Annotated in this window: 30 protein-coding genes; 26 read left to right on the top strand and 4 right to left on the bottom strand. The window is 40.7% G+C overall.

The annotated features are described in order from the left end of the window. Both QE390_RS00600 and QE390_RS00605 read left to right on the top strand, forming a co-directional pair. A partial coding sequence (locus QE390_RS00600) for a type II toxin-antitoxin system HigB family toxin (protein WP_307140655.1) occupies positions 1 to 266 on the top strand: 266 nt, incomplete at its 5' end. 1 nt (position 267) lies between these two features. Beyond that, positions 268 to 708 (top strand): type II toxin-antitoxin system HigA family antitoxin, encoded by a 441-nt coding sequence (locus QE390_RS00605; protein WP_307140656.1) that lies wholly within the window; start codon positions 268 to 270, stop codon positions 706 to 708. 119 nt (positions 709 to 827) lie between these two features. Here the strand turns inward: QE390_RS00605 and QE390_RS00610 are convergent, their stop codons facing one another. Beyond that, positions 828 to 4,817 carry a hybrid sensor histidine kinase/response regulator transcription factor gene (locus tag QE390_RS00610; RefSeq protein WP_307140657.1) on the bottom strand — a complete coding sequence of 1,330 codons (3,990 nt, stop codon included), beginning with the start codon at positions 4,815 to 4,817 and terminating at the stop codon, positions 828 to 830. Positions 4,818 to 6,525: 1,708 nt separating this feature from the next. Here QE390_RS00610 and QE390_RS00615 point away from each other — a divergent pair. The 5 genes from QE390_RS00615 to QE390_RS00635 all read left to right on the top strand — a co-directional run bounded on the left by QE390_RS00615 (position 6,526) and on the right by QE390_RS00635 (position 13,995). Further along, positions 6,526 to 7,803, top strand: coding sequence for a hypothetical protein (locus tag QE390_RS00615; protein WP_307140658.1), 1,278 nt, complete (start codon positions 6,526 to 6,528; stop codon positions 7,801 to 7,803). 83 nt (positions 7,804 to 7,886) lie between these two features. Next, positions 7,887 to 9,770 (top strand): T9SS type A sorting domain-containing protein, encoded by a 1,884-nt coding sequence (locus tag QE390_RS00620; RefSeq protein WP_307140659.1) that lies wholly within the window; start codon positions 7,887 to 7,889, stop codon positions 9,768 to 9,770. A gap of 429 nt (positions 9,771 to 10,199) precedes the next feature. Beyond that, positions 10,200 to 10,841, top strand: coding sequence for a LuxR C-terminal-related transcriptional regulator (locus QE390_RS00625; RefSeq protein ID WP_307140660.1), 642 nt, complete (start codon positions 10,200 to 10,202; stop codon positions 10,839 to 10,841). Between the two features lie 2,175 nt (positions 10,842 to 13,016). Next, complete coding sequence (locus tag QE390_RS00630; RefSeq protein WP_307140661.1) at positions 13,017 to 13,685, top strand: AAA family ATPase; 669 nt, start codon at positions 13,017 to 13,019, stop codon at positions 13,683 to 13,685. 19 nt (positions 13,686 to 13,704) lie between these two features. Beyond that, positions 13,705 to 13,995: a hypothetical protein gene (locus tag QE390_RS00635; protein WP_307140662.1), complete on the top strand. Its 291-nt coding sequence runs from the start codon at positions 13,705 to 13,707 to the stop codon at positions 13,993 to 13,995. Positions 13,996 to 14,029: 34 nt separating this feature from the next. Here the strand turns inward: QE390_RS00635 and QE390_RS00640 are convergent, their stop codons facing one another. After that, complete coding sequence (locus QE390_RS00640; RefSeq protein ID WP_307140663.1) at positions 14,030 to 15,457, bottom strand: replication initiation protein; 1,428 nt, start codon at positions 15,455 to 15,457, stop codon at positions 14,030 to 14,032. Between the two features lie 2,024 nt (positions 15,458 to 17,481). On the opposite strand from QE390_RS00640, the gene QE390_RS00645 reads away from it, so the two are divergent. The 3 genes from QE390_RS00645 to QE390_RS00655 all read left to right on the top strand — a co-directional run bounded on the left by QE390_RS00645 (position 17,482) and on the right by QE390_RS00655 (position 22,761). After that, on the top strand, positions 17,482 to 18,330 hold the full coding sequence (locus tag QE390_RS00645; RefSeq protein ID WP_307140664.1) for a glycosyltransferase family 2 protein: 849 nt from the start codon (positions 17,482 to 17,484) through the stop codon (positions 18,328 to 18,330). 44 nt (positions 18,331 to 18,374) lie between these two features. After that, positions 18,375 to 18,926, top strand: a complete 552-nt coding sequence (locus QE390_RS00650) for a DapH/DapD/GlmU-related protein (RefSeq protein ID WP_307140665.1) — start codon at positions 18,375 to 18,377, stop codon at positions 18,924 to 18,926. An 835-nt stretch (positions 18,927 to 19,761) separates the two neighbouring features. Next, positions 19,762 to 22,761 carry a two-component regulator propeller domain-containing protein gene (locus tag QE390_RS00655; protein WP_307140666.1) on the top strand — a complete coding sequence of 1,000 codons (3,000 nt, stop codon included), beginning with the start codon at positions 19,762 to 19,764 and terminating at the stop codon, positions 22,759 to 22,761. A 631-nt stretch (positions 22,762 to 23,392) separates the two neighbouring features. On the opposite strand, the gene QE390_RS00660 is transcribed toward QE390_RS00655, so the two are convergent. Continuing rightward, on the bottom strand, positions 23,393 to 24,022 hold the full coding sequence (locus tag QE390_RS00660; protein ID WP_307140667.1) for a response regulator transcription factor: 630 nt from the start codon (positions 24,020 to 24,022) through the stop codon (positions 23,393 to 23,395). A 338-nt stretch (positions 24,023 to 24,360) separates the two neighbouring features. Here QE390_RS00660 and QE390_RS00665 point away from each other — a divergent pair, with 338 nt between their 5' ends. The 14 genes from QE390_RS00665 to QE390_RS00730 all read left to right on the top strand — a co-directional run bounded on the left by QE390_RS00665 (position 24,361) and on the right by QE390_RS00730 (position 43,393). Then, positions 24,361 to 25,650 (top strand): WcaI family glycosyltransferase, encoded by a 1,290-nt coding sequence (locus QE390_RS00665; protein ID WP_307140668.1) that lies wholly within the window; start codon positions 24,361 to 24,363, stop codon positions 25,648 to 25,650. 5 nt (positions 25,651 to 25,655) lie between these two features. Beyond that, positions 25,656 to 27,116: a capsule assembly Wzi family protein gene (locus QE390_RS00670; RefSeq protein WP_307140669.1), complete on the top strand. Its 1,461-nt coding sequence runs from the start codon at positions 25,656 to 25,658 to the stop codon at positions 27,114 to 27,116. A 30-nt stretch (positions 27,117 to 27,146) separates the two neighbouring features. Beyond that, positions 27,147 to 29,828, top strand: coding sequence for a polysaccharide biosynthesis tyrosine autokinase (locus QE390_RS00675; RefSeq protein ID WP_307140670.1), 2,682 nt, complete (start codon positions 27,147 to 27,149; stop codon positions 29,826 to 29,828). Positions 29,829 to 29,854: 26 nt separating this feature from the next. After that, complete coding sequence (locus tag QE390_RS00680) at positions 29,855 to 31,150, top strand: polysaccharide biosynthesis protein (RefSeq protein WP_307140671.1); 1,296 nt, start codon at positions 29,855 to 29,857, stop codon at positions 31,148 to 31,150. 34 nt (positions 31,151 to 31,184) lie between these two features. Continuing rightward, complete coding sequence (locus tag QE390_RS00685; protein WP_307140672.1) at positions 31,185 to 32,120, top strand: hypothetical protein; 936 nt, start codon at positions 31,185 to 31,187, stop codon at positions 32,118 to 32,120. Between the two features lie 29 nt (positions 32,121 to 32,149). After that, positions 32,150 to 33,388, top strand: a complete 1,239-nt coding sequence (locus QE390_RS00690; protein WP_307140673.1) for an acyltransferase — start codon at positions 32,150 to 32,152, stop codon at positions 33,386 to 33,388. A 38-nt stretch (positions 33,389 to 33,426) separates the two neighbouring features. After that, a complete protein-coding gene (locus QE390_RS00695; RefSeq protein WP_307140674.1) occupies positions 33,427 to 34,530 on the top strand; it encodes a hypothetical protein in 1,104 nt (367 codons plus the stop codon). A gap of 25 nt (positions 34,531 to 34,555) precedes the next feature. Next, positions 34,556 to 35,116, top strand: a complete 561-nt coding sequence (locus tag QE390_RS00700; protein ID WP_373424519.1) for a hypothetical protein — start codon at positions 34,556 to 34,558, stop codon at positions 35,114 to 35,116. Between the two features lie 13 nt (positions 35,117 to 35,129). Next, positions 35,130 to 36,377, top strand: a complete 1,248-nt coding sequence (locus tag QE390_RS00705; protein ID WP_307140676.1) for a glycosyltransferase family 4 protein — start codon at positions 35,130 to 35,132, stop codon at positions 36,375 to 36,377. A gap of 48 nt (positions 36,378 to 36,425) precedes the next feature. After that, positions 36,426 to 37,589, top strand: coding sequence for a glycosyltransferase family 4 protein (locus tag QE390_RS00710; RefSeq protein WP_307140677.1), 1,164 nt, complete (start codon positions 36,426 to 36,428; stop codon positions 37,587 to 37,589). Positions 37,590 to 37,601: 12 nt separating this feature from the next. Further along, positions 37,602 to 38,939, top strand: a complete 1,338-nt coding sequence (locus QE390_RS00715; RefSeq protein WP_307140678.1) for a hypothetical protein — start codon at positions 37,602 to 37,604, stop codon at positions 38,937 to 38,939. Between the two features lie 3 nt (positions 38,940 to 38,942). Next, a complete protein-coding gene (locus tag QE390_RS00720; protein WP_307140679.1) occupies positions 38,943 to 40,091 on the top strand; it encodes a glycosyltransferase family 1 protein in 1,149 nt (382 codons plus the stop codon). After that, a complete protein-coding gene (locus tag QE390_RS00725) occupies positions 40,088 to 41,293 on the top strand; it encodes a glycosyltransferase (protein WP_307140680.1) in 1,206 nt (401 codons plus the stop codon). Before QE390_RS00720 ends, QE390_RS00725 begins: the two co-directional genes overlap by 4 nt. 117 nt (positions 41,294 to 41,410) lie before the next feature. Then, a complete protein-coding gene (locus tag QE390_RS00730) occupies positions 41,411 to 43,393 on the top strand; it encodes a hypothetical protein (RefSeq protein WP_307140681.1) in 1,983 nt (660 codons plus the stop codon). 140 nt (positions 43,394 to 43,533) lie between these two features. Here the strand turns inward: QE390_RS00730 and QE390_RS00735 are convergent, their stop codons facing one another. Beyond that, the gene (locus QE390_RS00735; protein WP_307140682.1) at positions 43,534 to 43,785 is read right to left on the bottom strand and encodes a hypothetical protein; all 252 of its coding nucleotides are present in this window, start codon (positions 43,783 to 43,785) and stop codon (positions 43,534 to 43,536) included. A gap of 1,321 nt (positions 43,786 to 45,106) precedes the next feature. Between QE390_RS00735 and QE390_RS00740 the strand changes: the two genes are divergently transcribed. Next, a complete protein-coding gene (locus QE390_RS00740) occupies positions 45,107 to 45,313 on the top strand; it encodes a hypothetical protein (protein WP_307140683.1) in 207 nt (68 codons plus the stop codon). Between the two features lie 139 nt (positions 45,314 to 45,452). After that, complete coding sequence (locus QE390_RS00745) at positions 45,453 to 45,860, top strand: hypothetical protein (protein WP_307140684.1); 408 nt, start codon at positions 45,453 to 45,455, stop codon at positions 45,858 to 45,860. The last annotated feature ends 224 nt before the right edge of the window (positions 45,861 to 46,084 follow it).

A 46,084-nucleotide genomic window follows, 5' to 3' on the forward strand; every position in this document is an offset into this window, starting at 1 on the left:
GTTCGTTCAGGATATGGCTAACTGCTATTAAATATGCAGACTGGGAAAGTCCAGAAAACATAAAGGATACTTTTGGGGCAGCGGATTTACTAGGCAACGGATCTCATCGCGTGGTCTTTGATGTGGGCGGCAATAACTACCGAATCATTTGCAAGTATGCCTTTGGTGAAAGACAGGTTCATCTGTTTGTCTGCTGGATCGGCACGCATGCGGACTATGATAAACTTTGTAAGAATAATGAACAGTATACCGTTAATCGTTACTAGGATGGAAGAGCTAAAATATAAGGTTATCAAATCAGAGCGGCAGTACCAGGATTACTGCCATGCATTGGAAGCGTTAGTAGACGGTTCTGACCAGAGTGTGCCTGTACAGGATGAAATTGAACTACTAACTTATCTCATTGAAAAGTGGGACGAAGAACAGGACGTATTAGCAGAAGCCGATCCCATTGAGTTACTCACTTCACTCATGAGCGAAAGATCGTTAAAGGCTAAAGACCTGGTTGAGATTTTAGGTGTCAGTAAAGGGCTGGTTTCTGATATTCTTCATTATAAAAAGGGTTTATCGAAAGAAGTTATCCGAGTACTTTCCAGCTACTTTAAAGTTTCTCAGGAAGCCTTCAACCGGCCCTATAAATTGAAGGTCTCTGAAAATAGTCACTTGAAAAATGCAAGTGTCATGAATACAACCAAAGAGGTAGCCTAATGGATGAGTTCATCCACCGGAAGTAAGGTATAAAAGACCCTGAATCAGGACCATTCGGAATTGAGCATGGTCCTGATTCATTTGCTTTCTATTCAAAAATAACGATATTCAATATACGTTTATTTTTTAACTTCTCTCGGTGTTATTCCGTACTTCTCTTTGAACTTGATACTAAAGTAACGGCTGTTTCCAAAACCTACCATGAATGCCACCTCGTTCACATGGTAAACCCCAGTTTCCAATAACTTATACGCCTGCTTCATCCGAACTTCAAGGATAATGTCGTTTACGGTCAAACCCGTCAGAGATCGCAGTTTTCGGTACAGGGCCGATACACTAATTCCCATTTGATACGCTATTTCGTTCACTCCAAAATCCATATCTGATACATTCTCCAGCACCAGGTTTTTCAGTTTATCAATGAATTCCTGGTTTAGTTGATCAGCTAAACTTAGCATCTCTTTTTCTTCAACCTGACTACCGTTCTCTTCCCGTAGGGTTTCCAGAAGTTGCTGTTTAAGTACTTCTTTTGCCTTCAACAAATTTTGCAGCTTCAATTCCAGCACTCGAAAATCAAATGGCTTAATCAGGTAGTCGTCGGCTCCCGCTTGTAAGCCTTCAATGACTTGCGGAACCGTCCCTCTCGCAGTCAATAGAATGATGGGAATGTGACTCGTCAGCATGTTCGTTTTCAACTGCTTACACATTTCCAGTCCACTTAAGCCTGGCATCATTACATCACATATAATCAGATCTGGTAGTTGCTCGCTAGCGATTCTCAATCCATCCACGCCATTGTCTGCCTCTATAATCTGGAAACTCGCCCGGAACGTCTCTGCCGTAAAGGCCCGGAGTTCTTCGTTATCTTCAATTAATAATAAGGTTTTCTCCAACTCCAAAACGGTCTTCTCTTTTACTACGGACGATTCCGCATCTACAGGGGTTTGCTCCGCGTAGGGACTTTCATTCTCCACCCGAAGTTCCGATTTCAGGAAATGGCCCTCTCCTTTCAGTAATCGCACCGTAAAGTTTGTTTCTCCCGGTTGATCTCCATCAGCCTGCTTACTTCTAACAGTAAGCTCCCCCTGATGATGATCCACAATTTCTTTCGATAACGCCAGTCCAATGCCATAACCCGTATTGCTTCTACTGTTCACCTGAAAGAAATTCTGAAACAAGCGGCCCAGGTATTCTGGTGCAATCCCCATTCCATTATCCCTTACTTCAATCCACACACTTTCGCCGTCCTCGGTGACCATTATTTTTATGTCTCCTCCCTCCGGGGTAAACTTATAGGCATTGCTCAACAGGTTATAGAATACCTTCTGAATCTGAGCCAGATCGATCCAGACTCTCACGGGTGTGGGTGGAATCACCAGCTCTGTACGAATTCCCTTTTCTGAAGCCAGGTGTTCAAAGGAGGATAATGTCGTCTTCAATACCTTGACCACATTCTGCTCACTTACTTGCAAACGGCCTGCCCCTTTCTGCATCCTGCGGAAATCCAGCAATTCATTCACCAGCTTCATCAACCGCTCCGAGTTGTTTTTTGCGTACGCCAGATCCTTCCTGTTCTTCGGATCGGCCTCCAGAGCCTGGTACACTTTTTCCAGTGGACCGTTAATCAGGGAAAGGTGCGTCCGTATCTCGTGCGAAACATTCGTGAAGAAATCCAGCTTGGCCTGGTAGAGTTCATTCTCTTTTTTCACACTGTTTCGTAACCATAAAAATCGAAGGATTAAATATCCCAAACCTATCAGGAGCAGAAAATAGAGCACGTAGGCCGTCCAGGTTCGCCACCAGGGGGGTAATACTACAATGGTGATCCGAAGAGGTTCCGAATTCCAGTACCCATCGCCGTTAGCCGCCTTTACCAGAAAGGTATACTCTCCCGAGGGGAGATTCGTGTAGGTTGCGGAGGGCGTTTCTACGTAATTCCATTTTTTCTCAAAACCTTCCAATTGATAGGCGTACCGATTTCCCTCTGATCTCAGGTAACTTAAAAGAGCGAAGTTAAGTGTGAAAATATCCTGAGTATGTGTAAAAACCAGTTTAGGAATAGTGCTAATGGCTTCCTTCAAAATACCCGTTGAATCTCCCTCGGAAACATCTTCGTTGAACAATTTCAAAGACGTAAGTAGTAACGGAGCCGGCTGCTTATGAACGGATACCTGAGTAGGGTTCAGTCGCAAGACCCCATTATTCGTATTTATATAAAAATTACCCTGGCGATCCTTAACCGTACTATTCAATACAAAAATGGCATTAAATGGCAAACCATCCCGGTAACCATACGTTTGCATGCTGCCATCTTCTGGGTTATATCTGATCATTTTTGATTCGCCATTAATCCATAAGTAACCCAGATCATCTTCCTGAATATCAGTTATAATGCCTAAAATCTCGATCACCTTCTTTGAAATGGGCAGTACCACAAACTTGTTTTGGGAGGTATTAAAAGACTGGAGCTCCTCGCCGGTTGCCATCCATATTCTTCCCAAGCGATCTTCTATGATTCGATATACGGAGCTTAAGCTCTCTCCAACAAAAAACTCATCTATTGGTAACGATTCTTTTTTCAATAAAAACACGTAGTTTTTGCCCCCTACCCATAAGTTACCCTTTTTATCTTCCATGATAGTACTTGGACTAGTACGAATGGGAATCTTCGTATAATGAGCGGTGGCTTTGTGGAACTGGAGTAAACCAAATACACCTGCTACCCACAAGTTTCCCTTTTTATCTTCATGAATACCGTATATTCTCCCTTTACCTAAACTTTCATTGGTTTCAGATACATAAGGAAAGTCCTTCTGCTCTCCGGTCTTTAAGTTGATCCGGGTCAGCATCGAAACACCCCCGCACCAAAACTCCATTTCGTCACTCAGGTAAAAAGAACGGTACACATTCGTAGAGTTCTTTAAGTGTACTTTCGTGGTTAAAATCGGCTTGGTCAGCGTTTCATCAAAAACTACCATTTCACCCGTATCGCCCCCAAAAAACCATACTTTCCCTCCCTTCGTAGCCCCATTCCAGGAATCTTTTGACGACTGCCGCAAAATGCCAGAAGCGGGCCACCGGGAGAACTCCGGCAGGCTAGAGTTAAAATAGCTGATGCCCAGATAATACGCTCCCAGCCAGATTCCTCCCTGCGAATCTTTATAAATGGAATACAAAACATCGTCAGGAAGAGAATACGGGTTCTCTGGCTCATGGACGTACCAGTGGATTTTCTCCGTCGCTGGATCATAGTTAGCTAAGCCTGCCTGGGTTGCTAACCAGAGCTTCTGATGGTCATCTTTCAAGATTCCGTAAACGGTCGTTCTGGTTCCACTGGTAGTTTTGTAATTTCTGACCTCCTCAAATTGCTCGGTTTTCGTATTAAACCGAACTAACCCGGTAATATCCTCTCCACCTACCCATAAGACATCCCCTTCTGAGTGTACCGTGTAAAAAACATTAGCGGAAAGATTATCATGGCTTTTCTGACGGAACAACGTTACCGTTTTTGCTTTCTTCTCAAGCCGAACGAGTCCATCCATCGTAGCCAACCAGAGCTCCCCTTTTTTACCTTCTGAAATACCTCGTATCTTCTTGCTATTGCCTTGTATTTTGTTTGGGAAAACGTTTGTCAACCGAAGCTGCTCTTGCCTCTCGTCTATCAGAAACAATCCTTTTGATGTTCCCACCCAAATGTGATGTTCACGATCTTCATAGATACAGTAAAAAATTGCATCCGATGGAAACCCCTGGGGTAGAAAGGTTAAGAAGGAATCCTGTTCAGGAACGTGTAAGCTCAGTCCTCCTTTACTACCCACCCATATTCTTCCTTTTGAATCGCAGAAAACGCCCAAAACGTAATCGGTAAAACCTTTTTTGGACGTTTGAAGGTGATACTTTTTAAAGACTCGTGAATCGTAGCGATATAAGCCCAGGGTGGTAGCAAACCACATGAACCCCTGCTTATCCTGAGTAATGCCTAAAACGGTTGTTAAGGGGGCTTTGTCTTTTTCTGAAAAATGACGGAACACCTGAGCGTTTACGCTCAATACATGAGCTACTAAAAAGAAACCAAATAAGCAGAGAATAAAGTACTTGTGTACTTGCATAGTTTACAGTTTGGGGATTGGAAATTTTTACTCATCGTGCACGAATATTTATAATCAAGTTTAAATAACGCTAACCGCCTTATCTTTTTTCAATTCTTAATTACAAATACTTTTCGTTGATTTTAAACAGGGCGGCTAGAAGAACTTCTACGATAGAAATAAAAAGATTTTCTATAGACAAACTTCTAAAATTTCTTTACACAAAAAGAACCCGAACCTTTGCTATTTCTATTTGACAAGATTTATACTCCTATCTGGCAAAATATTCGCCTATCACTTCCTGGACTTTTCCTGAATATTGCAACTATTATCTATTGATAATTTAAAATAGATTCATTCCTGCCATCTGTATAGAAGGGTCGTAGATACGCTTCTTTACCCTGATAAGCTATCATTTTATGCCCTGAACCAGGGCTAGAATCTATGAGTGATCTGTACTAATGCTTGTAAAGCCTGCTTGAATTTTTATTGATGGAGTAGTAATAATCTGATAAGTAAAAATAGTTAGTTATTACCACTTTCGGTAAGCCCGACAAGAAGAGTATTCAGCGGCTTGGCAGCGTATTCCTTTCCGTCTCATAATCCACAAAACTATCGACCAAACTTGTACATCCCCTTTACATTGGCTTGGGCTCTTCTGCACCGATTAGCAGGTTCTGTGGTCTTTTCATCTGGTGTAGGCCCATCCCTCCCCGGCAATTTTCTCGCACTTTAACCAATTCATATCATAACCAATCCAATTTAAACAATGATCAAACTGAAAATCATGAAAAAAAATCTACTTATGATAGCCCGTTCGGACGCTGCCGCACGACCTGGACTGAAAGGCATCCTAACCAAGGCATTAACAGTGCTCTGTCTGTGGCTAGGCATCATGGCCGGCGTACACGCACAGGCCCCTTCGGTTACAACGAGCAAACTGTACGGAGGGACGCAAGCAGAGGGGCTCGGGAGTACCCCAGGGATTGGACATATGACAAGTCAGGGCTTTCCCCGTATTATCAAAACCAGCGACGGGGGCTATTTGATTGCAACCGTATCAGCCTCAATAGATTATGATGTGGCGAACTGTGGTGCTCATGGGCGAATGGATGCCTGGCTGATCAAAATGGCCGCAGACGGCACAATTCAGTGGAAAAGGTGCTATGGGGGTGGTGGGAATGATAATGTTATTTCCATCATCCAGTTAAGCGACGGTGGTTACGCATTTACAGGATATACTCACTCCAGCGGTACCGGAGATGTGCCCACTAACAGCTTTATATCATCTCCTGGTGATGCAGCTATGTGGGTGGTCAGGCTGAACGCTCCGGCCAATGCTACCACAGCACCTACCGTTATGTGGTCCAAGTGCTTCGGCACTTCCGGGGACAATCGAGGACAGTCCATCCTCCAGTCCACTGACGGCTCTTTGATAGTAGGGGGATATATCAGTTCTTCTATCTATCCCGGCGATGGATATGTGGCAGGGTCTTACGGATTCAATGCTGCTATGCTCAGTATAAACGCTTCAACTGGAGCCTTGAATTGGAACAAATGCTATGGATCAGACACTCAAATATTCGATATTGTCCAGAATCCCGACAATACCTATGCATTTTTGGGTACACATGTTTTGGATAGTTACAATAGATGTTACCGGGTGGTTCAGTTAGGCTCGGGAAATTCTCCCAGCATAACGTGGTCATATCAATTCACCTACCGTAACATGGTTCAAGTTGGTCTTATTAACCGGTTGAGCGACGGCTCTTATATGATAATGGCCAGTGAGCGGTTAGGAACCATCATGCGTGGCTTTGTAGCGGATGTGGCGGCACCAGGCACTCTGAAGTGGTCCGGATATTATGGTGCAAATAATGCGGATAACGCTGGTACTGTTTTGTTCGGTATGATAAAAGACCCCGACCCCACCAAGTGTATAATGGTAGGGTTTTCCAATTCACAAAACAATTTCCCAGACGGTGATATAACCGATCATAAGTATAGCTATAACAGTTACGGTGATAACAGTTACGACACTAATCATCTAGGACTCAACCTTGACGGCTGGGCCATGAAGATTGACCCTTCGGTAATAGTAGCAGACCCAAATAATGGTAATGCACTTCGCCCAAAACTCGTTTGGCAGAAATGTTATGGCAGTAGCTACTCTGACCAATTTACCGGCATCGTCCCATCCGGTAGCGGCTATGTAGTGGTAGGATATACTACTAATCCCAACAACACTAATAGTACCTATTATGGCGATATTCCAGCTAAAATTTACCAATCTGGTCAAGCTGGAGCCCCTCAATATAGAGACATTCCCGATATCTGGCTGGCCGGCCTGGGACCAACTTCGCTAACGTGTACGGCAGGTAGTACGGCTCCGTCACTTAATGGCACATCGGTAACGAACAGTTGCCCAACAACCACAGTCAACCTAAGCAGTCTTTATACCGGCACTCCACCTTCAGGCACCTCACTTGTGTGGTTTAACAATAGTAATCACACCGGTACGGCTGTTAGTAATCCCGCTGCGGCACCTACCGGGCAAACCTACTATGCTTTCTTCTACGACAACATAAGTGATTGCTACTCTCCGGCCTCGCAAGCAGTGACTGCAAATCCATCTCCATGTGCCGCAGCCAGCGTCGATTGTCCTAAAACACAGGTTAGTCCAGCTCCCGTGCAAGGCACCCCTAACCAGATGTTCCTGATTGTGACGGCTAACGTCACTACGGCAGGCTCCTTCCCCGTTTCGGTTTCCGGCAGTGGGTTTAGCCTTTATAATGGCGTAACAAGTGTATCTACTACCACCACGGGTGTACAAACCTTCAAAATCCCCGTTCAGTACGATGGCTCTGCGTTAGGTACCCTTACCTTCAGCCTGGGCTCGAATACCTGTACGGCCAACCTAAGCCAAAACGAGGTAGTCAATACCAATTGTAATACCTGGACGCTGGATAAATGTACGCCACAGGTTGTTCCACCGGTTCTCAAATAGTACGTGCCCGCTGTAGTAGCTTTTCACTTTCTTCTTACAAAAGAAAGCCTCTATTACTGAACATGTACTTAATCCATTACACAATGAACCGACTCATCAAACATCCCCTCTTTCAGGCTTGGTTAGCGTGGGCCGTTTTCCCGCTTTCCGTCCTGGGTCAGGCCACGATCAATCTCAATGATCATAATCCGACCACCACTGCCCCCGTGGCTGGGGCTACCCTTAACTGGTACACCAATGCCGCCGCAACCACTGCGGTAGCTAACGCCGCCAGTGCCCCTGCCGGACTCTATTACGCCGCTTATTCCATTCCCGGCAGCCCCGGGTGCATGGGCAAGTCCGCTCCCTTACGTTACGTGACCAGAGCCTGCGGAACCTCGTCGGTCAATCTGGCCGATTACGTGGAGACTACCGGTATGCCCACAGGCTATACCCTGAGTTACCACTCGGCCCTGCCCGCTTCAGCCAACAATGAACTAGCCAGCTCTACCGTAAGCCCCAGTAGCCTCACTACTTATTACGTGGCCTACAAAAGTAGTTCCTGCTACCATGCCGCCAGCCCCATTGTGGTAGGTTTGGCCACTTGTACTGGCACCCTTTCGGGAACGGTTTTCTCGGATGGTAATGGCAATGGCCTCATTGACGCAGGCGAGCTAGGTTCCAACCTGGGCTCTTCCAGCCTTACCGTTTATCTGGTCAATGCCTCCAATCAAGTCGTTGACAAAGCCTCGGTTAACCCCAGCACCGGTGCCTATACCCTTAGCGGTGCCCTCAACACGGCTTACCAGGTCGTCTTGAGCAACACGGCAACGGCCAACCCGGGGGATAACGCTCCGGCAGCCTCCCTGCCCGATGGGGGAACCATGCCCTACCTCAACACCCGGGAAAACTACGGCACTAACAACGCCGCCGGCTCCGGCGTAGAAGCCACCAATACCCTGCCCAGTGTGATCGCCGTCAACCCCTCGGGTAATGTCACGACCCTCACCTTCGGGATCAACAGCAAGCCCCTGGTCCAAAACGCCACTGCCGATAGCTCGCCTAATCCTGGCGGTACCGCACAGGCCGCTCTGGCTAGCTCGCTCTTCACCGGTCAAGACCGCGAAGACGCCCCCTTAGGCTATGCCTCGAACCTGACGGGGCGGACTGTGATCCTCTATTCCGCTACGGGTGGTACCCTCTACTACAACGGCAACGCGATCGCCAGTACCAACCAGACCCTCAGCAACGGTTCCCTACGCGTGAGCTCCGTTAACGATGTCTCTGCCATCGCTGCTACCACCACCATTCCTAACTTCGATCCCTCCAAGGTAAGTGTCGATCCTACCGATCCGGGGGCGACCCAGACTACCTTTGACTATGCCGTCATCGATAATGCCGGCGTGGCCTCCGATCCCAAAACCGTGACCGTGCCCTTTGCTGATGCGTCCCTGCCCGTGACTCTGGTCAGCTTCAACGCCAAAGCGATCAACACCGTGGCTCAGCTTACCTGGGCTTCTTCGGTGGAAAAGAATACCGACCGCTTCGAGATTCAAACCAGTACCGACGCTGAACGCTGGCTGACCCTGGGTCAAGTCAAAGCCGCCGGAGGCAGTACTTCAATGAAGTACTACGCCTTTACCCACGCTCAACCGGCTCCGGGCATCAACTACTACCGACTCAAGATGATTGATCTGGATCAGACCTTCGCTTTCAGTCGGACGGTTAGCGTTGAATTCGACAAGCTCATGGTCAAGTCCTTGGTCTACCCCAACCCGGTTTCTGACGTGCTCCAACTCGGCGGAGTCGAGCTCAGTACAGTTAGAAAAGTCGAGCTCATCAATGGGCAGGGCCGAGTCCTCTACTCGGCCCCTGAGTGGAGTCCCGAGGGCTTGAAGGTCACTGCCTACCCCAACGGCGTCTACCTGCTCAAGCTGTCGCTGACGGATGGTTCGGCTCATACTCATAAAGTACTCATCGCCCGCTAAGGCAACGCAGGTAAATTATTCTATACTTACCTACCAAGTACTTTTATTTTCACCTTTCCAGTATCCAGAGCCTCGTCGTATCGGCGAGGCTCTTTTTGTAACCCCCTGATTTGTGGCTCTTTCACTCCAAGCCCTTTTAGGTCTCCAAGCCACGCCCCTATACAAACCTGAATATCCTCTCTACTTAAAGCCTATTTATCTATTTTTCTTTATCGTCCTCCCCACTTACCATCAAATTTTCATTAAAGCCCTATTTTTTAAACCTAGACAAGATTTTAGTACTATTTAGGCAATTTTATCCCTATTCCCTTCTAAGAAAATGCTGGAACATTGTCTCACATTAAACAGGGCCTTCCCTAATTCGTAGGCCCTCGCTCTAGTCACCCAACTAGGGCTTACTCATCCCCAACCCTACTTATTTTTTTCATCATGCCTGGCTATTCCTCTCTCCTGCCTCCCCTCACCATTGCCATCCTCGACAACCGGCCCATGTTCACCAACGGGCTCAAACAGGCTCTGGAAAGGGATGCCCACACCGTGCTCGAAGCCAGCGACTGGGCCGAGCTCGAAGAAAAGCGAAGCGATGCTCCTTTGGACCTGCTCTTGTTTAGTGCCCATGCCTGCTCCGATCAGCAGATCTCCCTGTCCCTGGACTCCTTTCGCCTCCATAACAAATCCTGTAAAGTGGTCATGTACGGCTACCGTAATCCCATTAGTTCGCTGCTGCCCTTTTTTCACGGACGAATCCAGGGCTACCTGCCCGAGACTTTTACCCCCACCGACCTGGAGGCCTGCCTCCGGCAGCTCCAAAGTGACCAGCTCTACATCAATACCGACCTGGTCTATGACCTGCTCTTGACCCGGCTTGCTGACCCCACTAAAAAAACCGTCATCCTCAGCCGCATGGAAAACACCGTCGCCGATTATCTGTTGAAAGGCATGAGCGTTTCCAAAATTGCCGAGCTCATGAATCGCAAGGCTCCCACCATCAGCACCGTCAAGAAAAATATATTCCGCAAAACCAACGTCGATAACATCCTCGACCTGGCTAAAATCCTCAAACCTCACTAAATCCCCCTTGGCATTATTGGAAGAATTCTCTAGGGCTTAAGGCCACTCATCCTTTCAGAGTGTTTCAGGATTTTCCATTCTCATGGCGACGATTCTGTGCGGGTAGGCGAAGGCCTTTCCCTTATTCATACTAACCAGTCGTTTCTACAAATAAGCAATTTACAGATCAATGAGCCCAATTCGCTTGGGCTCATTGATCTGTAAATTGCTGGAATCTGCCATCTTCTTTGAATCGCCATCCAATCAGGGCCTAAGCGTTTATATCTCTTAGCCTGTCATCCAGAGTGAAGCGAAGGATCTTACTGATCTTCCCGTACCCTTCAGCCAGGAAAGATTTCATGACGCTTATGAACTGTATACAATCCACAATGAAGGTATCGTCAAAGACACCTATTAGACATCTTTAAGACGTCTAATAGGTGTCTTAAAGATGTCTATATATTAATGCAAAACATTGTAGATCAGGATACAAATTGATTTTATTTAAACTTAATTAGATGGATGTCAAAGTCATACTTGTGAAATTTTACTGGAAATTATGACTTATTACGCCTTCACCATTAAGAATAGGGAGGCCACTAAGCTCCATAATTTCACAATGGATGACAGCTAGAAATAGAGAAAGTATGCCCCATTTGTCATCTCGAATGTAGAAAGAGATCTTCCGTGGAATGGAGTTAGTAAATCTTTTCTTAAGCCAAGTGAATTTGATAAGTAAGAAAGAGCTTTGGATGACATCGGTAAAGAGATAGTTAGTAAAGTAAAGACAGATAATATTGTTCATTCTCTGTCAGGCTGCGTTGCCGAAGCATTCATCCAGCACCGCATACAATTGCGGACGAGCAACAGGGGGCCTATTTTAAAGATCTCTCCTCTCATGAAGAGGATTGGTGGAGAGTTATCTTATACCTCTAGCCTGTCATCCAGAGCGAAGCGAAGGACCTTACTTAGCTTAACAAATACAGTTGACTTCAGAGAAGATTTCGTGACGATTATCCATTCATTATTAAAGACATCCATGAGACACCTTTAAGACGTACCTAAGACGTCTTAAAGGTGTCTCATGGAAACTATAAATCCCTGTTAGTGAGACCAAAATCTATTTTTCTTTAACCGAATTAGAACCTATCTAAAATTTATAATTGTAGAAACCCACTAGGCATCATACCTTCTGAAATCTGTACAATTCGATTGAGAACAGGAGGGCATTCCTTCATTTAAGATGATAAGCTTGAGGGATAACGGCAGATAGAACCTGCCTTATCTTAGGAACGAGATGGCATCTCGCACCAGAGGGAAAAGGAACATACGTTATTTTTACCAGCGATGCTGGCTAGCTTTTTCGTTGGCTGCTCTTTGAAGTTCAACGGCTCCCTGCCGTCGCTCGGCTCTGGCGATGTTTTATCTAAAAAAGCATTTTTAGTGAGTATCCATTGGTTTGCATCCTATCGGCCAGAGGCCTACAGCTAAGTGGTCACTCGGCCAGAGCCGAGCGACTGCGAGAGCAGAGAACCACCCTATGACATAGGCCCTTCGCTTCGCTCTGGATGACTGTGGGAAGAAGATAGCAATAGGAGTAAGTACCCGTTCGTTCGCGACTGTGTCGCACACAAACAAGGGTAATAATAATGAGTAGATAAAAAATAAGGTACTTGCACAGCCTCCCTATTTCTCATTTCTAGACAGCATCGTAAAAACCAAAGATTAATTACTGAGTGAAAAGCGTTCGCTACTAGATTCAAAGCAATTTCTGAAATAACCCTATTGGATGTTGAATTGCTTCTTTGAACACCTTTCCAAAGAACTTAATTGAAAAATGATCATGACACCTCGCGTCCGTCACTAAGACGTCTTACGTATGTCTGTAAGACGTCTATTAGGCAACTTTTATCCATACTTCCTTTTTCAATATTACATAACCTATTTGCTAATAAAAGTGCGTCTATAAGGTGTCTTATAGACATACGTAAGACGTCTCTAGAATGCCTCAAAACCTACTATATCATTTAAACTACTTTTTTAAATCCCGATGTATGACTGATCAAAGTCAAAGAACAATAAACTGGATAAAGTGCTTGGAATCAATTAAATCATTTCCTTATTTTGGTGTCTTAAAGACGTCTTTAAGACATACACAAGACGTCTTCAATCTGTCTACAACTATCAATACCTATCATGGTCATTACAGTAGGAGGTACCAAAGGAGGCACAGGGAAAACTACCATCGCTACGAATGTAGCCATCTATCTTACCCAGCTCGGCAGGGACGTTTTACTCATCGATGCCGATGATCAGCAAACGGCCTGGGATTTCTCAACCTTCAGACATGAAACGCTGGAAGGAAATCTGGGATATAATCCGATCAAGATGAATGGAGAAACCATTCACACGCACATTCGCAACCAGTCTAAGCGATACACGGATGTGGTCATTGACACGGGTGGGAGGGACACTACTTCTCAACGTTCTGCTTTGGTAGCTTCCGACGTGTATCTAATTCCGTTAGTTCCGCATATGTTCGAAATGTGGAGTCTGGCTAAAGTCGATCACATGGTTCGTGAAATTCACACCTTTAATCCTGGTCTGAAAGCGATGGCGTTTTTGAATAAGGTAGAAGCCCGATCCATCTACATTGAGGACAGTGTGAACTTGTTGAAACAGGCTACTGACATTGAGTATCTGAATGCTCCACTAGGCAATCGAATTGTTTATGTGCATTCATCCGTGCAGGGGCTCGGCATTGGCGAATACAAGCCTGCCGATAAAGTAGCTACGAAAGAATTTGCCGATTTAATGACGCTGGTTCTGGAAAGGGCTGGCCAACCTACACCAAGCAATGGCTAAAAAGAAACCAGGACTCGCCATGCCGAAATCTACACTGATGTCGGCGGCTGAATTAGAGGAACAATTCATCCAGAAAGGAGGGACATCGCCGACGTTGAATGTGGAGCCTGCGACGCCCCTTGAAACTGCTGAGCAGGAAGATACGGACGCGATACACCGCTTTACCTTACGCCTTCCCAAAAACCAGAAGAAGGCTATCGACCAGGCCATCAGTAAAGACCCGATTTTAAAGCGATTAGGAGCTACGCATTACATTCTGACGGCCATTGAAGAGAAACTAGCCCGGGAATCAACATCCAAGCCGAAATAAAGATCATAAGGCTCGAATCATCGAGCCTTATTCATTAGTCCAGAGAAAATCCCAAGTTATCAGCCAGCGGCTGGAAAGTAGTCTGAATTTGTTTTATCTTCTCTGGGTGTTTCTGCTGGAAATAATAAAGCTTTAAACCCTGTATCATTCCCGAACCATCTTTCAGTTGTTCGGCCAGTGTGGCAGGCGTAATAGCTAGTTTATTAAAAATGGTAATAGCAATCTCTAAGTGAACGGGAATTCGCTCCTGCTGACTCAAGGCTTTTACAAACTCAATAAAGTTTTGCGATTCCTGAACATCCCTTAAGGCCGATACCATTACCTCATTGATGCGATTGGCATACAAGTCACGTAAGGTATTCCGAGCGATTTCTAACGAATCTTCCACCTTAGGTTTGGAAACCGTATGCACGACGGGCGAAGCTTCGCCTTTCGCTTTCTTCCGGGTAGCCGCTTCCTTGCTTGCAACTACTTTGGCCAGATAAGCAACCGGATTTTTGATATCGTTACGCTGTTCGAGATAATCAAATCCCAGTTCCAGGTTATTTTTTACCTGATCCGGGCCATACTTGTCAACCCAGCCCTGATAAGTCGCTTTAGAAACAAAATACGTTTTCAGGCGAGTAAACAGAGGGTCCTCAGGAACCAAATCATCGGGATCAGGAAGAAAATCCTCTGGCTCATCCGAACTTGTCAGCTCTAGTGTCGGCTTACCCTCCAGTACAAAACAAACGGTGTGTGTCACACGCTGCCGTTTCACATCCGTAATATCAAGGATCTGAATATCCGTTTCCCGATTTATTTCGTCCATACAACGCAGGAGAATCCTATGCTTGAAATCAGAATACTTCTTGTAGGAGTCTTTGGGAACCGAAAGCATGAACCGGAGCTCGTCAACGGAATACTTGGGATAAGTAGTTTGCTGGCGAAGCCGATGCTTTAAAATCATGTAAAGTTTTATTGCATACGGTGAAGATAGCAGATACAAATATTTAGTAGAAATATTCAGGTACTCACTTTTGAGTTGCAACAGGTAAGGTTTCAGATCAGGATGGAACCGAACCAGAATGTGTGTTTTATCATCTTCCAGTAAAGGCTCTGCCTTTTTGTCAAGCACAGGAATGGTAATCTTATACGGCTTTCCGTCGATATCTCCGATGCGGGAAAAAGTACGATGCGATAGATTGAACACTGCCTCCCTCAGGAGATCGTATTGAAGGCCTGACCCGTGTAAACCATTCTCCCGTATGATTTCAGTGATACTGATGCGTTGTAAAGCAAATTCATCATCATCCCGGTGGAGCATTGCCAGCAGGTGGAAGAAAACGCGATACTCGTTAATAGAGAAACTACTTTGAGCTTCGATCAAACCATCCTTGCCTGCTTTAATCTGCACATATTTCTTCGTAGGAGTAGTATCCCGAATTTCTTCAACAAAAAGAGGCTTTGAAATTTTTGCCATAATTTCGAAAAATATGTCGCCGAAAATAACAACAAGTATCTGATAATCAACGACTTAATATTGCCGTAATGTAAGTATCAATTAAGTACCAAAGATAAATGAAACGATCAAATGACCGAAAAATGTGTCGCCGAAATTTATAAACGACATATTTTTCGAAAAATATGTCGCCGAAAATGCCTTAGCTAAGACAACTCAAGTTAGGGATCTGTATGCCAATGAATTGCCTAAATGGAAAGTTATCCACAATAATATCTTTTGTTTCGAAAAATATGTCGCCGAATTCGAAAAATATGTCGCCGAATTCGAAAAATATGTCGCCGAATTCGAAAAATATGTCGCCGAATTCGAAAAATATGTCGCCGAATGCCTTGTAAGTTTCTGTATATCAATTAGTTACGAAGACCAAAATAGATATCAAAATATAAATCAAAATAAAGTCAAAATCTTTTGATTGATTTTGACTTTTTCGAAAAATATGTCGCTGAATGATTTAAAAATGGATAATGATTGAATATTATAGTAGTATTGAATCATTATTCGGCGACATATTTTTCGAAGAAAATAGATTTAATCAAATAGAAAGATTTCTAAAACGAGAGGATTCATTTATTTGATAATAATTATAACGTTTTAGTAACGTTATAATTATTATTATAATCTATTCATCAATGACAGCTTCTAAAACAGACTTTAAGATTCTCTTAAATCACTTGAGCTAAGGATCTCAAATGGAAGTTTCAAAGCCGTGTAACCGGCATGGTATAATTTTATAATAGCTGCCGAGATTTCTCTTTTGCAGGTGTAAAGCCCCTCCAGAACGCTTATCCTCTTCGCAAACGTCCATAATACTCAATCGGTAAGTTTTAACGCATTCCTGTCAACATTTCAGGCAATCTGGAACATCTGTTCCTAGGTTTCAAACTTCGCAGTATGGGTTGTCTAGCTTCAATCGATAATTCCTAGAACCTTACCATCGAATGTAAAAGCAAATTGTTAGGTCATTTTTCCTTTTCGTTGCTACTGTATTCCATCGTAAAGTATAGCCTTTAGAGCGTGTTCCCTGTCACTTCTCAAAAGTATCTGAAGAGAGTAGAGTGGTAAGTACCTCATATTTCACCTCTAAACTTACCGTCAAGCCCCGATCTACTCCAGGCTGGAGGATGTCATCAGTTTAACAGTTTCGAGTTTATATCACTAAAACTATAGCTAATAGGCACCGATATTGTCTCTTGGTATAATCTATCATGCTACATAATTTATGCGTACTGACTTTTCTCAAAGGTTTGTACAATCCCAGGGAATTGACTTAGTAGGTCTAATCCCAAAATTAGTTACCCTTCTGATTATACGCTTACCATCCATCGAATCAATGAAAAATAATTAAAGATTTTAACGACATATATTTTAATGACTATTACTACCTACTAGTGTTAATAATTTACATAAAAATAAAACTCATAAATAAACAAATGTTTAAAGAAAATCCATACAAATTATCAAATACAAAATTTATTCTATATTCATTTCAAATAAATTGTATTTACAATTTAAGGTGCCTGCCATTACATTTGCTAATGACAGATTATTCAAAATAAAGGGCAAACTATTTTGTTACTGTTATGAATTAACCCCATCTTTAACTTATACCGTTCTAAATAAGAACTATAAAATATAACAGGTAAATAAAAGCTATAGTAAAAGCTTTTATTTACCTGTTATTAGACTATATATGGTATGATCAATATGTTTGATAAAGAAAATAAACGCTTCTATTGTAAATCTATATCCATCATTATAATTCTTAGAACATTTCTAATTATGTGGCTACCAACTAATATATACAATGGCAACAACTACTTAAAGCTATTTGCAAGCAAAAAGCTATTAATCCACGTAGTATTAACTTACATATCTTAAGTAACTTCAAAATATATTTATTACTGTAATAGTATACGAACAAGCACTTCATTTTATAAAAAATATTGATTGTAAAATGAAGTGCTTATAGAAATAAAATTAAAATGCTTGATATCACCATTGCAATACCAGTTAAGAACGAAGAAGAAAATTTAAAAAAATGCCTAGATTGTATAGGTAGCGATTTTGCTAAAGAAATTATAGTGATTGACTCAAATAGTACGGATAAAACTCAGGCAATAGCTCAATCAGCAAACGTAACTTTATTAAACTTTGATTGGAATGGGTTATATCCTAAAAAAAGAAATTGGTTTCTACAGAACTATAATATACAAACAAAATGGGTAATGTTTCTAGATGCAGATGAAATGTTAACCAAAGAATTTAAAGTTGAGCTAGCAAAAACGCTGAAAGGGACGAATAAAAGAGGATTTCGTTTACAATATTCTGTATTCTTTCTTGGTAAAAAATTAAAAGGCGGTTACCCTTTGCGAAAGCTAGCGGTGTTTCAAACTGGATTAGGGTTATACGAAAAAATTGAAGAAAACTACTGGTCTAATTTAGACATGGAAATTCATGAACACCTTCTTGTCGAGGGAGAAATAGGCATAATAAAGAGTAAAATAGATCATTACTACGATAGAGGTATTTCTCACTTTTTACATAAACATAACGAATACAGTAATTGGGAAGCTTATTTATACTACAACAGTATAAACTCTAGAAATAACAGAGAAAAAATGACCATTTTTCAAAAAATAAAATACTTACTAATTGGAACTTCATTATTAAGTAATTTATACTTCTTAGGCAGTTTTTTTTTCATGAAGGGCTTCCTGGATGGAAAAAGGGGATATATTTTTGCTAAGCTTAAAGCTGGGTATTTCTTAAATATTTATTGCAAAATAAATGAATTAAGAATCAACAATGAAATTTTAAACGATCGCCAGTAAAATACTAATAAATTTACAATAGTATTTGTGTTTGAAAAAATTATATGAATACAAATAAAATATACTGGAGAATAAGAAAGTTAAAATCATACTTTTATCATCTTGGATATAAATTGATGGGTATGAAAATAGGTAGAAGAAATGTATTGCCAATAATTTATGCAAATCATTATAATCAAATATCGATAGGAGATACATGTAAGATTGAGCCTAATTGCGTCTTTAAATACGAAGGTGTATTAAGTAACGTTCCATCCATTAACATATTAAATGAAGTATTCATAGGAAGAAATTGTGAATTTAATATTACAGATGGCATTACGATAGGTAGTTATTCATTGATAGCTTCTGGTTGTAAATTTATCGATCATGACCATGGATTTGATCCAAACTCTTTAATCAAAAACCAGTCTTGCTATCAGGAAGCTATATTAATAGGAGAGGATGTATGGATAGGATGTAATGTTATCGTACTCAAAGGTGTCCATATAAATAACGGAGCTATTATAGGTGCCGGATCTGTAGTTACTCGTTCTGTACCAAGTTACGAGATTTGGGCAGGCGTACCAGCTAAAAAAATTGGCACTCGTCATTAACTAAGGAGACATAAAAGATAAAATGAACGTAATGCAGATTATAATACAATTAAGCTGATATACTTCTGAGGTAATTAACTATATCAGTCTCAATCTATTATCTTATGATTCTATAAAATATAGTAAGTTTTATTAATCCTAGTAACAAAAAACGATCTGATTGATTTTACTCAATTATTAAGTTAAAAACTAACTAATAACAGTAATATACTTACAATAATCGTTTTATACATAACCTATCTTTCAGATTGATTTTTAAAAATCAGCAGCTATCAGTCCTTAGTTATAAGATAGCTTCCGTAGGCAAACGTTAAGCATTTGTGGATCTACTGACCGCCTATATCAGTGTATTTATTCCTCTAAATATCACCTAATTTATCAGATAATAAAATCACTATTTAATCTCAAAAAGGGTTAAATATATATATATTTATAATATATATATTTAACATAAAAACCAGCTAGATGTAGCTCAATAATAAAACATTACTGTTAAAGCCGACGACTCTAAATAGTCTATCATACGTTATATTTGTAGTTTGGTTTATCTAATAAATAGATTATTCACTCTTTTTTTGAATCGTATTCGCATACTAAACTAATCTAATTTTGGTTATTAAATCAATACATTATTAATACCTGTTATAGCTATCTTTTAAACATATTTTATCAAAAGATAGTATCGTCAAAAATCGAGTAATCTTACTTGGATCCTAACCAATTCATCCTGCTATAGCAATATAGTTGTTTTTTACGATTATCACCCACAACTAATCTATAAAATTATCATTTAACGCTCATAATTGGTCTTTTTTAGTATTTTAATAACAAATACATGAGAGTTGTATATTTAATTTTTATTTGTTTTTTTTTTTTTAATGCTAGTGCTAAAATACAACAGACCGATCCATTTCAGCAAAATATAGTCAATTATACGGATAACAATGGGCTTCCGCAGAATAGTATCAAAAGCATAGGTACTGATGAAGATGGCTTTATATGGCTAGCCACAGAAAATGGAATAGTTAGATTCGATGGTCAAAAATTGAAGGTTTTTAATAGAGGGGCTACTAGTAAAACTGAAAATAGAATAAAATCCTTTTTTAAGTTAAAGAATAAAAACATATTATATGCCTACAATCAACAAAATAATTTTTTTTCAATTAAAAAATCTGAAGTAAAACCAATAAACATAAAAAAAAAAGAAAATATAAAACTTATTTCAGTAACCATACCTCATTCTTTAATAGCGTTCAATTATAATAATCACGATTATCTATACATTACTACTATAGGAGATAATATCTACTATAGAAAAGACGATGTAATATTTGTAAAAAAAAAATCAGAAAAATTAAAATATTTATTTAGTGTAAGCTTTAATATAAAAATTTTTTCAATTGGTCAAAAAATTTGCGGTCTTGATTGCTCAGGAAGTTTTTTCATATGGGATGATCTAAAGAAGCAAAAATATTTTGTAAAAAGCAAGTTCTTCCAAGAAATTGGCAAATCCTATCAATTACTATGGAATCCTGTTGAAAATCAAGTAGCAGTTTCAACGAAAGATAAAATATTTATACTTAATATTTCGCTTGATTATTCTCTAACTGTGCATTTAGTAACTAATACCTTTGATTGTAAAAAGAATAATATACATATTTTCTATTACGATGTTCTAACTCAAACTCTTTTACTAGGCAGTCAAACGAATGGCTTATATGTAATAACGAATAAATATTTCCGTACGTTAGAAGTGCCTACCGATGGAGCTGATAATGTTTATTACAGCCAAGTAGAAATTGATAAATTCAGTGTTCTAACTCCGCAGGGTAATCTGTTAGGAATTCGTCATAAATCAGTCAATCATTTATTAAAGAAGATTGCCACTGGAGATTCTAAAACACACTTTGTAAGAGATTTTAAGCAATACATATGGACTAAGAACAACAAAACTTTATACAGGCTCAATCCTTTAGGCGAAAATATAGTATTTCAACATACTTTTTCTGACGTAATTACTGCCTTTCATGAAGGTAGTGATGGGTGTCTGTGGGTAGCTGTTAAAGATGTAGGTATCTACATGATCCAATTAAATGCACAGCCTATTTCTTTAAAAATTCATACTCCTTTCAAAGGTCCAGACATTACTTTTCTACTCGAAGAATATGGAAATACCCTATGGCTTGGTACAAATTCAGGCTTATTCAAATTAGAATTAGCTACAAATGAGCTGTTTGCATTTAAACATTTTCATAACATACATATAAACAGTATATACATATCAAATCCTAGAGAAGTTTGGGTTTGTACTTATGGAGAGGGTATATTTTTAATCCAGAATAATCGTATTACTAGCTTTCCTAGAGATAGATATGATTACTTATTAAACGCTCATTGTATTGTCGAAGACGACCTGGGATTTTTTTGGATATCTACCAATAAAGGTCTATTCCAAACTCGTAAGCAGTATTTACTTGACTATGCTAATTATAATATTGATTCTCTAGAGTTCAAATATTATGATCGGAATAGCGGATTTTTGACCAATGAGTTTAATGGAGGTTGTCAGCCATGTGGGCTAAGGCTCTCTAGTGGATATATTACATTTCCATCCTTACAAGGAATTGTGTTCTTTAACCCTACTACGTTTAGAAACCCTATCCATATTTACCCTTTTCTTATAGAGGATGTGAAGGTAGATGAACAGAATGTAGCTATAAATGATACACTAATACTATACAAGGGAAAGCATCTAATCGAATTTAATCTAGTTACTCCATTATTTAGCAACGATTATAATGTAAGCTATCGTTATCAGGTACTAGATTTCAGTTGGCATATCAACGAATCAGGACTAGTAAAATTACTTAAAGATTTTCCTGTTGGCCATTTCCAGCTAGTTATACAGAAGTATAATGTTCTTGAGAAGGATTACATACAAAAAAAGATAACAATCATTGTAAAGCCTTACTGGTATCAAACTTCTTTATTTTACCTTTTTTGTGGTTTCATAGCCTTTGGTATCGTTTACTTATGTATTCAACTAAATTCAAGAATACTGCAAACTAAAAACACATTACTTCAAAAACGCATTGCTGAGAAGACGCATGAATTACAAACCGCTTTTGATCGTCTTAACCAACTTACCAGGAACCTTAACTACCAAATCTGGATCCAGCATCAATATATAAAGGTGATCAATCACGACATCCGTACACCACTGAAATACACCTATCAAGCTGCTAAAAGCTTGTTGCAGCAGTTAACTTCGAGCAAGGCCTCTTCTGAGTCTATCACTTACGGTGAGGCTATCGCAGAATCTACTCTTCATACTTATGAGTTAGTAAACAATTTACTTCTATCTATTCAAGCTCAGGTTAGTAATCCTCAGCAACAGGCTTTTGATTTATCTGAAGTATTAACAGCTAAAGTAAATTTTTTTAAACCTTTAGCTGGAGCCAATGAAACTCACATCGACTGGCTCCCCAGTAGTGATTTGATCGTAAAAACTAATCGCACTCAGTTAGAGATCATCATTCATAATATTATGGATAATGCGGTGAAGGCTACTTACTATGGAACTATTAGGGTAGTTACTGAAAAGAAAGAAGATAGTATTAAATTGTCCATTTCAGATTCCGGTGATGGTATACCTATTAAAATCGTTCAATGGTTTCATAGTTCTGCAAATAATTTTGATGACTTTTCTGGGTCGAATGAAATAGGATTCGGTTTTGTAATCATTAGGGAGCTGGTAAAGTTACTTGACTTAAAAGCCCAAATTATAGTTAATGATAGTGGTACTTGTTGGGAATTGGAAATTCCTACTTTGTAAGTCTATCATAAATTGTTGAAACTAAGGTCTCGACAGACTTAGGTCCCTACTGGCCAGCTTGATTTAGATCTAGCCTCCTGTAGGGACCTTGCCACTCCGCTTTCCTGCTCTAAAACTAATGTGAAGTTTATAGTAGTCGACTCGATGGGCCTTACCCTGTATAGAAAGAAGGGAAATCGCGGAGGCATACATGACGCCTGCGTCATAGCCAGCAGAAAGTGCATCTGGATTTGATGAAGCTGTTTACGATTTCTCCTGCATTACTCGCCCTCTAACGAGATCTGTGATACATCTATTCTCACACCCTTACTCAAATACATTGATTTGGTGAAGGAAGAAGCCTATTCTAAAAATCTATGTAATGTTCGGAAAGTAAAGCGATAGTGGCTAGAGAAAAGCCACCATCGCTGAGCGGAAATTACGAACGGAAAATTATAGATAGGGTATAATCAAAACAGTTATGTTCCAATTCAAAACACTATTCCGTAATTGATTATTTAAAAAATCAGGGTAGCTAACGACTCATTACTTCAATCAGATCTATCTTAAATTATGCAACAGCAGTGTCGCCTCAGTGTATTAGCTCAATTATTTAAATTTAAGCATATATATTAACATATATCAATGTATATTAATTGCTTAGCTGTATAAGCTTACTAAGCTGTAGCGTGTTCGTGACATTTAGTTTTTCAAATATTTTAGCTTTATGGGTACTTACAGTAGATATATGTATATTCAAAGTATTAGCTATCTCTGAAGTACTTTTGCCATCCACTAGTAATTGAACAATTTCTTTTTCTCGGTTAGACAATAACTCCAAGGAATTAGTATTAACAGTATTACCATTCAAAAGCCTGTTTATACCTTCATCTTTTACTTTATCGCTTAAATACTTCTTATTATTAATGATAGTCTTAACGGCAATCTCAAAATCTACATTAGAAGCTTCCTTCGACAAAAACCCATCTGCTCCTGCTTTTATGTAAGGAAGAGCGTACAATCTTTCATCATAACTTGAAAAGACCATGATTTTAAGTGATGGGTTTATTCTTTTCAGAATAGAAATCATACCGATACTATTACCTCCTGGAATATTAATATCTAAGACTACAAAATCGAATTTTTGATTTTTCAAAGTAGCTATTACCTGTTTGAAATTCTCGCACTCTACTATGATTGAATCTGATAGTATACTCTTAATTAGATGCTTTGTTCCTAATCTAACAATGGAGTGATCATCTACTATTAATATGCGTAACATACGTTTATGTTGTATATGAAAATTAGTAATTCGCAAATATAATCAAACCAGTAATAATTGAATAAGTATTTTATATCAAATAAGTTTGATAAATGATCTCATTTATTGTATAATAAAACCCAAATTTACCTGCTGCCGCTTAATAAAATACAATATTACTTTGTGCTAAAGTATTAGTTTTGATTGATATTAACAAACATCAATCATGTTTTTATTATATCCACTTATTTCATCCACCCACCTATGAAAGAATACATATCATACGAGTTTAATATACATAAGCTATATACGTCGTTATCGTAATTTATAAAGTTGATAAGATAATATTATTACAAGTGATGAATGTATTAATTTACGGTATTAACTATACGCCTGAGCTTACTGGAATAGGTAAATACACAGGTGATTTAGGAAGTTGGTTAGCTCAGCAAGGTCATCAAGTAACTGTTGTAACAGCTATGCCTTATTATCCGGAATGGAAAATTAATAAGCACTACAAAGGAAAGTTTTGGCACTCCGAAACTATCAATGGAGTTAAAGTTTTTAGAGTACCATTATATGTACCTAAAAAGATAACCTCCATTAAGCGTATTATCCATGAAGGGTCTTTTGCTTTATCATCAATACCTATACTGACTAAGCTTCTGTTTAAGCCAAGTTTTGATATTGTTATTCATGTATCTCCCCCATTCCACTTAGGCATACCAGCCTTCATTTTAGCTAAGATTAAAGGTTCTAAGTTTTTAACTCATGTGCAAGATCTACAAATAGATATGGCAAAAGATTTAAAACTTATTAAATCTGAGTTCTTATTAAATTCGATGTTTAAACTAGAAGGGTATATTTTAAGGAAGAGTAACGCAGTTTCCACGATTACGTCAGGAATGGCCTCGAAACTGTTAAACAAAGGTATTTCTTGTAATAAAATAATTTTATATCCTAATAGTGTAGATACACATGTAATAAAGCCGATATCTAAAGAACATTCTTTACGAAATTTTTTTGGAATAGATATCAATAATAAGGTTATTCTGTATTCAGGAAACATTGGAGAAAAGCAGAATTTGGACCATATCGTTAAGGTTGCACACAGCTTTATTAATCAACCTGAGGTTTTATTTGTAGTGGTAGGCTCTGGTGTTAGTAAAGATCACTTAACTAGCCTCGCAGCCAATGCACCTAACATCCGCTTTTTCCCTCTTCAGCCTTATGATAAACTAGCTCAATTATTGGCCATTGCTGACATTCATCTAGTATTACAAAAAGGCTCTACGTCAGATTTAATTATGCCTTCAAAACTAGGAAGTATTTTCGCAGCTGGAGGGTGTGCTATTGTAGCAGCAAATTCTTGTAGTTTTCTGTATCAAGTTGTTCATGAATTTAATATGGGGATCTTGATAGAACCTGATTCTATTGAAGCCTTATATGAAGGTATTGTATATGCACTTACAAATGATTTAAGTGTATTCAGTAGTAATGCCAGATCTTATGCTGAAGAACACCTTGATTCTGCTAAAGTATTAGGACAATTTGAAGAGCACTTATCTGAGCTAGTTTCTGGAAAATGCATTCCTTTATCCTTAGATGGGGTAGTTGAGGGATTCGATTCTCATTCACAACCTTATTAATACCCATGCATTTTTTTATAAGAAGGTATGTGTGGTATGGGTTCATATTATTAGCTGGAAAAATACAAGCTCAAGATTCATTGTTTGTATCCCTGGCTTCTGTTGGATCTTTAGCAAGTTGTTCGTATCAACCCTTATGGGCCATATCTAATCAATATGGAGTATTTAGTGATAACCAAGTGGACGTTTCATCTTATATAGATATTCGTTCTCAGCACTTACTAAAAACAAATAAGGATAAATCGAAAGCCTTCACTTTAAAATATGGGTTAAGAAGCTTTTTGAATGAGCATTTTAAACATGCATTTTTTGAAGAAGCATACGTAAAAGCCAGTTACAATCATTTGCAATTACGAGGCGGTTGGTATCAGGATTATTCGGGTGAGTTAACTCGGAACTTATCAAGCGGATCTTTAGGAATTAGTAGCAATGCTCGCCCTATGCCTAAGATAAGTATGGCCCTCACTGATTATGTTGAAGTGCCATTTACAAGAGGCTTACTGGAATTTAAGGGTCAAATAAGTCATGGTTGGTTTGGCAGCGATCAGTACATGAAACATTCATGGCTGCACGAGAAAATGCTATACGTTCGACTCAAATTGAAAAATATTAAATTCTACGGTGGCGTACAGCATTTTGCTCAATGGGGGGGAGAGCGTGGTTCTATTGCTCTAAAACGGTCTATGGGTGGATTTTGGGACGTTTTCTGGGTCCGTGAGGCCAATGATGGCAGCGTCAATCCTGGAATCTTACCTAATCGCCCTGGTGATCAGAGAGGGCTCTTGGAAGGAGGAATGGATTGGGAGATGGATCGGGTTTCTCTTCATGCCTATTATCAAGTTCCATTTGAAAGTGGAACGGGTATATCCATCAAAAATCGCGACAATTTATCAGGACTTCAGGTGTCTTTTAAAGATAAAGATTCCTTTTGGCAAATGTTAGTAGGTGAGTTTATTTATACCAGGCAAATGGAAAGCTTTGGTAAGGAACAACAAAGCTATTATGATAACGGCTACTACAAAACAGGATGGGAATATCTGAACCGAATCATTGGAACTCCTTTGTTTATTAATCGCCAAAGAGGAACCCACTACTTTAAAGAAATTGTTCCCTTTAATTGGGATGGGCCTGAGCAAACGATTTTCGGTAATAGTAATATGATCAATAATCGAATTATCGGATTCCATATAGCAGCCTTATCCAGAATCACTAAAAAAATTACATGCCGCACCAAACTAACCTACACTCAAAATTATGGCAGCTATGCTCATGCGTATTTGTTCAATCCTCCCAAGCTACAAGTATACGGATCACAGCAAGTTAATGTATTGAATGTTACCAAAAAATGGGACTTATTTGCAAGACTCAGTTTCGACTGGGGAGATTTAACGCGAAACATGGGTTTAATGGTAGGATTTGAAAAGGTATTAGTAGGGTCTCCTAAGCATTTTTTAATAAACCGATAAAAAGATTACAAATTATACCTTTTAATTCCCATGGCTGAGTCGATAAAAGAAACAGGTGATACTGACTATTTTGGAAATGAATTGGGTCCTAACGTTTTCAAAACATATCTCATTCGCTGTCTTCGCTATTGGTATTTGTTTGTATTTTTTATGGCTCTATGCTTAATAGGAGGATACTTTTTTCTATCAAAATCTCCAGAGGTATATCTCACTTCTGCTACTATTCTGGTAAAAGAATCCGAAAAAAACTTAAGCTCTGCCGAAAAAGATATTTTAGCTGAATTAAGTCAAGTTAATGGTAATAATCATGTAGAAAATGAAATCGTACAGTTAAAATCTAAGCCTTTGTTCAGAAAGGTTATTGAACAACTTAATTTAACTATTTCATATACTTCCAAGGATGGCTTAAAGCCTGTTGATTTATATAAAAAATCTCCTGTCAATGTAATTTTTAAAAATGTGCCGTATTTTAAAGACAATGTTTCTCTTATTGTACATATAAAAAATGATAAGTATTTCAGTATTAATGAAGATACAAGACTTTTTAAATGGGGGCAATCTATTCGAGGAACTTGGGGTATATGTAAAGTTGAGAAAGTAGGAGCGTCGCCTTATACAGATATCTATATCCAATTCCATAATATCGAAGAATTGATTGACTCTATGAAGGCCCGTTTTTCCGTTAAAAATTCATTTGAAAAGAGTACTGCTTTAGAACTTAATTTTGAAGATACTTCTCGCCAAAGGGGGGAAGATGTATTATCGAATTTATTTAATGCTCATGTAGAAGCCTTTATTTTTGATAAAAATCAGGAGGCAGACAATACGATTAAATTTATACAAGAACGACTACGCTTATTAACGGATGAATTAAAATTGGTTGAGAAGAATGTTGAAGACTATAAACGTTCAAATGGTATAACAGATATTAGCACAGAATCTGAATTATTTCTGGAACGAATAAAAGAGAATGATGCTCAGAGGAATGAAGTTCAGACGCAAATTAAAATACTTAATACGATAGCCAAATACATGAAAAATCCTGGAGAAGAGGATATGTCTTCAGCTACATATGTACTTGCTGACCCTCTTCTTCAATCCCTACTTGTCAAGTATGGCGAGCTGAACTTACAGCGAAAAAAAGCTCAGGTAACCATAAGTGATTCAAATCCTATCATTACAACTATAGATAGTCAGTTACAAACGACTCGGAAGTCCATCCTTCAGACTGTTCAAAGCATACAGAGTAGTTTAGCACTTACAAAAGAGAATCTAACGGCTACTAATGAGCAACTTATGGCAGGTATTCGTAGTATTCCCCAGAAGGAGCGACAATACGTGGAAATTAAGCGGCAGCAAATAATCAAAGAAAACCTGTATTTATATTTACTTCAGAAAAGGGAAGAAATGGCGTTAGCTTCCGCTTCTACCGTTAGCGACAATCGCTTAATTGATCCACCTTATAGTTCACCTATTCCTATTAGCCCCAAAAAGGCTTCCACATGGCTAGGGTCAATACTTGCAGGGTTTTTATTACCTTTTATTTTAGTAAACATTATTCTCTTTTTTAATGACAAGGTACAAAGCCGTAAGGAGGTAGAACAACTTGCTCAGGTCCCCATTATTGGAGAAATCGGCCATGTAAAAATGGAAAGGAGCGTACTAAGGGAAAAAGCTATTATTCCTACCCATAATAGTGTCGCCGAACAGATTAGAGCCTTACGAACCAATTTAAGTTATCTAGCTGACGGAAAAGCTCGTATAATCTTGATTACTTCATCGATGAGTAGAGAAGGGAAGAGTTTGGTTAGTATCAACTTGGCCAAAACCCTATCTGATGTCGGTAAAAAAGTAATTGTTGTTGGACTGGATTTACGCAAACCTACGCTTCATATCCTTTTAGGCTTGAATAATCAAAAAGGTGTTTCTGGTTACTTGATTGAGCAATTAGAAATTGAACAAATGATCCAATCGGCGGGAGAGCATAAAAACTTTGATATCATTACTTCAGGACCTTTAACGCCTAATCCTTCTGAACTTTTAAGTAATGGTCGCTTAAATCTGCTCTTCAATGATTTACGAAGGAAGTACGACTATATTCTATTAGATACTGCTCCTTATGGCTTGGTAACAGATACTTCCATCATAGCACCTTACTGTGATGCTACGCTGTTTTTAGTCCGGTTTAATTATACTACCCGGCAACAAGTTAGTCGTATAAGAGAACTTCACTACCAGCAGCGATTACCTAATATAGGCATTGTACTGAATGATGTACCGGTTCACAATTTCTATGAACCCTACGGTCAGTATGGTCAATACGGAGACTATGAAGCGAAGGAAAAGGGACATACCTTTTCTAAAAAATGGCTTCAGAAAATAAAGGATAGCGAATGGCCTCGAGCCTCCACTCCAAAAAAGCTATCCACTGCTACTAGTCTCGAAGCGAATAAAGAATCGGTTACGCTTATTACAAAAGACGTCATTCTAGCCGAAGGAATGATCGTCGAAGGAGTGGTAGAGCGTATTGTTCCTTTTGGAGCCTACGTCAAACTAGAAAATAATAAGAGTGGCCTTATTCACCTGGCTCATTTGGCAGATTACTATGTGAAGGATCCCCTGGAGATCGTGCAGATAGGGCAACAGGTTAGCGTACGTGTGTTGGAAATTGATGATAGTCGGAAGAAGATCGCCCTCTCCATGAAAGTATAAAAGAATTTTTTAGAAGCTGTACATCCATGCACTATTCCATACAACGATGGATAGAATTAGTTAGACTAGCTACGTATACGGGGCTAGCCCAAGGAAGTATTCAGGTATTGTCCTTACTGAGTGGTATTCTGGTTATCCGACTGCTTCCCACTCAGGAGTATGCCGTTTATACCTTAGCCAACACGATGTTAGGAACGATGACCGTATTAGCCGATGGGGGTATTTCAGCAGGAGTAATGGCTCAGGGAGCCGCTCACTGGAATAATCCCCGAAAGCTTGGACAGGTGATTCAAACAGGCGTGGGTTTGAAAAACAAATTAGCTTTTCTAAGTCTGATGGTTGCGGTCCCTGTATTGGTAGGCCTATTGAGGCATCACCAGGTAAGCTGGATCATCTCGGTTTTGATTGTTATTAGTCTCATTCCTGCGTTCATCGCAACGTTGACTAATAGTCTTTTACAAGTGGCACCCAAACTACACCAAGACGTAGTAATGTTGCAGAAAAATCAGGTCCAGGGGAACATTGCCCGTCTGGGCCTGACGGTAGTAGGTGTATACAGTTTTGCCTGGGCCTGGGTGGCTATTTTAGCAGCTGGAATTTCTCAACTCTGGGCTAATCGAGACTTAAAAAAACGAACATATGCGTATGTAGACTGGTCTCAAGATCAGGACGCTGATGTGAAGCGTTTCATTCTGTCTTTCATAGGACGTATTTTACCGGGGGCCTTATATTACTGCGTATCTGGACAACTCGTCGTCTGGCTGGCTTCCTTTTATAATACGACAGAGGCGGTTGCCCAAGTAGGAGCTTTAGGCCGATTAACAACGGTACTAGGGTTGTTTGTAATGGTGGCAAATACTTTACTTGTGCCGCGATTTGCTCGCCTACCCGCTCAGGCATCCCTGCTTTTGAAACGTTATTTACAAACACACGCTCTTTTCTTAGGGCTTGGGGTTATCGTATGTGTACTAGTAGGATTATTCCCTAACCAAGTACTTTACATTCTGGGGCGACAATATGCGGGTCTGGGGAATGAGCTTCTTTTAAATACAATAGGAACCTGTCTGGGAGTTCTGGCCGGGATCTCTTTCAGTTTATGTACGAGTCGAGGCTGGGCTCTGGCCGCTTACATCTCTATTCCCGTTAACGTCATTTCAATTCTGGCTGGTTTGCTTTTTATAAAGGTGGATTCGCTGGCTGGAAATTTAACTTTTTACCTGGCAATAACAGTAGTTCAGGTACTTATGAATGCAGGGTATGGGCTCTTTAAAATCATAAACATTCCTTCTGTTAAAGAAAAAAGCCCGTTAGTAGTTCTGTAGCTGCTACTGATGGGGTCTTATTAACCGAAATTATATGGCATCTATTGTATGCACACTTTTTGAAAACCATTACCACTACGGAGTAGCGGCGTTAATCAATTCTCTTTATACTAATAATTATAGAGGTGAGGTTTATGTAGGCTACAGAGGAAGTTTACCTAATTGGGCCGAGAAAGCCCCTTCTTTTCAAACAGGTGTAAAGACCCTTTCATGGGCTGAAGGGCTTGACGTTCATTTTCTTCTTATTCAGACCTCTTACCATTTCGCTAACTATAAACCCTATTTCATACGAGAACTCCTATTAGGACCGGCCGCTCAGGCCACCTCTATTTTCTATTTTGATCCAGACATTTTAGTGAATTGTCGCTGGGCGTTTTTTGAAGAATGGGCAAGTTGCGGAGTTGCTTTGGTTCATGAGATTATTCGACATGACATGGGGCCTCAACATCCATTTCGGGTAGCCTGGGAAAGAACTGCTGAGAAAATCAACCTCTTTCCACGCCGATTACTCCATTCCTACATCAATGCCGGATTCTGTGGGGTTAATCGCAATAATATCGAGTTCATTGATATATGGATTAAAGTCATTGAGGCCATTGTAAAACAGCACAATACGGACCCCACTTGCTTTACTTCCTTCGATCGATCTTATCCATTCAATTTTGTTGATCAGGATGCGATGAATATAGCGGCCATGTGTTGCGAGAGTCCTGTCAGTGAAATGGGACCAGAAGCCATGGATTTTGTGCCTGGCGGCTGGACCATGTCTCATGCAACGGGCTTTCCCAAGCCCTGGCGTAAGAACTTTTTATTATCGGCTTTCCAGGGTGTTCCGCCAACCCGTGCAGATAAAGCTTATTGGGCGTATGTAGAAGAGCCCGTTTGTTTGTATAAGTCCTATGACATTGTGCGGAAGCGAATAGCCCTGCGAATAGCTTCTTTTATAAGCCGATTTTACCGGCGTAACTAATGATCGAACCGCCCACACTTTAGAAATTTATGACACGCAGATCCCATTTGTTTGATTATAACCTAGAGTCGCTACGAGGCTTTGCCGCTTTGTTTGTAGTTGTTCACCACATGATCTACTACGAAGACAAGCTGATGCCGGGCTATATCCCCGTCCAGCTTAAATTGCTGGAGCCATCCGGTCATGTGAGTGTATTGATGTTTTTTGTGATTTCAGGGTATGTAATAGGCTTAACTACCCCTATTGAGTTTACGAAAAAAAATATTTACCCCTACCTCAAAAAACGATTTGTTCGCCTATACCCTATTTATTTCATTAGCATAGTCTTTACTCTGGCCGTTAGTAAAGAAACCTACTCATGGGAGGTCATTCTTGGAAACTTTACCTTTTTAAAAGTACTCTTAGTTCCCGTTTTATTAGAGAATAACCCAATCTGGTCACTGCACTATGAGGTAGTGTTTTACCTCCTCTTTATACCAATGGCCTATTTTCGCTGGAATGCGAAAGTAGTCATGTTAGGAGCTTTCCTTTGGGGGGTGTTGATTTACTATTGCCTGACAGATTACCCTCTGCTTACCTCCTATGGGTTTGGGTTTAGCTTCTGGTGTTCTGGAGTTGTCATTGCCCGATCTTTTACCGTTAAAGTCAAGCAAATCAATTATTCGCTTCTCATCAGTGCCGTTTTTTTATTGCTCTGCGTAGGAAATACAAACTTTCTGACCAAACTGCTCTATAATGTAACCAAGCAGGTTTTTCATCACTACTTCGATTACCCAGACAGTGTGGATTGGTATCATAGAGCTATTTCATTTCTAGATTTTTCCTATGCCCCCTACTGCATTATGGTTGTATTGCTTTTCACGGGAAAAGAGTTCAAATATCGAATGAGTATCTATTACCTGCTGCAAGGTCTTTCCATCCTAAGTCTACTATTCTTGTTTTGGCAGGGCAATCAGGATGTCTACATTTTTACCATTTATGCCCTCATAAGTTTATTATTTCTAGTGAATAGTTTTTCATGGGTGGAAGTCTTATCACAGAAGATCATTCATTACGGGAGCTGGATTGGAGGTATCTCTTATAGTCTCTACATCATTCATTTACCCTTACTACATTTATTCGAACGCCTAAACTGGATTGGTGATAACACCGAGCAATTTATGATACGGCTGGGTACTTACGGCGTACTGACTATACTGATCAGTTTCATTTTGGAAATTAAATTCCAACCCTGGATTAGCTCCTTTTTCTATAACCAGTCTAAGTAAGGTATCTATTCAAGCGTGGATTAATCTTAGTAAACTCTATGAAGATCGTGTTCATCTGTAGTAATCTGGAACCTGGCTACGATGGAGTAGGTGATTATACCCGAAGACTGGCTGGCCAGCTTGTTCGGTTAGGTCATCACGTCTCGATGGTAGCATGGATGGATACGCATATTAATGAAAGTAGAAACGGGTTACAAACGGATGAAATAGGCACGGTTATTCAGGTTTTACGAATCCCTGCCGGGGTTTCTAAACGAGTAAGAAGTAAGCAGGTTAATGAATGGATAGCCCTACAGAAACCCGACTGGGTGAGTCTGCAATACGTCCCCTTTGCTTATCAGAGAAAAGGGCTGCCGGTAGGTCTGGCTTCTCAATTGAGCCGTTTGAACCATAAAGGAAGCTGGGAGGTGATGTTTCACGAGTTATGGGTGGGTATGGAAAAGAACGTAAGCTGGAAGTTTCGCTTATGGGGAATGGCTCAAAGGATGCTTATCAAAAATCTTTTGATAAAGTTAGCTCCACGAGTTATTCATACTCAGACGCGACTGTACCAATGGCAGTTAAGTCGGCTGGGTTATCAGTCCGAGTATCTTCCTTTATTTACTAATGTTCCCATTGTTCCTGGAAAGAAAAAAGCCACTAGGAAGGGGCTGGAATTGATAGTTTTTGGTGGCATTCATGCCGGAACGGCCATTCTTGATTTCGCTCAGGAATTAGCCCAGTATGCAAGCCAACATTCGCAAACGGCACAGGTAACCTTTATAGGTAATAACGGTCAAGAGATAGACAACTGGATTAAGGCATGTGTCCAAAACGGCATCCCTACGCGAAATCTGGGATTTCAGCCACCTCAGGTCATCTCCCAAATGCTTCAACAAGCCACGCATGGCATCACATCAACGCCCTATCTGCTTTTGGAAAAAAGTGGAACCGTAATGGCCATGAGAGCTCATGGTTTACCCATCATCTGTTTGGCTAATCCCTGGCAGGTGCAAGGCTATAAAGAGCATCCTTCGGCAACAGATCTGCGAATCTATGAAAAAGGAAACCTGTCATTCTGTTTAAATGAACCCCGAGGGCCTATAACCCCCAATGAATTAGACAGCGTTGCTCCATACTTTATACATACACTCTATGGCTAGTATCTCATTTTTGTGGCAGAATAGAATGCGTTTCGAGCATATAGATAAGGCTTTTTTTAAAGCCTGGGCCAAACGTATCCTAACATTGAAAGAGCTTTTTGAACGCAACTATTTTCGCTGGCGATTAACCAGCAAAGGAGCCCGTATTCATTCCAAAGCTGAGATTGGTCCTTTAAAAGCTCAGGGAACGCTGAGTTACTTAACCATAGGAGAAGAAGCCTTTTTAGGACGTGTCCAGATTACCCTTCACGATCAGGTTTATATCGGTAAACGAGTTTGTATTAATGATGGGGTTGAAATTCTAACAGCCTCTCATGATGTAAGCGATTCGCAATGGCGGCAGACCACTAAACCCGTCATCATTGAAGATTATGCCTGGGTAGCGACGGGTGCTACGCTTTTGCCGGGTGTTCGCATTGGCCGGGGAGCTGTTGTAGGGGCAAAAGCCGTCGTACGTCAATCAGTAGCTCCCGGGCAAATTGTTATGGGTAATCCCGCTCTCCCATTAACGAAGCAACGCCCCCCACTCCTAACCTATAATCCTTGTGAATTTCTAGCAGCCAACCGCTCCTGGTTGCTGGGATAAATGTTTACGTATAATGAGATCCGTTATTTTGTTTCACTTATCTGGGAACGCAAATGTTAAGGCCGCTGCGACTGGTCTATTACAGGCTAATCTTCTGGCTGAGCTGGATGTAAGTCTCGCGTGTTTCCCGGGTAGTTTTCTGGATCGTTTGGCGAGCATTCCTGCTTTGTCTGAAATTCGTCGTCGTCAGTTTCCCTCTTCATTACAGCCTGTCACCCATATGCACCCCTGGCGGGAGCTGGGGCGATTATTCGCAACGAAGTTTAGTCTACATTCACTACTGGCTCCCCGGCAGATTTTTGCCATCGAACAAGTGGTGCAGCATATTGACCATTCCGTAGCTCGTCGCCTTAAAAAACTGAGTCAGGAGGGCGTTAGGGCCGTATACGGATTTGAAGATACGACGATGTGGACTTTTCGTCAGGCTCAGAAATATCAACTGAAGTGCTTATACGATCTGCCCATAGGGTACTGGCGGGTGGGGCAACGCTTAATGGAAACCGAGAGTGAGCGATGGCCCGAATGGGCTCAAACCATGCCCAGTTTAACCAGCACTACGTTTCAGTTACAAAAAAAAGACGAAGAACTGTGGATGGCTGATCACATCTTTGTTGCCAGCAGTTTTACCGCCCAAACCTTACAGTCTTTTCCGGGAAAACTGGCTCCCGTTCATGTGGTTCCTTACGGCTTTCCTCCGGCTTTTGAACAGAGAACCTATGAAAATAAGCGGAAAGGAGACAAACTAAAATTATTGTTCGTAGGGAGCCTTACCCAGCGAAAAGGACTAGCCAACCTGCTGGCAGCGGTTGATGCCTTGAAGTCACAGGTTGAATTAACACTGGTAGGGCAAAAAACTACCTTACACTGCAAGCCACTCAATCAGGCTCTGGCTCAACACCGCTGGTTTCCCTCTCTGGCTAACGACCAAATACTGAAGCTCATGCGGGAGCACGATGTACTGGTCTTTCCCTCTCTTTTTGAGGGTTTTGGCCTGGTAATTACGGAGGCCATGTCGCAGGGAATGCCCGTCATTACCACTGCTCATACCGCCGGCCCGGACATTATCAAACATGGAAACAGCGGCTGGATCATTAAAGCAGGCTCAACGGAAGCTCTGTGTGCCCAGCTAGAATCTATACTAGACCAACCAGATCAACTGGAAACGGTTGGTAAACAGGCTTTACTAATGGCCCGGCAACGCTCCTGGGAGCAATATGGATATGAGTTAGCCAGCGTTGTTGAGCATATCTTGAGACGCTAGTCTATCTCCGTAACCTAAGTTATTGTTACACACACGAGTTACCGCCAGATGAAAGAGCTTATTTTTATTAACTCACATCCTATTCAGTACTTTACCCCTATGTACCAACAGATGCAATCGGAAGGTATGCCGATTGAAGTTTGGTACTGTTCTGATGAATCTATTCGGGGAGCGGTAGATCTGGAGTTCAACACGCAGGTCAAATGGGATATTCCCTTGCTGGAAGGTTATCCCTATCAATTTTTCAAAAACTACGCCCGGAAGCCTTCTATCTATGGAGGTTTTACAGGACTGATAAATTGGGGTATAATCCGTAAACTGTCCAAGCATCCAAAGTCAGTTATTGTCGTGCATGGATGGCATTACTTGACGCACCTACTGGTTTTGCTGCTAGGAAAAGCAGTAGGCCATACCGTTTGCCTGCGGTGTGATGCTGCCGAAAATCAGGAAGCCTTAAAGAAAGGATGGTTGCAAGGCTTCAAATATTTGGGGTTCAAGTATCTGCTCTTTCCCTGCATTGATTATTTCCTCTACGTCGGTACGCAAAACAGGCGATTTTATGAGAAACACGGCATTGCAGGAAAACGCCTGATCAACAGTCCCTATGCGGTTGATAATCAGCGGTTCACTGAGCAATTTAAGAAGCTTAAAAAAGACCGGGATACCTTACGGCAGAACATGCATGTGCCCTTACAGGCCAAGATTATCTTATTCACCGCTAAATACATTGAAAAGAAAAGGCCGCTTGATTTAATCAAGGCTTTTCAACAACTGAATGACCCGGATTGCTGGCTGATTATGGTGGGTACGGGCCCTCTTCAGGAGTCGCTTCAAACGTACATTCACACCCAGAAGCTTAATAGAGTAATTCTTACGGGGTTTGTCAATCAAAACGCCATCTCAGACTACTACGCCATAAGTGACGTATTTGTCATGTGTTCTGGAGCCGGAGAAAACTGGGGCCTTTCAGTCAATGAAGCCATGAATTTCAATTTACCCATTATCGTCTCCGACCAAACGGGTTGTTCGATTGATCTGGTAGTTGAAGGAAGGAATGGATATGTTTTCCCTACAGGAGAGGTAGACGCCTTGGCTCAACGACTGAAGTGGGTGCTTACAGACAAACGGCTTACGCATATACCGGATTCAGCCGAAATTATTCAACCCTACAGTTATGACTCAACCATTGAATCCCTGCGATCGCTACTTTAATAACCTCCACTTATGTACACCGCAAACAGCACCTTACGAACCCTGGCCCCTCCAGCGAAACGTTCATGGGCTAGTTTGGGCCTGAGTCTTTATGTGGGCCTGCTATTGTTTGAAGGAGCCTTACGCAAGTGGATTTTGCCGGGGCTGGCTAGTCCTCTATTACTAATCCGTGACCCTTTGGCTCTGGTTTTAGTCGTAGCGTATTGGCCTCGTCAACTGCGTTCCGTTGTTTTTTATGTGATAGGCATGCTGCTAATTGGTTCGCTAGGCATCGTTACTGCCCTATTATTCGGGCACGGGAATCTGGCAGTAGCCCTTTTCGGAGCACGTGTCTGGCTCATTCATTTTCCACTGATGTTCATCTTTGGCCAAGAATGGAACCGTTCGGACATCCTGAAAATAGGCAGATGGTTACTCATTCTGTCCATACCCATGACACTGCTCATCGCCTGGCAATTTTACAGTCCTCAGACCGCGTGGGTAAATCGCGGGGTTGGCGGTGATATGAAAGGTTCTGGCTTTAGCGGGGCGTTAGGTTTTTTCCGGCCCTCAGCTACCTTTTCCTTTACGAATGGAACCACGCATTTTTATGGATTCATAGCCGGATTTATTTTTTACTTCTGGTTATCCATCCGGGAAATTAATCGCTGGTTATTGATTGCGGCTACATTAGCATTATTAGTAGCCATTCCGCTATCCATCAGCCGAGCTTTATTCTTTCAGGTACTTATTACGCTAGGCTTTACCGTTGTCATCGTTTTAAGATTACCACAAAAGGGAAAATACTTATTAGTAATCGCTGGAGTAATAGTAATACTTGGTTTAGCTCTAAGCTACTTACCCTTTTTTAATACGGCCATGGAAGCCTTCAACTCTCGCTTTGTTTCAGCTACCGAAAGCGAAGGAGGAATGAAAGGCGTACTTGGTGATCGCTATTTGGGAGGAATGTTTCATTCGTTACTAATGATGGAAAGTATTCCCTTCTGGGGATATGGACAGGGCATTGGTACGAGTGTGGGAGGTGTGCTATTGTCAGGTAAACAAACGATGCTCATTTATTCCGAAGACGAGTGGGCCCGTTTGATAGGCGAATTAGGCCCCCTGTTAGGATTAGCTGGCATTTTTATCCGACTCCTATTTAGCGTTAAACTAGCCCAAATGAGTTTTGTAAAACTTGGTCAGCAAGATCTGCTACCCTGGTCTTTACTCAGCTTTTTCTTATTGAATATACCCCAAGGCCAATGGGGGCAGCCTACTTCCCTTGGGTTTTCCGTGGTAAGCGGGGGTATGCTGTTAGCCTGTTTAAAAAAATCTCCGAATCGGGAACGTAACCGCACTGATCTTCCATAACCCATGCATTTAATCTTTTTCACTCACCCTTCTTTTTTTGAATCGGAAAGTATGCCTCGCTTTACTCATCAACTCATGGCTGGGATGAAAGAGCGGCATCATACCGTAGAGTTATGGACCGTTGAGCCCTTTTTTTATAAAATGCTTCCGGGATCATTCATTCGGAAATGGATGGGGTATCTCGATCAGTATGTACGGTTCCCCTGGCAAGTGAAAAAGCGACTCAAAACCCTGCCCAAAGACGCACTTTTGGTCATCACCGATCATGCGTTGGGGGCTTGGGTACCGCTGATGGCTCATCGGCCTCATGTGATTCATTGCCACGATTTTATAGCCCAGCAATCGGCTTTGCGTTTGTTACCGGTATATCAAATGAGCTGGACGGGAAAATTATATCAGGCATACATTAGAAGCGGTTTCCGCCACGGCAAACATTTTATTTCCGTTTCTAAGAAAACCAAGCAAGACTTAGAGAATTTATTAACCAGCCAGCCCATTACTTCAGAAGTAGTATATAACGGGTTAAATCCTTTGCATCATTCTTATGCCCCGGCAGATTGTCGGACCTGGATACGTCAAAAGTGGAAAATAGATTGTTCGCAGGGATACCTTCTGCACGTGGGCGGAAATCAGTGGTATAAAAATAGGCTCCGGGTTGTAGAGATCTATAATGCCTGGCGTGAAACTTCCGAACAGAGCTTACCGCTACTTCTGATAGGCAGTTCTCCAGATGAAGCCTTGCAAAAAGCTTGTGATGCTTCGCCTTATGAGGAGGATATTTATTTCCTGACCCAAATAAATGATGAAGAATTATCACGCATTTATTCAGGAGCTCGTCTGCTTATTTTCCCTTCCAAAGCAGAGGGATTTGGATTACCCATCGCCGAAGCCATGGCTTGCGGTTGTTTAGTATTGACCATCGACCAGGCTCCTATGACAGAAGTAGCCGGAGACGCGGCTTATCTGATTCAGCCCGAAATGGAGCTGCCACAAATAGCTTCCTTCATCGATAACATTCTTTCCCAGTCCTCTCAAGAGAGTGATCTGATGAGGCTTAAAGGCTTCCTTAATGTGAGAAGGTTCAGCCAGGCTTCCATGTTACTTCAAATGGAAAAAATTTACCACCGCATCTGTAACTCCTCCGCCTTATGAAACTATTACATGTTATTAACAGCTTAAATCCCAGTGATGGGGGAACCTGTCAAGCTTTGCGTCACCTAATCTCTAGTTTGAATACCATAAACGTGCACAGCGAGGTAGTCTGCTTAGACCCGGTAGATTCTACTTTCCTGGAAAACTATCCGTTCCTGATTCATGCACTAGGGCCAGTGAAGGGACCGTGGAGGTATACCCAACGACTCGAAAAGTGGCTATTAGCTCACCTGATGGAATACGATACCATTATCATTCATGGTCTTTGGTTATATAATGGCTACTGCACCCATAAAGTATGGAATCAATTTCAAAAGCTCTATCAATCTAATAAAGCAATCAGTCAGAAGATTCCTAAACTTTACATCATGCCCCACGGAATGCTTGACCCCTATTTTCAGCGAGTGGGTCAGCGTCGCTTTAAGGCGATCCGAAATACGGTATATTGGCAATTAATAGAAAGTCAGCTCATTAATGAATCTGACGGATTGTTATTCACCAGCCAAAGAGAATTAGAGTTAGCTCAACAGAGCTTTAATCCCTACCATCCGAAACAATCGTTTGAAGTGGGCTTAGGCATTGACGATCCTCCAGTGTTCGAGGCTAGGATGAAAAAGGCCTTTCTTGCGAATTGCCCGGAAGTGGGCGAGCAACCTTACTTACTATTTCTGAGCAGGCTGCACGAGAAAAAAGGCGTTGATCTTCTTCTGAACGCCTACGAGAAAGCTATTATTCAATGTAGACGATTACCTAAGTTAGTTATTGCCGGTCCCGGTATGAATACTACTTATGGTAAAAAAACGTATCAAATGGTGCAGTCTTCTGCGGCACTTAGGCAACAGGTGTACTTTTCCGGAATGCTCAGTGGCGATGCCAAATGGGGGGCTTTTTATGGATGTGAAGCTTTTATTCTCCCTAGTCACCAGGAGAATTTTGGGATTGCTGTGGTCGAAGCTCTGGCTTGCCAGAAGCCCGTTTTGATTTCTGATCAGATTAACATTGCCCCTAAAATTAAAAAAGCAGGAGCAGGTCTAGTTTCAGACGTTTCAACGGAAGGCACTTTGGAACTATTACGAACCTGGACCGGACTCAATTTTCAGCAACGTCTATCCATGGAAAAGCAGGCCCGCTCTTTATTTGAAGACACGTTTTCCATTTCTCCGGTGGCCTGGCGTCTCAAGGAATTGCTTTACGCTCACTAATCCAAATCTTTCCACTGATAGCCTGTTGTTCAAATGATACCTAACGTACAACACATCCTTCATAGGCGATCTGAAGCTGCATTCAAAGTAGGACAGGATATGCAGAGGCTTTCAGCCATGAGCCACTCCCTTTCCATTCTCGCTACCTATCAAAATAAAGAAACAACCTTTCCCATTGATGCCCGTCATTTATCCCACTTGCTGGCACTAATTGAACAAGAGCAAAAACAGTTGGCTCAGTTGAACGAGCGGTTTTCGCGGCAAACCATTAATATCGGCGTAGTGGGGCGTGCCCGGCAGGGGAAAAGCAGACTTCTACAGAGTATATCGGGTTTAGCTAATTCCTTTATTCCTGATGGTGATGGTTCGCACTGTACGGGTACGGTTAGCCGAATGGTAAATCGCCCTAATCAAACTACCGCAGATGTTCATTTTTACAGTCGTAAGGCATTTTTTGAAGAAGTCATTCTGCCTTATTACCAAGCCTTAGCTCTTGGCCCTATTCCTGCCAATCTGGCTGAATTTTCATCTCATCCCTTACCTGACCTTAGTGTAGAGACTGATTCGATTGCTATTGCTCGTTATAAAAAATTACAAACGTTACATCAGAACTTTTCCAGGTATAGCCAGCTCTTAACCGGCCTAACTCAGACGATTCCTCTAAAACAAATCAGACGATACGTAGCTCAGGTAACAGAGAATCGGGAACCTCTCTATGCCTATTTAGCCGTACAGGAAGTCATTATTGAAACAGCTTTCCCTGCTCAGGAAGTGGGAGCTATCCAGCTCATTGACATGCCTGGATTAGGCGATACAGGCCTGGTCAATGAAGAAGAGCTGTTGAAAAACTTGGTAACTCAGGTAGATTTTATCCTATATGTACGTAAACCTGATTCACTGGGAGCCGTTTGGGAACCGGCTGACTTGCATCTCTACCAACTTTGCCAGGAGGCCGTTAGCAACCGGACCAATGTTTCCATGGTAGAATGTTCCTATTTAATTCTCAATCATACACGTAGTCCGGCGTTAAAAGATAATTTGAAAAATTGCCAGGATCTCCTGATTTCTAGTACTAGGAATGGTCTTGAATTCGCCCAGAGCTTCGTTGTGGATTGCTCAGATCAACAGCAAGTACAGGGAAAAGTCATGGAAGAAATTCTGTTAGCGATGGGAGAGGAACTGGATACGTGGGATGAACAGGATCAGCAGGCCTACCAGCACCGCATCAATAGTCTGAGTCAACAAATTACGAAATTACTTGACGACTTTAATAGTATAATTCATACCCCTATGGATACCAGAGACTTTCCCATATTTAAAAAACTATTTAATGCGGTATGGCTGGAGTTAACCAATGCCTGTGAAGAAAATTTAAAACAGCTGGAAGCACTTCGAGAAATGCCTAACCAGCAAATCCAGGAACGCTTTCTTTCCATCAAAGAAGAATGCCTGGATCAGGTAGCTAAATTAACAGTCCGTGAGATTGAATTAACCCGTAATACATTAGGATCTTATAATAGAACTTACGAAGAATATCTTAATGAATATCGGACGTTCATTACACAATCTTTTTTAAAATTAGGAGAAACTTTAAATCAGGTATTACAACAGGTTAAGCAAGATGTATTTACGATTTTAAAAAATGAGGGAAAGCTAGCGGGATTACTTTCAATCCAAAATCCTGAAGAAATATTTGAACAAAAACTTCTTCAGGAAATAAACAATTTAGAATCCCTAGCAATACCGTTAAACTCATTCATTCATTTTGAACTCTCCTATTTAGGATTTCTACATTTCCGAATTCGTGAACACCTGGATACACTTACACCGGACTACATTTCCCTACGTTTATCTCGCGAAGATACCACCGAAGACATTCTAACCTACATTACCAGTTCGGTAGAAGCCTGCTTGTACAAAATCCAGCATGAATTCGATAACTGGGCTCAGGACTTAAATAAAATGGCTTTTGCTCTGGTTGAAGAATTAGTAGATCAGCTTTTACGGGCGAAGGATGCAAAAGATAACTGGGAAATTTTTTACCAGCAATACCGTAAGCAGCTATGGAAGGAAGTGTATAAGGAATTAGAGAATAATTAATGTACTTTAGAACAATAAGCCAGCGAGCTTACTAACAAAGTTGGTGTTTTATAAATCTAGCCTCATTTAAAGTAGAAACCCTCTCAATGCCAGCACATGTTAGGTAAAGATGTGTTGGCATTTTTGTTTTAAGCTACTGATTACCAACGATTACGTTCTTTAATAGGCTGACAGGGATGGCCTGCACATACCATCCATTCGGGCATTGAACGAGTTACGACTGATCTGGCTCCGATAACGCAGCCTTCTCCAATAGTTACGCCAGGGTGAATAAAGGCTTGTGCAGCTACCCACGCATGAGCACCCACATGAATAGGGTAAGCTCTCAAAGGAAAACCAGGCACCTGATAGTCATGAGTGCCCGAGCAAAGAAAGGCTTCTTGTGAAATCACAGCTCGACGTCCAATGTGAATAGGAGCCTGATTATAAAGAATTGCTCCTTTAGCAATACCACATTCAGAGTCAAGCGATAAATTCCAGGGAGCCCATATTTTAACGCCGGGATAAACGTGTACTCCGTTAGCAACTTTCGCTCCAAAACACCGAAGAACAAAACGTCTCCAGCCATGGAAAGGTATTGGTGAATAATAAAAAAAAAGCAGTGAACTACAATTCCATACGAACCGACATAAACGATTTTTAAGGGAAAAGCTAGGGCCAGTAATGGTATCCGTATTGATCATTATCAACTTATGTATTCTTATCTAACATGCAAAATACTACTATTTTTTATAACATCTTATAAAGGGATATATTTATCTTTTTAATATTAATTATTTGACGAATAATTAATAAAACAAAATCAACAATAAAAGCAATATACTTTCCTATTAATTTGTCTATACTACTTCATTTATGCTCTCATCATTTACTTTTTTAAACTTAAATATTCGTCATACCTAGTTATATAAATTCATAGTTAGTGTATTGATTTTTATCATATCACAACACACGAATTATATCCTAAATTATAAAGCGTAAATATAAAAAATCAATCCCTTATTTATTTGCCCTTGATATCTAGGATGTATATTATTAAAAAGCTTGACTGTGATTCTTTGATATCAAGAAAGTCAACTCTATTCTAGATTGTAAGAAAAGTTCTAAAGATGCTGCGTTCCGCTGGCGATTAATTGAGTCGTACCGAATCGGTTTAGTCAGCGAAAACCAGATTTTGCAGCATACTAAAAATTTGTCGAACTTGTCTTGGTGGCTAGAATCGAGACTACCAGTATTACCGGCGACGCTACTATTGTCAATCAATCATGAACAGGAAAAAGAGGAGATTGACCTACTTAATAGAAACTCAGAAGTTACCTGATTATGAAAGGCTTAAGTCTGAGACCTTGGAGACGATCATTACTGAAATCATAAAAGACGGGATCGCCCATGCGACTCAAAATTTCCATCCGAAATAAATTATGGTCCGCACGGCGTGCCGTCCAGACAGTAGATTATATGAGTTTGCATCACCTTTATTGAGGATGTGGGTACTTAACTCCTGCTCAAGCCCGCCAAATGAAAGAGGATCTACCTAAAAAATGGCGGGTTCGGAAACCATTTAAGCAAAAAAACAGTCAATATTCCAGAACGAGTTTACCTATTTAATTTGATTCTAAAACTGTCAATCTTTTTTAGTGCCATACAATAAAAAGAGAAAGTTTTGAGATCGAACATCTGTCGTATTTTTACATTCATATATCAATAGTCGTTATGGAAGATCGTATTCAATACAGAGTCGGAACGATGGTCAAACATCCTCGTTTGATGAACAGTCGGGAAAGAGCAGAATGGCGGCAGCAACGAATGGAAAAAACGAAAGAATACCTTTTTTCCATTAATCAGCCACTCGTCTACGTCCGGGAAGATGGGCATACGGTTGCTGAATACAAAAACGGAACCGTACTCATTGTTCGATGAATATTTATGTAATTGCGGGGCCTCCGGGCGTAGGCAAAAGTTCCAATGCGGTTAACTTCATTCCCGAATATGTGCCCATTGTTGATCAGGATCTGGCTGGCTACCAATATAAAAACAGGGATTTTCTGATTACAAAGACTTGGCTTCGGTCAGTACCAATCAGAAAATTAGAAATCATCTTTTCTCTGGAGAAGATTTTGCCTTGGAGTTAAACTTGGGGTTTCAGTCTCATTATGATTATCTAAATTCAATTGCCGCTTTTGATCGTTCAAATCTCATTCATCTACTTTTATTCTTTACAAATGATATCCAGTTATGCTTAGACAGAGCTAACCTGAGATTCTTAAGTGGTGGACATGAAGTAAAGCCCGACATTATTCAAGAAATGTATGCTGCCACCATTCCTCTCTTCCAGACCTACCAAGATATCTTTAGCAGCGTTCTATTCATTAATGTCAATAATTCGCAAATAGAGGAAGTCCTTTTCAGCGATGATCCGTTACCGGATTGGATAATACAGAACAACCTAACTCAGTATTTAGCTTAATAGATAACAAAAAGTCCTTCAGGTCTTTTTTGAAGAGATTTTTGCTTTCATAACATTTTACAAACGGTCATTTAAAGCATGTAAAATCACTATACTTCTAAAGATTTTTCATTAAACGTTCACAAAAAGTGAACATTTGTGCATTTTTGTGTTACCTATGAAAGTTCATCTAATCCGAAAGGAAACGATCCAGGCCTATGCCCTGAAGAATGCTCGAAGTCGAA

Source organism: Siphonobacter sp. SORGH_AS_1065 (genome assembly GCF_030818595.1).
Lineage (GTDB): Bacteria > Bacteroidota > Bacteroidia > Cytophagales > Spirosomataceae > Siphonobacter.

Coding starts and splice junctions, on each gene's coding strand:
- QE390_RS00605 (WP_307140656.1), top strand. CDS start 268: ATGGAAGAGCTAAAATATAAGGTTATCAAATCAGAGCGGCAGTACCAG.
- QE390_RS00625 (WP_307140660.1), top strand. CDS start 10,200: ATGCCTGGCTATTCCTCTCTCCTGCCTCCCCTCACCATTGCCATCCTC.
- QE390_RS00610 (WP_307140657.1), bottom strand. CDS start 4,817: ATGCAAGTACACAAGTACTTTATTCTCTGCTTATTTGGTTTCTTTTTA.
- QE390_RS00645 (WP_307140664.1), top strand. CDS start 17,482: ATGCTTGATATCACCATTGCAATACCAGTTAAGAACGAAGAAGAAAAT.
- QE390_RS00715 (WP_307140678.1), top strand. CDS start 37,602: ATGTACACCGCAAACAGCACCTTACGAACCCTGGCCCCTCCAGCGAAA.
- QE390_RS00635 (WP_307140662.1), top strand. CDS start 13,705: ATGCCGAAATCTACACTGATGTCGGCGGCTGAATTAGAGGAACAATTC.
- QE390_RS00710 (WP_307140677.1), top strand. CDS start 36,426: ATGAAAGAGCTTATTTTTATTAACTCACATCCTATTCAGTACTTTACC.
- QE390_RS00725 (WP_307140680.1), top strand. CDS start 40,088: ATGAAACTATTACATGTTATTAACAGCTTAAATCCCAGTGATGGGGGA.
- QE390_RS00675 (WP_307140670.1), top strand. CDS start 27,147: ATGGCTGAGTCGATAAAAGAAACAGGTGATACTGACTATTTTGGAAAT.
- QE390_RS00695 (WP_307140674.1), top strand. CDS start 33,427: ATGAAGATCGTGTTCATCTGTAGTAATCTGGAACCTGGCTACGATGGA.
- QE390_RS00740 (WP_307140683.1), top strand. CDS start 45,107: ATGGAAGATCGTATTCAATACAGAGTCGGAACGATGGTCAAACATCCT.
- QE390_RS00705 (WP_307140676.1), top strand. CDS start 35,130: ATGAGATCCGTTATTTTGTTTCACTTATCTGGGAACGCAAATGTTAAG.
- QE390_RS00665 (WP_307140668.1), top strand. CDS start 24,361: ATGAATGTATTAATTTACGGTATTAACTATACGCCTGAGCTTACTGGA.
- QE390_RS00630 (WP_307140661.1), top strand. CDS start 13,017: ATGGTCATTACAGTAGGAGGTACCAAAGGAGGCACAGGGAAAACTACC.
- QE390_RS00650 (WP_307140665.1), top strand. CDS start 18,375: ATGAATACAAATAAAATATACTGGAGAATAAGAAAGTTAAAATCATAC.
- QE390_RS00615 (WP_307140658.1), top strand. CDS start 6,526: ATGGTTCAAGTTGGTCTTATTAACCGGTTGAGCGACGGCTCTTATATG.
- QE390_RS00700 (WP_373424519.1), top strand. CDS start 34,556: ATGCGTTTCGAGCATATAGATAAGGCTTTTTTTAAAGCCTGGGCCAAA.
- QE390_RS00720 (WP_307140679.1), top strand. CDS start 38,943: ATGCATTTAATCTTTTTCACTCACCCTTCTTTTTTTGAATCGGAAAGT.
- QE390_RS00660 (WP_307140667.1), bottom strand. CDS start 24,022: ATGTTACGCATATTAATAGTAGATGATCACTCCATTGTTAGATTAGGA.
- QE390_RS00640 (WP_307140663.1), bottom strand. CDS start 15,457: ATGGCAAAAATTTCAAAGCCTCTTTTTGTTGAAGAAATTCGGGATACT.
- QE390_RS00685 (WP_307140672.1), top strand. CDS start 31,185: ATGGCATCTATTGTATGCACACTTTTTGAAAACCATTACCACTACGGA.
- QE390_RS00620 (WP_307140659.1), top strand. CDS start 7,887: ATGAACCGACTCATCAAACATCCCCTCTTTCAGGCTTGGTTAGCGTGG.
- QE390_RS00690 (WP_307140673.1), top strand. CDS start 32,150: ATGACACGCAGATCCCATTTGTTTGATTATAACCTAGAGTCGCTACGA.
- QE390_RS00680 (WP_307140671.1), top strand. CDS start 29,855: ATGCACTATTCCATACAACGATGGATAGAATTAGTTAGACTAGCTACG.
- QE390_RS00670 (WP_307140669.1), top strand. CDS start 25,656: ATGCATTTTTTTATAAGAAGGTATGTGTGGTATGGGTTCATATTATTA.
- QE390_RS00730 (WP_307140681.1), top strand. CDS start 41,411: ATGAGCCACTCCCTTTCCATTCTCGCTACCTATCAAAATAAAGAAACA.
- QE390_RS00655 (WP_307140666.1), top strand. CDS start 19,762: ATGAGAGTTGTATATTTAATTTTTATTTGTTTTTTTTTTTTTAATGCT.